The organism is Pedobacter psychrodurus (genome assembly GCF_004331735.1).
Taxonomy (GTDB): Bacteria; Bacteroidota; Bacteroidia; order Sphingobacteriales; family Sphingobacteriaceae; genus Pedobacter; species Pedobacter psychrodurus.
In genome coordinates, this window is record NZ_SJSO01000008.1 from 173,015 (window position 1) to 230,685 (window position 57,671).

Sequence of the window (57,671 nt, forward strand, 5' to 3'; positions counted from 1 at the left end):
ATTTAAGCACCGGTTTATGTTATATTTTGGTGTGCTTGCTTGTTTCACAGGTCTTCTATCGGAGCTATAGTGGATGGCAGGGCTTCAAACGCCAAGAACTACAGCCCGTTCGTTTTCAAATCAAAAACATTAATGCCTAGGGTTAAGAAATAAGCAGTCTGGTTCTTTTGGAGGTTTAGTAACAAAGTGCTGGTGCTTGTGGCAACATCCATGCAAAACGCTTAAATTTATCTTTTGAGCTTAAAGATTAAAGACCAAAGCTAAAAGACTAAATATACATAATGAAAAAATTAATTCCAATCGCAACCATTTTTGCAAGCTTTTTTGTTTCAATAAATGCCCATGCGCAAAGTACCGACACTACTAAATATATTCTCCAAAACGATGTTGAAATAGCCAAAGAAGAACCAGGAACACATAATGGTGGTGGTAAAACAATTGGTTTTAACTTTTTTGGCGATGCTAAAAATCTGAAAACAGCATTCCGTAAAAGGATTTTAAAACCAGGCTCTTCTATTGGTTACCATTTACAAAAAGAAGATGAGATTTATTATGTGATCAGCGGAAACGGAACCATGCAGATGAACGGAAAAACCTTTGCTGTTAAACCTGGTGATGCCATTTTAACCCGGCCAGGGAGTTCGCATGGTATTACCCCAAATGCGGGTAACGACTTGACCATTTTAATTGTTTACGAAAAGAAATGATGATATTCGGACCTAAGCCATTTCCTCCCCCTTCGGAGGGGATAAGGATAGCGCTATTTTTCATCCCCCTGCCCCCTTCAAAGGGGGACGTTGGATACTACAACTAGAGAACAGATAACCAAAAATGGAACTAGAAAAACATTATACCAATAGAACGGGCTGGCTAAGGGCTGCCGTACTTGGTGCCAACGATGGCATTATTTCTACAACCAGTTTGGTTATTGGTATTGCCGCAGCCAGTGATACGAGGAGTCCGATTGTACTGGCAGCCCTGGCTGGATTAGTGGCTGGTGCACTATCTATGGCTGCTGGCGAATATGTTTCGGTAAGCTCACAGGCCGATATTGAAAAAGCAGATCTGGCACGCGAGCAAATAGAACTCGAAACCATGCCTGAGGTAGAGCTGAAAGAACTTGCCAAGATATATGTAGCGCAAGGCTTAGATGAAGATTTAGCGATGCAGGTGGCCATAAAATTAACCGAGAAAGATGCTTTATTAGCACATGCAAGAGACGAACTGGGCATTAACGAGATTACCCAGCCAAAACCACTTCAAGCTGCTTTTGCATCTGGAGCATCTTTTATCAGCGGCGGCATCTTACCCTTTCTTGTTGCTTTTCTTGCTCCGATAAAGTCGATGGTATTTTATCAATACGGTTTTGCCATCGTATTCTTGGCTTTATCGGGTGCAATTGCAGCAAAGGCAGGTGGCTCAAGTATGATTAAAGGGATATTACGAATTTGTTTCTGGGGAACTGTTGCCATGGTAATAACTGCTTTAGCCGGATATCTCTTTGGCACTAAGATCAGTTAAGAGTTCTCCGCAGGCATTTTAAGGTTTTGAGTTCTGTACTCGCAGTAGCTCATCACCTAACGGCTTTTAAAAATCACACAAACGTTTGTTCTAATTTTTAATTAAAATTTTACCTAATTTTCATTAACATCAATAATCTAACAACGTAAACTCAACATCACATGAAAAAAGCATTTCTGTTCTTTTGCAGTTTTAGCACCTGGGCAATATCTTATGCGCAACAATTTAAAATGCCTGCAAATAAAGTTTTCGAATATGTAAACGAGCAGCGCATTGATGCACAAAAAAAAGAACTTGAGCGATTCTCTTATACCTTTCATTCCTTGGATAAAAAAGAAGGAGAAGATAATTTATTTGAATTTAAAATCTCAGGGGCAGTGATTAAGGGAGGTCAAATTTTCAAAACAATACTTCATACAGACAGCATCAGGAATGCCCATTTGAATTCCAGCAATGGCTTAATTACGCTGGCATTATTAAACAAACCCCTGGTTGTGCAAGTAAGCCCAAAAGGTAAAGTAGTCAGTATTAAAGGAGCTAAAGAAGCCCTGGAATTAGCTTTCAAAAAGTGGGAAATAAAAAAAGAATTTTCTGCCTCCTTTATAAACGAAGGCTGTAAATCGTTAGATAAAAAAATACAGGAATTATTTTTTAAGTTTCCTAATTTACCTCTAAAAGCATCTACCAAATGGCTTGATGAGAGTGGAAACCTGACCTACACGGTTGATAAAATTAAAGATAACGTTTATTACATCAGCGCAATCAACACAGAATACAAAAATTATGATGTAAAAGCAGTATACCAGCTTGAATACCCATCAGGTTTGATCAGAAATTACAAGTTTAAATCAAATAACGCTTCTACCAATAAAGAAGCTGGAGAATTTAAATTAAACCGATCAATTAGTATCAGCAATATAATTAGTAATAAAAAGATAGATACAGCCTGGATTAATATGGCCGCAAAGTTGAGCTATTGGAGCAGCAGTTTAAGAAAGGCAGGCAATGAATATGACTCCATTAAAGCAGTAACGGCTTTTAAAACTTATGATAAACTATTTGCTAATGACCAATATTATGCAGTTCAAAAATTAGCGATTATTCAGCAATTGGGGAATTATAAAATCTATGATAGCTTATTGTTAAAAACACCAAACGAATACATTAAAAATGAAGGTTCACATCTCCACAACAAATTACAAGAGGTTATAGATCAAGGCAATGCAACTGAAGCTTACGAAATATGCAAATACCTTTATAAAGCAAACCCAAATTCGTTTAGAGATTGGATACAGAATTCCCTTGCTCAGAAATTCATCATGTCGCATCAGTTTGAAGGAAGGGATAAAATAGAAAAAAACAGCTATGAGCTTTTAACGCTGTTCCAAAAAGACAAAGCAATGTACAATAAAAACATTGCTCCCTTGTACTTATGGACATTGGCCAAGAAAAACCCAGATAATATCCTTGCGCTGCTTCAAACAGCGAAAGATATAAGTACATTTGATGTTAAAGACGGCAATGCTGGCAGATACGCGCTGCTTACCTGCCAAATGTTATTTAACAATGGCAAACTGGCCGAAGCCGAAAATTTGCTTGTAAGCACTACAGAAAAACTGTACAAAGCAACAATAGATACATTAAACAATATACGTTTTGCACAACAAAATCTATTGGCTTATGCCTACTATCTTAAATATCAGCAAGAGGCGGAAAAAGACAGTGTTAATGCAGTAAAATACCTTGCCCTGGCAGCTAAATTTTCTCCTAAAAACACGAAAGAAAAATCTCATGACAGCTTTTATGACCGTGCGTTTTTAAAGTCGAAGGAAAATTACCGAGAAGATTATCTAAACAAGATATTGGCCAGTAAAGATGACGATCAGTTTTTAAGCTTAGTTAAGGAAGATATTAATACCAATCCAGATAACTTAACTACCATGCAAGCCCTTTTTACAAAAAGATTCGCTGAAAAAAGTTTTAAGGCTTTTTTTGTAAACGATGTAGTTGAGAACTGGCAAAAAGCACCGGATTTCTCATTAAAATATGGCGACAGTATTTCATACCATTCCGAATCGTTTAAAAATAAGTGGACGGTACTCGATTTTTGGGGTACCTGGTGTGGTCCATGTAGAGAAGAGATGCCTAAGGTGAATAAGTTTTACGAGGAGTCGAAGTCAGGCAAACATGGCAAGGTTAATTTTTTAAGCATTGCTTGCCAAGACACAGAAATAGCGGTTGCAGGCTACCTTAAAGAAAATAAATTTTCTATCCCCGTAGCCTTATCAGATGGCATTGTACAAAGAAATTATAAAATTGACGGTTATCCTTCGAAAATTTTAATCTCTCCAAGTGGTAAAATGATCAATATCGAATTTGGAAAAGATTGGCTGGATATTTTAAAATCTTTTCAGTCTATTTCGGAATAAAAAGAGACTAATGTAAAAAGCCGTTCTGATATAAAATCGGAACGGCTTTCTTATTAAGTATATTTCAGATTAAAGACTTTTGGCTTCAGCCTTAGGATTATCTGCTTTAGGTTTCGGCTCGGTTTTCCAAGCTTTTACCCATTCGGCCTGCGCAGCTTCATCATGGAAGGTCCATGCTACGAAACGGCTTATTTTTTGCCCCTGGCTCATTTGCACTGTGGTTACCTCAAAAGCATTTGCTTTAACCAATGCGCTATAGATACTTTTTAAGTTGGCACTTTTCGACACCAATGAAGTAAACCACAACACCTGGTTTTTGATCTGCTCGCTCTGGATAATCATTTGCTCTACAAAAGCACGTTCACCACCCGGACACCAAAGCTCAGCCTTATTACCCCCAAAGTTTAATACGTGTTTTACTTCTTTTTCGTTACCACCCAGGTTACGCCATTTCTGGCGGGTACCCTGCTCTGCCTCTTTTAACGAAGCGTGAAACGGTGGATTACAAACCACAGCATCGAACCTTTCTTTACCACCTACAACACCTCTAAAAATACCCATTTTTGAAGATTGCTGACGGATTTCTACTGCCCCCTGTAGTGGCTTATTTGCTTCAATAATGCGTTTTGCCGAATCAACTGAAAGTGGATCGATCTCAGAACCTACGAAACTCCAGCCATACTCCTGGTGACCGATGATCGGATAAATACAGTTGGCGCCAACACCAATATCCAATACATTAATGTTAGCTCCTTTAGGGTTTTTACCTTTATTGCTTGATCCTAACAGATCGGCAACATAGTGGATATAATCAGCCCGGCCCGGAATAGGTGGACAAAGAAAATCCTGAGGAATATCCCACTGCGAAATGTTATAGAAATATTTTAACAATGCCCTATTAAGCGCTTTAACGGCATTTTGATCAGCAAAATCGATAGAATCATCATTGTGTTCGTTTTTAAAAACGAAACGTTTTAATTCTTTTGAGGTTGCGATAAGTTGTTTGAAATTGTAACGCGAACGGTGTTTGTTGCGTGGGTGTAACTCGCTTTTTTCCTTGCGGTTATTTTGTTCTTCTTGAGCCAATGTGCTATGGATTAATTAAACAAGCTGTGTGCATGTTTCTGCTGCAAAGATAGGTAATTAGTTGGGAGTTCGGAGTTTTTAGTTGGGAGTATCAAGCGCAGAAATAAAGCGATTGCCACCTTGAATTTGTTTCAAGAATTAAACAAAGAGGTTGAAGGCGAGAAGGTTGAAGGTGTGAAGGTTTCTGCATACGCTAAAAACAACGATTACTGCAACATGAATAGCGAAAATTCTCCGTGGCTTCTGTGCTTCCGTGGCTAGATTATCTGCTCGCAAAACTGAAAACTCCGAACTGAAAACTCCAAACTAAGCCTCCTCTGCTTTTTCTATCATCGCGGGTTGAATAGCTTTTAAATACTTCTCCTCATCAAACTGGTTTTCACTTTTAGCAATCACAATCGTAGCCACACCGTTTCCGATTACATTGGTTATGGCTCTGGCTTCGCTCATAAAACGATCTACACCGATTAATATTGAAATATGCTCTATGGGCATAATTTTTAAAGCAGTTAAGGTTGATACCAAAACGATAAAACCACTTCCCGTTACGCCAGCAGCACCTTTTGAGGTAACCATCAGCACTCCTAAAACGGTAATCTGCTGTCCTAGTGTTAAATCGACATGAAAAACCTGGCAAAGAAATATAACGGCCATGGCCAGGTAAATTGCTGTTCCATCGAGGTTAAATGAATAACCGGTAGGGATAACCAAGCCAACAACCGATTTATCACAACCAATGGCCTCCATTTTTTGCATCATACTTGGCAAGGCTGATTCTGATGAAGAGGTACCCAGCACAATTAAAATTTCCTGGCGGATATACTTCAGGTAAGCCCATAAGCTAAAGTTATAGTAACGGCAAATTCCGTTTAAAATCACAAAAATAAACAAGAAGCAGGTTAAATAAACAGAGCCCATTAGTTTAGCCATGCCTACTATACTTTCTAAGCCATGCGTACCGATGCTGAAAGCCATCCCGCCGAAAGCACCAATTGGCGCTAAACGCATAATCAGCTTCATAATTTTAAATAACACCTTTGATATTTTATCAAAAGCATTCAAAACTACGGTACCTTCACCACCCAGTTTATTCAGGCCATAACCAAAAAGAATGGCAAACAGCAAAATCTGCAAAATATTGCCTTCTGCAAAAGCAGCAATTACGTTATGCGGAATAATATGCAGAAAGAATTCTGCCCAGTTCATATCTTTAGCTTGCTCAGCATAACCTGCAATTTTTGTAGCATCACCAGTCTTAGCGATCATGCCGGCACCTGGCTTTAAAACATTGGCCACCAATAAACCAATCGCAATAGCTACCGTACTTACAATTTCGAAATACAATAATGCTTTGCCTCCTACCCTGCCCACCTTTTTCATATCGCCCATGTGTGCGATGCCTAAAACAATGGTAAAGAATATAATTGGCGCAATTAACATGCTAATCAGGTTGATAAAACCCTGACTGATTAATTTAGCAGTGGGTGCAAAACCAGGAAAGTAAGCACCGACATAGATTCCTATTATGATGGCAAGTAAAACCTGAAAGGTTAAATTGGAGAATACTTTCTTTACAAATTCTATTAATGTCATTTACTTGGTATGAGTAAGGAAATATATACGTATTTTTCTATTTAGTGGCACAATAGCTTAAAGTTCGACTTTAAAATAGCGATTTCGTTATTTATAAATACTGACTTCAACTTTGCCATCATCGGTAATTGTTCCACGGTACATTCCTTCGGTATTAAATGGCATGGCCACATTGCCTTTTTTATCTAAAGCAATTAAACCACCATCGCCGCCCATTTTACCCACTTTATCTAAGGCAATTTTCGAAGCTTCGGCAACTGACAGACTTTTGTATTCCATTAAATCGGAGATAGTTTTAGCCACCACATTACGGATATAAAATTCGCCCCAGCCTGTACAGGAAATACCAGCCGTTTCGTTATTGCAATAAGTACCTGCGCCAATAATAGGCGCATCGCCCACACGTCCATATTTTTTATTCGTCATACCACCTGTTGAAGTTCCTGCAGCTAAGTTACCCGCTTTATCTAAAGCTACACAACCCACAGTACCAAATTTATAATCGTGATTTTTACTTCCGAGCAATTCCGATTTCTTGTTTCCATGGTCTAATACCGCTTTTGTAGAATCCTCCTTAATGGCTTTTTGCAAACCATCCCAACGTTCTTTAGTCCAGAAGTATTTTGGATCTACAATTTCCAACCCCACTTCTTTAGCAAACTGCTCAGCACCAGTGCCAACCATCATTACGTGTTCTGATTTTTCCATTACAGCCCTTGCTGCAGAAATTGGATTTTTAATAGTTGTTACTCCAGCAACCGACCCTGCCATTAAAGTTTTACCATCCATTATTGCCGCATCAAGTTCGTTTCTGCCATCATGTGTAAAAACGGCACCTTTACCTGCATTAAAATGGGGATCGTTTTCCATGATATGAATAGTTGCTTCTACGGCATCCATACTGGTTTTTCCTGCTTTAATTTCGGCATAACCAGCCTGCAAGGCCTGTGTTAAGACAGCGATATAGGCGGCCTCCTTTTCAGGGCTCATATTTTTCTTGAGAATGGTGCCGGCACCACCGTGAATAACCATTACATATTTTTTCTGCTGTGCAGAAACTTGTAGGGTTAAAGCCGAAAACAAGAGTAAGGCGAGTAATTTTAACGGTTTCATCTTCCTATGGGGTTTAAGAAGCTGTTAAATTAAGAAAATCCTTGATAATAATTACGGTTAAACTTTAGCTATCCCTTTGGATGAGAATTGAAGATCGTAAAGCTTTTTATAGTAGCCGTTTAACTTTAACAACTGTTGATGGGTTCCTTTTTCTTTGATCTCCCCTTTATCGAGCACAATAATCTGATCGGCTTTTTGAATGGTGGATAAACGATGGGCAATTACGATCGAAGTGCGCCCTTCCATTAAATTATCAATGGCTTTCTGGATCAATAATTCGGTTTCAGTATCAACTGATGAAGTGGCCTCATCTAAAACTAAAATAGCAGGATTGTGCACCAGGGCACGGATAAAAGAAATTAACTGCGCCTGACCAGCCGAGAGCGTAGCGCCTCTTTCCATCACATTGTACTGATAAGCACCAGGTAAACGTTCGATAAAATCGTGTGCGCCAACTTTTTTCGCCGCATTAACCACTTCTGCTATCGTAATTTCTGAATTGTTAAGTGTGATATTGTTTAAAATCGTATCTGAAAACAAGAAAACATCCTGAAGTACAGTGGCAATATTGCTTCTTAGGTAATCGAGGTCAAAATCTTCAATACGGATGCCATCTACCGTAATATCTCCCTTCTTTACTTCGTAAAAGCGGTTGAGGATATTGATGGTAGAAGATTTACCAGCACCTGTAGCACCTACTAATGCTACGGTTTCGCCAGCCTTCACTTCAAATGTAAGGTCTTTCAGCACGTAGTTCTCGTCGTTATAGGCAAACCAAACCTTTTCGAATTTAATATTTCCTTCTAATTTAGCTGGTTTCTGCTCACCCTGATTTGGCGTAGTTTCGTCGGTATCTAAAACTTTAAAAACACGTTCGGCACCAACCATACCCATCTGCAGCGTATTAAACTTATCCGCCAGCTGGCGGATTGGCGTAAATACCATACCCAGGTACATGATAAACTGAGTGATGGTTCCCGGGGTTACATCCAAGGGTTTAGAAAGGATACTTCGGGCTCCGTACCACACCAATAATCCCAGCGACATGGCAGAGATTAACTCAACCACTGGAAAAAAGATAGAATAATACCAGTTAGAACGGATATTGGCATCGCGATAACGTTTATTAATGGCGTAGAATTTTCTGTATTCCTGTTTCTCTCTCGCAAAGTATTGAACAATAGAAACGCCTGTAATGTGTTCTTGTAAAAAGGTATTCAAGTTAGAAACCTCGTTCCTGATTTCCTGAAATGCAACTTTAATCGCCTTCTGGAATTTTCGGGTAGCCATGATTAACAAAGGAATGGGCAAAAGCACCACCAAACTCAATTGCCAATCAGTGTACAGCATTACACATACAATCACCACCACCTGCAAGCTATCTCCGATCATAGAAATTAAACCTTCCGAAAAAATATCCGCAATGGTTTCCAAATCAGAGACTGTTCGGGTAATCAATTGCCCTATGGGTGTTTTATCGAAAAATTTTAGGCGGAGTTTGGTAATGTGGTTAAAAACATTAATCCGCAAATCGCGGATAACCGATTGACCTAATGTATTGGTTAAGAGCGTATGGTTATATTGGATCAGTGTCTGCAAAATCAACATAAAAACCATCAGCATGGTCATATTTACCAGGCCAGAATAATTGCCTGTTAAAATATAATGATCGAGCGTATATTTAATTAAAAACGGACGTACCGGAGAAATGGCCGCAAGTAGAATGGTTAAAATAACCGACCATACAAAAACAGCACGATAAGGCTTTACATATTGAAAAATACGTTTCAGTAATCCGGTGTTGTATACGTCGCCTGTAACTGCCATATTGTGGTTAACTGATTAATTGTTTAAATTGGTTAACTGCCATTTAACTAAATGTGCTAAAGATTATATTGGTTAATTGAATTTCGCTTCAATTAACCGATTAACCAGTTTATACAGTTAACCCAAATACGGGTATTCTATCTTCACTAAATACAAACCGCAGGCAGGCACAGATTGTCCGGCATTGCTGCGGTTTTTACTTTCTATAATTGCTTTAAAATCTGTTAAATTTATTTCTTTTTTACCGATCTGTACCAAAGTACCCATAATGGCCCTTACCATATTCCGTAAAAAGCGATCGGCCTGGATGGTAAAAACCAATCCATTATCCTGCTGTTCGAAAACGGCTTTGGTTACTTTACAATTATTGGTAAAGGTTTGGGTATTGGATTTACTAAAGCACGAAAAATCGGTATAATTTAATAACAGTGTCGCTGCACTATTCATCGCTTCCAGATCCAGTTTATCTTTAACCAACCAAGATCGGTTAAGTTTAAAAGGATTTTTTTCGAAGTGGACATAATATTTATAAGCACGGGCGGTGGCATCAAAGCGGGCATGGGCATCATCATGTACAGGTATAATTTTTTTTGCTGCAATTTGATAGGGCAACATGGCGTTGATACCCGTTATCGCACTTAAAACCTTTACCTCTTCTAAACCTTCAACATCAAAATGGGCATAAAAATCAGTGGCATGCACGCCAGCATCTGTTCTACCGCAACCCAAAGTTTCGATGGGCTGCCTAAAAAAAGTAGACATAGCCTTATCTAACAATTCCTGAACGGTGATTGCATTAGGTTGTGTTTGCCAGCCATGGTATAAGCTGCCATCGTAAGCCAATTGGATGAAATACCTTTTTTTATTCAAAGCGATGCAAAAATACTTTTTTCATTTTATTTAGAAGGAGAGCACGCCACATTTATTCGTAAGTAGCCCTAACTAAGGTTTAGCAGTATTTTTTTCATCAAACTGCCATTTATTATCGTAAAAACCAGCCAGTTTAATTCCTTTACTTCCTTCTTTTGGCAACTCAGATGAAAATATCATAAAATCAGGGAAACCGCTACCACCAGCAAAATATTGGTTGGCATACGCAGCTCTCATTCCTGTTACTCCAGTACTGGCCACTACGCCTATCAATAGTTTATTATCCTGTTGTGGCCAAATATAATATGCAGCTAAATCATCACCTTTCCATGCGTGTTCTTTTGTGGTTATTTGCGAATTGCTTACCTGTATAGGGCAATCATTAAGTAATTTTTTCCAAGCGGTATTATTTTCGGAGTTTCCGTACAAAATAATATTACGCCCCTGATATTTTGATGCTGAAAATTCTTTATCCATAATGATATCAACGGCTCCGTTACCACGATAATACCAACTTTCGGCATCGTATTTGGCTTTATTTAAATTAGCCAGATTGGCTTCGGCAGTGCCGTTTGCTCCCACTACAAAAATCATTTTATGATTAAAAGCTTCTTTAAAAGTGCCATATCGCAACGGGTTTTTATCTCTTTTATCAATTTTGGTGACGATTTGCCAGGCCTCGTTATTTTTCTCTAAAAACAGGGTATCGTTAACGCTTTGCGTGGTATAATTAATAACTGTTAAACTATCTAAAGTAATTTTTACAGGTGTTTTTGCACCAAAATCTGTTAAAGCCAATTTTAAAAGCGCAACGTTCTCGGTTTTACCAACAATGGATGATAGTTTCCTGTCTCGTGTTAAAATGATGCGGCTATATTGTAAAGGCTGCGTTTGCTGGTAAATAGTAGCCCAACGATAAGTAGCCGAAATTCCTGGACTGGATGTAGTAAAATCGATGCGATTTACAGCAGAATCGGCAGCAATAGTATGCCATTTAAAAAAACTAAAAATAGGTGGCCAATCTACACTTTGATCGCCGAACCAGTGTTCACCTCCTGGGTATTCGTAATAACTAAAATCGGCATGAAACCCTGAAAGTAATTTCTTCATTTGCCTAGCGTAACTAACCGGCACCACCCTATCGGCATCGCCATGCAAAATATAAACCCCTAATGGCGTATAATTAGTCGCCAATTTCGGAACATCGCTTTGATTACCAGCCCTTAACAGCATTCTTTCTACTATATTTTTACTGCTATCAGGAATTTTTCCATCGGCAGAACCGTAATCTTTAAGCGAAGCATAACCTGCAGCGGGCGCAATAGCTGCCCATTTATCAGGGTAAGTGGCGCCTAAAAACCAGGTGCCGTGCCCACCCATAGAATGACCCGTGAGGTAAATCTGTTTATCGCTTGGTTTAAACTGGTCTTTTGCCAGTGCCAATACTTCTAAAGCATCCTGACGGCCCCAATCTTCCCAATTAAAACCACGTGGCCTGCGGTTAGTGGCTGCAACTAAGGTTCCCCAATCTTTAGATTTATAGGCTTTTGCCTGACCAATGGCTTCTACACCGGCACCATGTACGGAAAGAAATAATGCTGAATTTGGTTTCCAGCCATTAAGCTGCGGGGTAACTGCGAAATACTGCAAGCTGCCATCAATTTTACTTACAAAGGTCTGCTTATGGGTTGATGAATTGGCTAAGGCTTCAATTACGATCGTTTTCTGATCGACTTTTGTCTTGTTCTGCACCAGTTGTATTTCCAGATTATAATTACCTGGAGTTGTTATCGCATTTGCATCTAATTCAAAAATCACCTTCCGCATACTCAGTTTTGCAATGCGCGAAATGGCTACTTCCTGCTGTTTGCCGTTTAAAACGGTTTTGATATGCAAATCGTCAAAATCTTTTAAAGAAGAATTACTTACCGTTAATGCACCTTTTAGCACACCGTTTGCCTGATTGAGCACAATGCTCGGCATGGTAACATCATCTGTATGGATGAGTAATTTTTTAGTATTAATAATGATCATTGGTACTATACTGGCGCCTCTTACAAAAAGTTCGTTTATACCTTTTTTTAATTGAACCGGAATATTCATATAACCAGATGCATAAGGATCGCCCATATGTGGAGTACCATTAAAAAACAAACTATTGCCCCCAATTACATTTAAAATTGCGGTTTGTTCTTTAGCGGAAGTATAGGTAATGTAGATATAATCAGAGCCTCTATCTATGCCCCCCGGATTTAGGAAGGGGTTATTTGTTGTCTGAAAAGATCTCCTCGAAAATGCACTAAAACGGCCATTAACATCTGCTTTAATTGCTTTCCATAATACTTTCTGTCCATCTTTACCTGCTGAAAACGCTCCGTTTTCCGTGGGCTTTTCTAATTTTCCATTAGCCATTTGCCAGGCCAGTAAATCGGTATAAGTGGCTTCACGGCCGTAGCGACTGCCACTGGCTACGGTTAATGCTTTTTCAAATTTAAGGGTATCTTGTGCAAAGGTGTTGGTTGCAGCAAGTATGAGAACCAGAAAAAGTAAGTTTTTTAGCATAAATCGTTTTATTAGTATGTTTTATCAAAGTTAATCGATTTAAAAGACTGCCATCGTTGAACTGTTGGATGTAATACCTTTTTTACCCAAAGCGATATAAAAATACTTTTTTCCTTTTACTAGATGGTGTTGCAAATTGGAACTAAGTATATTTTACTGTAAAACATTAAATAGTTACAAAAAATTATAATTTTATAATCTCTCAGTACCAAGAATCTAAAGCGCTATGAAAATTAAAAACACTATTATTTTACTTATCTTTTCTTGTATTGTTGTTGCCTGCGCGGGTTCCAAAACAGCTTCGAAAAAGGGAAAACAAAAAGACCGATTTTCATTAGCAAAGGTTGATAGTGTAAGAGATTATTTATCCGCTATATCCAACAAACCAGTAAAAGACACCGTGATCATTAAATACGATTTCAATTACGAAAGCTGTTGGAATGCCCTTGATGAGCAGCCTGACAACTATATCGCCAGGATTATCATTTCTACAAACGATTTTATTTCAAAGTATAAAATTGCGCACCCCGGCACTTCTGTATACCAAATAAAGGAAAGCGGTAAAAACTTTAACAAACTTGTACTCTGGAATAACAAAATTCTCACTGATGGTGGTTACCTAAGGAAAAATATATTCACAAAGAAAACGACTTGCGGAACATCGCTAGTACTATATCCCGATGGTTCCTATAAATTCTTTTACTCTGATCCTCACTTCATGCCACTACAGCCTGCTAAAAAATAATGCATCACAATTATGAGTTTAGTTAAATTGCAAGCAAAAGCAATTTTATCTAAGTTTGCTTTTAAATTATTAAACCCAACATGATACAAAGAATACAATCGATCTGGCTTTTTTTAGCAGCAATAACCTTAGCTTTAATGTTGTTTTTACCAATTGCAACCAAAGTCGGCAGTGGAACAGAAGTTGCAATATATACAACAGGGCTACGTGAAACCTTTATTGGAAAATCTGGAAATGGGTTTAAGGTGGCATTTTATCTACCTTTACTAATCACCAATATCGCTGTTGCATTTATTTGTTTAATGAATATTTTTAACTACAAAAGAAGAAGTTTTCAAAAACGCATTGCAATTGTATCGATTATATTAATTGCTGGCTTTGCTTTTTGGTGCAGTGTTTATGCTAAAAAACTACCAGGCGGTATTGAAGGTGCAAATTTTGGCGTTGGAGCGTACCTACCTGCCTTAGCTATTTTATTTGTTTTCCTAGCCATTTTCGGCATCAATAAAGACGAGAGATTAATCCGTTCGGCTGAAAGGCTGCGATAACTTCTTAATTTAGCAGAAAAATCAATTACCGAACATGCAAATTAAGTTAAATCATGCAGTTTATGTTTTTTCCGTGGTTTTGCTTTGCGGAATCTTATCATGCAACAAAAGCATCCATACTTTCGGAAGAACCAAAATCGCTAAAAGTGTTGATTCTATCTACCTCAAACAGAGAATAGCGGAAATAAAAGGTTTAAATACCGACGTTTTTACCAAAGGATCATTCAAGGGCACTGCCGATATGCCGATTGTATACCGCTTATTAAAACCAAAAAGTACGAACAGAAAACTTCCACTGGTAATTGTATTTCATGGATCAAACGCGGTTGGAAACGACAATACCAGCCAGCTGGGTATTTTGGCAAAACTATTTGCCACGGATGAAATACAAGCTAAATACCCTGCTTTTGTTTTGGCGCCGCAGTTCCCTTCACGTTCGTCGAATTACGTTTTAGACCGGAGCAGAAATCTATTGACTTCGGTACCACAACCCTGTTTAACAAGCGCCTTACAACTGATTGATAGTTTGAAAAATACTTTAAATATTGATGAGAAAAGGATTTACCTCATCGGTTTTTCGATGGGTGCTTCTTCAGTGATCAATGCATTAGCGTTAAAACCCGATTTATTTGCTGCAGGTATCAGTATTTCGGGCATACCGCAATTCGACCAGGTAAACGTACTGGCGAACATCCCTATATGGCTAATCCACGGCAATATAGACACCGAAAACCCTTTTAATAGCGACAAACAGTTTTTTGAAGAGGTAAGCGCTAAAAACAGAACCAGGTTTTGGGAATTCGACAATCTGGCCCACAACGATATTTTCGCTCCCGCAATTTTAACGGATGAACTTCCCAAATGGCTATTCAAAAACAAACGTAAATAGCTGCATTGCCCTGGCCACCTAAACCCGGTTGGAGTGGAAATCCTTTTTAAACCTAAAAGGTTTAAAAAGATTGAAACGGAAAACGGGACTGATGCGACCCAAGCCCCACTGCAACTGCTTTCTAAATAAAAAACACCTTTCTCCACTACAATCACGACCTCCATTTAACTTGTCCCACCCCTCATTTCCCATCATCCATTTTACATCCCCCCTTACTTCCTTATTTTCAAATATTTAGCTTAAAAAACTATTTACTTGATTATCTGTAAAATACGAAATATTAACTGTACCTTTGCGGCTCAATTAAAAATAAAAAGACGAATGACAAACCCATTTCAATTATTGGGGATAAGTGATGACGTCGTTAATGCCGTAAAGGATCTTGGATTTGAAACTCCAACACCTATTCAGGAGCAAAGTATTCCTGTACTGTTAGAAGGCACTAATGATTTTGTTGGTTTGGCCCAAACAGGAACAGGAAAAACAGCCGCATTTGGTTTGCCGCTGTTAGAACTAATCGATTTTAAAATTAACAAACCACAGGCATTGATTTTATGCCCTACCCGTGAGTTATGTTTACAGATCGCTAACGACCTTAAAAACTTTTCTAAAAACGTTGCTAATGCCCACGTTGTTGCCGTTTACGGTGGCGCGAACATTATGCAACAACTACGCGAAATACGCCAAGGCGTTCAAATCGTAGTGGCCACGCCCGGCCGTATGTTGGATATCATTGGCCGTAAAGCCATTGATTTTTCTTCTGTTAAATTTGTTGTGCTTGATGAAGCTGACGAGATGTTGAACATGGGTTTCCAGGACGACATTAACGACATTTTATCAACTACTCCTGATGACAAAAAAACCTGGTTATTCTCGGCTACCATGCCTGCAGAAGTTCGCCGTATAGCTAAAAACTATATGGACAACCCTGTTGAATTAACCATGGGCACAAAAAATACGGGTAACGTAAACATCGAACACGAATATTATATTGTTCGTGCACGTGATAAATACGCTGCCTTAAAACGTATTGTAGATTTTAACCCTGAAATTTTTGCCGTAGTATTTTGTAAAACCAAATTGGATACACAAGATGTTGCTGAGCATTTAATTAAAGATGGTTACAATGCTGATGCTTTACACGGCGATTTATCGCAACAACAACGTGATAAGGTAATGCAACGTTTCCGTGAGCGTAACATGCAGTTGTTAATTGCTACTGATGTTGCTGCCCGTGGTATCGATGTAAACAATGTAACACACGTAATCAATTATTCTCTACCTGATGAAATTGAAAGTTATACCCACCGTTCTGGCCGTACTGGTCGTGCTGGTAAAACAGGTATTTCAATCTGTATCATCAACTCTAAAGAAGTTGGAAAAATCCGTCAGTTAGAGCGCATTATTGGTAAACAATTTACCAAAGCTGAATTGCCTACAGGATTTGATGTTTGTGAAAAACAATTATTCTCTTTAGTACATAAAGTACATAATGTAGAAGTGAACAACGAACAAATTGATCAGTACATTCCTCGTATTATGGATGAATTTGCTGATTTAACCAAAGAAGATGTAATTAAACGTTTTGCTTCGTTAGAATTTAACCGTTTCTTGGATTACTACGCTAAAGCTCCTGATTTAAATGCAGCAGTTGGCGACGATCGTGGTGCAGACAGAGGCGAAAGAGGTGCCGGACGTGGACGTGGTAGCGAAGGTTACACCCGTTTGTTCATTAACTTAGGTTCTGTAGATGAGTTTACCCGTGGCGATATGTTATCATTTATCTGTAACAACGGTAAAATTGGTGGCAAAAGCGTTGGTAAAATCGATTTAAAAGGTGTTTTCTCTTTCTTTGAAGTTGAAGATGATGTAGCTGATAAAGTTTTTGAAGGCTTTAAAGCTGTTGAATTTAACGGCCGTCAGGTACGCATTGAAAAAAGCGGAGACGGTGGTCGTGGTGAAGGCGCTGGAGAAAGACGCGGTGGCGGCGAAAGACGTAGCGGTGGCGGTGGTTTCGGCGGTGAACGCAGAAGCGGCGGTGGCGGCGGCGGTTATCGTGGCGGCGGTGATAGAAAATCTGGCGGTGGCAGCGGAAGACGTGAAGGTGGAAATAGCGGTGGCGGTTTCAGAGATTTCTCTGGACGTAGCCGTGATGACAAAGGTGGTAACACTGGAGGTCCACGCAGAGAAGGCGGAAGCCGTGAAGGTGGAAGCGGCGAACGCAGAAAAAAATGGTAAATCACTAAACCAAATATTTTACAGCCGTCCCGATTTTTCGGGGCGGCTTTTTTATGCAATAACATTTAAATTTGCATAAAATTCTACCAAAGAATTGTTCCTACGGAACTTCACGTAAATCCAAGTGTGTTGAGTTGTCAACTTTAATAAAACACTTGCTGGAAAGTTGACAACTCTTATTTAATACCCTAATTACATACATTCCTGTCTTGCAAATAAAGGAAGCTGGATATTAACAGATTATTTTTAAGATTAGAAAAGCAAATCCAGAAGCATTTCGGTTCCGGAAGCCCTGCTATCATTCCACCCGATGCTAACTCAGTGCCGATTTTTCGGTAAAGAATCGGGTTCCCTTCTATCAGGTTTATTTAACCAAAGTCAGTTTTTCAAAAGCGAGTCATCAACTTTTCTTGTGGTGTCAGATATTTCTATCTGACAAGGTGCCAAATGATATAAAAACGCATCTTTTTCTAAATAAATCTTTCCCAAAATATTATATTTAACGTTTAGATATACTAAACAAGATCATGCGTTATTTAAAGTTTTTTATCATTTTATTTTCTCTATTCGTAGGCAGCAAACTTTCGGCTCAACAAGCTGCTCCAAATCAAAAAATGCAGTGGTTTGCTGATGCCAAACTGGGTATTTTTATTCACTGGGGTATTTATTCGGTTAATGGTATTTCCGAATCGTGGTCGTTTTTTAACAATTACATCAACCACGATGCTTACATGAAACAGCTTAATGGTTTTACCGCAACAAAATATCAGCCGCAAGAATGGGTAAATTTGATTAAAGAAAGCGGCGCTAAATATGCGGTAATTGCCACAAAACACCACGACGGTGTTGCGCTTTGGGATAGTAAGGCTCCTTTAGCTACCACAACCTTAAAAAATAGCGCTGCAAAAAAAGATTTAATCACTCCGTTTGTGGCTGAACTCAAAAAATCTGGCCTTAAAACAGGTTTATATTTTTCATTACCTGATTGGAGCTACCCAGATTATGATGGTTTTACCCGCGACAGAAAACGTTACGACTATAAACAGGATGCACCACGTTTTACTAAATTCCAGAATTATTTCCAGGGCCAGTTAAACGATCTCTCAGCCAAATACAATCCAGATTTGCTATGGTTTGATGGCGATTGGGAGCATAGTGGCGAAGAATGGCAGGCCAAAAACATATTGACAAATTTACGCAAGGTAAATCAGAACATCATTATCAACTCCCGCTTAAACGGGCATGGAGATTACGATACACCCGAGCAAGGTGTTCCGGTGGTAAAACCAGGCTCACCTGAATGGGAACTCTGCTACACCATGAACGATTCGTGGGGTTACCAGCCTTACGACAATCATTATAAATCGTCAAACATGATTATCCGTACCTTGGTTGATTGCATCAGCATGGGTGGTAATTTATTACTTGATATTGGACCAAAAGCTGATGGAACCATTGCACCTGAACAGGTTAAGATTTTAAAAGATTTAGGCCGCTGGACAAAAAAACATGGTGAAGCCATATACGGTACGGAAGCAGGGTTACCTGATGGACATTTTGTAGGGAAAACAGCATTATCGAAAGACAAAGCTGTTTTATACCTCTATCTTGATTATAAAACCAAGAACGGCATTTTGCTTAACGGCATAAAATCTAAAATAAAAAAGGTAGAATTGATTGGTAATAAAACACCAATAAACGCAGTAAAACTAAATGAAACTGATTATTTTCTTGACGTTAATGAAAGCGATTTCGACAATGATGTTACTGTGTTAAAAGTTTTTCTAAACGAACCAATCCAATTATCAAAAGAAAAACAACAAACCATTTCTTTAGAAACTTTATTTGCGGCATCCCAACATTTAGATCTAACCAATTATATTCTGAGAAAACTTTCTTATGATTTAAATTCTGGTGTAAATATTTTTCAAAACACCAATCTGACTGCTGATGGTCTTGAATTTAAATCAGGCATTAAAAATGTTAATCCAAAGGTTAACAATTGGGTAATCAAAAATGCGGAAGCACTATATAAAACAACTGGGGGAATTCCGGCAGGGCACTACCAGGGCAGTACTGCACTTTCTGCCGATAAACAAACACTTTATTTATTTGTAGAAGGCACACCAACCGGCCCAATTGCCATTAAAGGTTTAAAAAACAACATCAGCAGGATCAGGATTGTAGGTGAAGGCACTATGCTTCCGCATGAAATTTATAACAAACTGTATTGGAGCAAAATACCGGGTATTGTTTACATTCCAGTGCCTAAAGATAAATTAGATCCTGAATTAACGGTAATTGCAGTACTTTTAGATAGCCCGATTGATTTGTACCGTGAAAAAGTTGGCGCGATAGAGAGCAACCTCTAATTACTTTCCATTTAAAAATCCTTCGACTCCACTACTAATGACAGATTCCAAAGAAAAGTCGTCATCTCGACTGGAGTGCAACGGAATGGAGAGATCTTTTAACATAGTTCAAAGATTTCTCCTCCAAAGGAGTTCCTTCGGAACACTACGGTCGAAATGACGAACCCACGAAAAAACCAGTTATCAAAACTCCGTTTTTTTTCTAAAACTTACCAAAGAGGATGACCACATGGAAATTCCGTGATTTCAGCGCTTCCGTGGCAAAAAATTATTTAACAATTGTAAAATAGTGGCGCGACTTTACGATTATCCTTAAATTGCATTACTTTCGCACATCATGCAGGCAAAATATATCTCATATCAGGAAACCGGATCATTTTCAAAACTGGTTTTAGATTATATTAACGACGAAGAACAGCTCAAAGCTTTTTATAGTTATCGTCCTGATATGGAGGGTTTAGCCAAGGCGATTGAGCATAGAAATTTCTTAGGAAACAGAGAAACTTTGGTTAAGGTTTTACAAGATCAATACCAACATTTACAACCCAATAAATCTGTTACCAAAAACATAGAGCTTTTAGGCTCGGCGAATACCTTTACGGTCACAACGGGTCACCAGTTGAATCTTTTTACCGGGCCACTATATTTCATTTATAAAATTGTAACCACCATTAATTTAGCCATCGAGTTAAAAATGGCCCATCCTGATAAAAACTTTGTCCCGGTTTATTGGATGGCGACAGAGGATCACGATTTTGATGAAATTAACCACGTAAGTGTTGATGAAAAGAACATTAGCTGGATACAGCAAACCAACGGTGCCACCGGAAGACTAAGTACCAAAACAGTTGCCGCAGCGGTAACCGCATATAAGGGATACCTGGGTATCTCTAAAAACGGAAAACGAATTGCCAAATTGGTAGAACAGGCCTATTTGCAACACGACAATTTAGCTGATGCTACCAGGTTTTTAGTGAATAACTTATTCGAGAAATATGGCTTGGTGATTGTAAATGCAGATGATGCACAATTAAAAAAGCAATTCGCGAATATCATTACCGAAGATATCATTCGACATAACAGTGCGAAAAACATTGAAAACAGTTCGAAAAACCTCGAAGATTTAGGCTATAAAACGCAAGTGAATGGCCGTGATATTAATTTCTTTTACCTGATCGATAATCTGCGCGAACGCTTGATTTTTGAAAATGGCAAATATCTTGTAAACCATACCGATATCAGTTTTACTGAAGAAGCACTAAAAGCTGAAATCGAATCACATCCAGAGCGGTTTAGTCCAAATGTGGTGATGCGTCCCATGTATCAGGAAGTTATTTTACCTAACCTGGCTTATATTGGCGGCGGTGCCGAAGTAGCCTATTGGATGCAATTAAAAGCAAATTTCGACTTTTACAAGGTTGATTTCCCTGTTTTATTGCTTCGTAACTCTGCTTTATTAATTGATAAACGCAGTGCTCAGAACTTATATCATTTAGGCTTTTCTTTAGAAGATATATTTTTACCTGTTGAGGAATTAAAAAACATCTGGGTTAAGCGTAATACAACTGCATTATTGAGTTTGGCCGATGAAACCAGGGCGATTAACAGCATTTTCGACCAAATTAAGCTGAATGCCTATAAAATAGATAAAACGCTTTCTGTTTCAACCGATACGGCGAAACAACGAACCAATCACTTGCTGGCTAACCTGGAAAAGAAATTATTCCGCGCAGAGAAAAGGAAACATGAAACTGCATTGCTACAGATTGACAATGTAAAGAAAAGACTTTTCCCGAATGGAACCTTGCAAGAAAGAATATTAAACATTGCCCCCATGTATGTGAATTACGGAGAAGATTTTCTTTCGTCGTGTATAGAAAACTTTGAGCCATTGGGCGGCGATTTTACCGTTTTGTTGCCGTAATATTAGTCCGGAGTCGGGAGTCCGAAGTCCGCAATCGATCTTGATACTTGATATTTAAAATGAACTTCATCACTTTTACCGAAACTAACCTTAGGGCATTTACTTATAACGTTTTTAAAAAAATGGGCTGTTCTGATGAGCATGCCGATTTAGCAACCGATGTATTGATCCGTTCGGATCTACGTGGTATCGATTCGCATGGTGTTGCCCGTTTAAGCGGTTATGTTCGCCTTTGGGAAAAGAAAAGAATTAATGCTACACCCAACATTAAAATTGTACATGAAACGCCTACTACAGCAACAATAGATGGCGATGCCGGATTAGGTCTGGTTGTAGCCCCTTTCGCAATGAAGGTTGCCATCGAAAAAGCAGAAAAATACGGTAGTGGGTGGGTATCAGTTAAAAACTCCAATCACTTCGGTATTGCAGGATATCATGCCTTAATGGCGGTAGAAAAAGATATGATCGGCATCAGTATGACCAATGCAAGCCCTTTGGTAGCCCCTACATATGCTAACGAACGTTTATTGGGCACCAACCCCATGTGTTATGCTTTTCCCGCAGGGAAATACCCACCGGTGATTGTAGATATGGCCACAGCGGCGGCAGCAAACGGTAAATTAGAAATTGCCCAACGTGCCAATAAAAGCATTCCTGGTGGCTGGGTTCAGGATAAAAGCGGGGAAAACTCTACCGATCCGAACGAATTAAAAAATGGCGGTTCGCTCCTTCCTTTGGGCAGTGATAAAGATCATGGCAGTCATAAAGGTTATGGGTTAAGTGCTACGGTCGATATTTTATCAGCGGTGTTATCTGGCGCCAATTACGGGCCCTGGGTGCCCCCTTTTGTGGCTTTCTTGGAGCCATCGGCGAATCCGGTCGGCGAAGGACTTGGTCACTTTTTAGGTGCTATGCGAGTAGATGGCTTCAGGCCAGCTGCAGACTTCAAAAATCATTTAGATAATTGGGTAGAACGCTTTAAAAGTGCAAAAACGATAGATCCTGATAAAAAGGTAATCATTCCGGGCGAACCTGAGCACGAATTTGAACAGGAAAGGAAAATCAGTGGTATTCCGATAATTGATGTAGTGGTAAAGGATCTGAATGAACTTGCTGTGAAGCTGGGGATTGAAGGATTGAAATAATTCATCTTTATTTAACCGCAAAGAGCGCTGAGAGAGAAACCGCTAAGTTAGCAGAATCGTCGTCATTGCGAGGCTGGACATAAGCGAGCCGAAGCAATCTTTAGTAAAGAATAATGCTGCACTTTAGATTGCTTCGTCGTTCCTCCTCGCAATGACGGATTAAAATGAAAAACCGCAGATTTAACCAGAATCTGCGGCAAAATTACTTGATATGGTTTATACCCAACCATAGGGATGTCTTTTAAGGCTTAACGGTTAAGTTATCTTTTAAATAAAGTGCCTTGCTTGATGATCCAATCATGATTCTATATTCTCCTGGCGCTACTCCCCATACATTATTAATATTGAGTGTTTGAAGTACCTCTTTATCCAGTTTGAATGAAATTACCTTTGTTTCACCGACCTTTAAATGTATCCGCTGGAAAGCCCTCAGTGCAAGAACTGGCTGTGCCAATTTGCTTAACAAAGGTCGCATATACAACTGCACCACTTCTTCACCATCGTAATTGCCTGTATTTTTAAGCTCGAAACTTACTGTAGTGTTTTCATTTTTAGCGATACTTTTACGGTTAAACCTCAAATTGTTGTAAGAAAAGTTGGTATAACTTAATCCATATCCAAAGGGAAAAAGTGGTTCGCCACTTAGGTTATTATAATCATCGCCTCTTCCGGTAGGTTTGTGGTTGTAAACCAAGGGTAACTGCGATTCGTCAATCGGGTAGGTAATTGGGAGCTTCCCAGATGGATTTACCTTTCCGAGCAGTACATCTGCAATGGCACTACCTCCTGCTTCGCCAGGATACCATACATTTAAAACTGCACTTACTTTATTTAACCAGGGCTGCATATTGATAGCGCTACCTCCAGTTAATACGACCACAATAGGTTTCCCGGTTTTTGCGAGTTCTTCCAATAACAGTTCCTGGTTACCCGGCAAGTTTAACATCGCCCGATCTAAAAACTCTCCTTCCTTTATACCAACAACAAATACGATCGCATCGTTATTTTTTGCAGCCGTCACCGCATCGGTTATTTCGTTTGATCGCTTAATATCATAATCCCAGATCAGTTTGATTTTACCATTGCCTTTGGGCTCAAAAAATTCGACCTTAATCGTATAATCTTTATTTTTTTCGAAATAAAATGGAACTGTCTTTGTACTGAAAGACTTTTTGTTCCAATTATCGATAATCAATTTATTACCCAGGTATAATCGGTAACCATCATTACCTTCCAATCCGATATTAACATCAATATTCTGCGGTACTTTAATTTTACCGTCCCATCTCACCGAATAATCATCTAACTGGAGCTGTTCATCTGGTGGGTATAATGTCCAGCTGAAATTAACAGCCTTATCATTTACTTCTTTAACGGGTTTGCCGGAGAAGTTAAGTCCCTTGTAATAGGTTCCGATTAATCCTGCTTTTTGATTAGCAGAAAGAAACTGACTATCTATGGGAATATATGACTGCAGCGCTCTACTGCTACCTTTTAAGTAAGTGATCTCAATATTATTAGATACTGCACTTTTGAGCCCATCCAAAATATTTACTTTTTTATTCCCCGTTCCACTGTAGCCACCTAATCTGGCTTCAATGGCATCTTCACCTAATAATAGAATCCGTTTTGTACTTTTTAGCGGAAGCGTATTGTTATCGTTTTTTAGGAGCACGAAAGACTTTAAGGCGGCTTCTTTAGCCAGATTGTGGTTACTTTGATCGCTTAACATCTTTTCGGCGATACTTTCGTCCACATAAGGATGCTCAAACAGCCCTAGCTCGAATTTAGCTTTCAGAACCCTGGTAAGTGCATCCTCTATTCTAGATTTGGGAATGCTACCATCCAAAAATGCGGGTAGAAAAAGTTTGTAATGGTTATAATCTACCTGGAAGATTACATCAAGGCCCGCATTAATCGATTGTGCCGTTGCATCTTTATAATCTTTAGCCGTAAAATGTAATACATTGGCCCCGCCAACTGCACCCGCATCAGAAATTATGAAACCTTTGAAACCCCATTCAGTTTTTAGTTTAGTAGTAAGTAACCACTTGTTTGAGGTTGCCGGAGTACCAAAAACACTATTGTAGGAGGTCATTAATGAACGGATCCCTACATTTTTAACACCATCTTTAAATGCAGGAAAGTGGATTTCTTCTAAAAAATGTTTATCCATTTCAATCGGATAACTATCGCGGCCGCCATCGCCAACATTGGCAATAAAATGTTTTGGGGTAACAATTATATTTTGCCTCTCTATCGCATTCATAAAAGCATGGCCCAGAATGGTTGTTAGATAAGGATCTTCGCCATAGGTTTCTTCTACCCTTCCCCATCTCACATCTGTAGCCATATTAATTACAGGTGCCAAAAGATCTCTCAAACCACGCGCCCTTGCCTCATTGGCAATAGCCGTACCGATCTTGGCCACTAATGCAGTATCGAAACTTGCAGCCAAACCAATAGATTGTGGAAAAGCGGTAGCGCCTTGCCTAACCAAACCGTGTAAAGCTTCATCAAATGGAATGATCGGGATGCCTAAACGGGTTTCCTCAACGAAATATTTTTGAATTTTATTAACCTTTTTAGCCAGAGAAAGTCCGTCTTCTGAAGTATTGTAGGTCAACATTTGTTGTGCATTTCCAATCCCTTGTGCGGCTGCACTTACCTGCAATCCAAAAATACCATGTTTAAACTGATTTTTGTTCTTTTCGGTTACATCACCAGGAATCATAAATAACTGCCAGAATTTCTCTTCTGGTGTCATTCTGGAAATGAGGTCCTTTACCCTCAAATCGATACTTAATTTCGGATTTTTATAGGGTAAAGATTGCTCTTTTTTAACCTGAGCAAAAAGGCTGCAAGACAAAAAAAGTGCGTGTAATAAGTATAGGTATTTTGTTGATGTAGGCATTACTAATTTGATTCAGGCGTAAATGAAAAAGTCAGGGCTATTTTCTCATCAGTTTTAGGAAGATTGAAATGTACCTTGCCATCTTTCAATGTCCATTTCACCTTCTGGTTGGTAGTTAAAATCGTAATCGGACTCCCTTTTTTAGGTATACTTCCCTCCCAGGAAATTTCTTTGTTTGGCGTATTGCCAATTAAACTGATGCCGTAAATAGTTTTGCCATCTTTACTTTGCGTAAACCAGTTTTCTCCATCATGATAATTTTTGGTTATCCGTGTTCCGTATATGGCAGCAGCATTTTTACTGGTCCACTTACCAATTTCATCCAGTCTTGTAATCACATCATCAGGTAGCGTTCCATCTGCCTTGGGGCCAATACCTAAAAGCAAACTTCCACCTTTGGCTACTATTTCTACTAATTTATGAACTACTTCGCCTGCCGACTTATATTGATCGTTAGGTACAAACCCCCAGGCTCCGCCTAAAGTCATGCAGCTTTCCCATGGGTAATCCAATTGCTTTTCAGGGATTTTCTGCTCAGGGGTTTGATAGTTTTCGAACTGGCCATGTACCGTTCTATCAACCACAATTAAACCAGGTTGTGCTTTTCTGGCATCAGCGGCAATTTTAGGCATATCGATATCCTGACTCCACTCTGGAATTGGTGCACCCCAAGAAAGTACTTCTTTATTTACGCTAGCCCGAGGACGCACCCATCCACCATCTAGCCATAAAATATCAATGCTTCCGTAATTGTTCATTAACTCACCTATCTGGTTCTGGGTATAGCTTTTGAACATATTCCAGCGCCACTGGTTCTTTCTGATATCGTAATTGTTATTTCTGTCAGCAGTGGCATATTTGTCCCACCAATAGTATTGAGAATGCCAGTCGGGTTTAGAAAAATAAGCACCGATCATAAAATTTTCTTTGCGGAAAGCATCAAACACATATTTAGCTACATCTTTCCTTGCATTGGTTGTAAAAGGGCCTTTGGCTATGCTAAAATCAGATTGTTTAGTATCGAACATCGCAAAACCATCGTGATGTTTGGTGGTAAACACCAGGTATTTCATACCTGCACTTTTACCTGCTTTAGCCCATTGCTCGGGATTGAATTTTGTTGGGTTAAATTTTTCGTTTAAGCCCCAATACCATTTTTTATAATCTTCATATTTAATGGTACTGTCTCTGCTGATCCAATCTTCAGAGCAGATCGACCAAGATTCGATAATCCCCGGAACAGCATAAAGCCCCCAGTGAATAATCATTCCAAACTTTTTATCCTGCCAGGTATCGAGCTTCTTTTTAACTGCATCATCTTTTGGCCATTCGTAAATCTCCGATTGGGGCATAATGTCGTTCTGCTGGGCAGAAGAACGTATTGCAAAGAGCACAAAACATAAAAGGAAGCAAATTTTTATTTTCATCTATTTCTATTTTTCAATGGTAATGAAACCATTATGATTTTATAATCGATATTAAAATCCGGCTTAGCCATAGGCCGAAAAAACAAGATAAACTATATTTAAAGAACTGGCTTTTAGGCTTAATTCATTGAGTTTAATTATTCGAACAGACTGTTTTCTACCATCAAGCTAGCTGCAGCCAGTAATTCAGCCTGATCGCTTAAGCTAGAGCATTTAATTTCTGTTTGTTCGGCTACCCGGGGTATACAAAATTCGTTAATAGCCTGCTGTATTGGTGGCAGAAGCATTTTTCCAGCTTTTGCCCCGCGACCACTTAACACAATACGTTCAGGATTCATAATGTGGATTAATGTGGCCAATCCTTTACCAATCTGAAATGCGGCATCAGCTAATATAGAAATGGCTACAGGATCTTGTTTTACAACAGCATTTAAGAAATGATCTACAAGGCTTTTACTTTTATCGTTAAAAAGAGTTTTTAAACTTGTTTCTTCACCATTTTTTACCGCTGCTTCTGCTTTTTGAACCATTACCAAAAGAGATGTTTCCACCTCAAGGCATCCCCGCTTACCACAAGAGCATAAAGCATTTGAATTAGATAAAGGGATATGACTAAATTCACCAGCGTAACCGCTACTGCCTCGATATAATTTGCCATTAATAATCATCCCCAAACCGGTACCCCAGCCAATATTAACTACAAGTACATCTTTTAAATTTCTTGCTTCACCAAAGTTTAATTCAGCTAAGGCAATCAAACTAGAGTCGTTATCTATGTAAACTGGTAAACTTAATTTTTTAGCGAGATAGTCTTGCAGGCTTATATCGTTTTCAACCTGCATGAAAGAGTAGTTCATTCCCTTTTCTGCATTCACAAAACCCGGCATACCAATACCAATCCCCAATAAATTTTCTTTATCGATTGTCGATTTTTTTATGCAATCATCAATGAATGCGATCAAAGTATCGGCACTTTTACTCTCGGTCATATCTAAATCGATCACCTGCGTTGGTAAAACCTGGTGATTGGATAAATCGTATATGGTTAACTGACTAGTTAACTGATCCATTGCTACGGCTATTATATACCTCTTGTAATCGGGGTTTAATAAAAAATTTAAAGGGCGGCGGCCTCCGGTAGATGGTGCCAATCCCTGCTCTATAATTAAGCCATCCTCTATTAACGCATTTACAGTCGAAGTAATTAAAGGCAAGCTTTTTTTAGTACGTTTACTTAAATCGGTAAGAGATGATTTTTTTTTATAATAAAGCAGCTTAATGATGTCGGCCCTTAATCGTTGTGCTTTCTTAATCGTTGCAGACATTTTTAATTTGGTTTGTATAAATTTATAAAAAAAAGAAAAGAAAAGCAATCTTTTTAAAAAAATTAAAAAGATTTTATAAAATTCACTTATTTGTAGCTGTACTTTACTAATAAATCAATTTGATAGAAAGAAATTGCAATTTTTAAATTCGATTTAAAAAAATATGGTGCAAACAGTTGAGAATTACTTAGAAATACCAATTCGATTTTAATTGAAGTACATTATACAAAATTGTTAGAACCAATTCCCCCCAGGCTTTGTAATAAATTAAGAGATATTATGCCTACCTGGATATAGTAGTAGACAATTTATGAAAACTATTGCAATTAGCAACTTCGTCTGTCAAAGCTCTTATTTATTTTTTTCGACTTTCTAAAGCATCAAGACTTTTATATTCATCTCCTTCTTCATATTTTAGAAATACCAGCAGCATGGTAAGCATTTCATCAGTAGACTTCATATCATTAGCAGAAAAAACCATTTTTGGAGGGTTATTTGGGTTATTTGGATTTTCCTTTGTATTATCATAAGTCCCTTCTATAGTGAGTACCGATCCTTTAGGAACTTTAATCAACTTATTGAAGCGATAGATTTCTTGCCACCTAAAATCCCAGGCGGGGATGGATATCAGTTTAATGGTATCACCTGCGGCTGTAACCGCATAAGACTTAAAGCTCTTACCTAGCAAATGCATATGTGGCCATATATACAACAAAGATTGATCTTGGGGGGTTAAAATTTTAAGATTGAATTTTTTAACGGAATCGGCTTGAATCATAAAATAAGGATCAATAGAACTTTCCCCAACTCCACCGGAACCTAAGCTCACCACATTTACTACCCGTTTAATTGGAGTTTCCTTAAAAAACAGATTTATACCCGATATGTCTTCCTCATCTTTAGCAAGAGGCGCATAATGAATGGTTAGTAATATAACCCCTCTTTTGGGCATGACCCAGCCTAAATCAGCGGGATAAGACTCGAAGGAAGTACCAGGTATCCAACCACCATAATAAGTCATTTCTTTCTTAAACGGTAAATACTGATCATAATTGACCCTGGACTCATCTGTTAGATTTACAAAATCTGCAGCCTGATTAATATCTATATTATCAGCCACCGGGTGTATAGCAAAGTTAGCATGGTGGATGATTTTCTTATTAGCGGAAACAAATTCTATGGCTGCAACATTTTTTGCAGTGGTCATTTCGAATGGAATTTTAAATACAATAAACCTTTCTTCATTATCACCCTTAACAACAAATGCCTTTTTAACTTTCAGTGTGATATCAGGTTTCCTTGTGTATTGAGTTCCTGAGATAAGGTTATCGGTTTCTGGTTCGCCATTTTTACTCACTCCTTCTGGAGCCTTATTTTCTATCCAGCTAATAATTGTTTTCTTTTCTTGATTGGTTAAAGAACGGTCATTTGCAAATATCCGATAATGGTTATCGGGTTTCCATGGCGGCATAAATCCCGATTCGACAACATCTCTGATAAATGAAACTCTTTTGGCAACATCTGCATAAGTTAACAACGAAAAAGGCCCTGCTTCCCCCGGACGGTGACATGGTGCACATTTGTTGCGGATAATAGGTGCGATGTGCTCATAATAGGTGATTTTCTGACCAAAAGAAGACTTAAAGAAAAAGCAAAATACAATTATTGCAATGAATTTATTTAGCATATTACAGATCATTGATAAGACAGCCAACAGGTATAGTCTGAGTAAATTTATAATTTGAAATATTAATATCCTTTATTGCATCATCCAGATAATGCTCAGTAATAACCTTTCGTTTTACACCTAGTTTTGCCTGCCAGTTATCAATTAACCCCCGGTATCTGATATTTCCTTTTTGGTCTACTAAAATCACTTCGGGGGTAACTTTTGCTTTAAGGGTATTGGTTAGTGATTTATTTTTATCCAAATAAATATCAAAAAGGGCATCGTAACTCTTGGCAAACAAATTAATTTCATCAATAGTATAACTTTTACCAGGTACAATACCAATGATTTTAACTTCCGGGTACTGCTTAGCTAGCGCATTTAATACAGGCGTATAGTTTTTACAAAGTGGGCATTCTGGTGATAAAAAAACAAAAGCTGTATTTTTCTTTGTTTCTATTAAAGTTTTTTTATTCTTCACATTAACAAGGTTACTATTTTTTATTTGCTCCCAAAGTAATTTATTAGGCAGTCTGGCCTGGCTAAATACCTGAGTTAACGAAAAAAAAAGTAACCAAACAATGCTTGTTATCAATTTCATAATACAAAAAGAACTCCTAATCTGGATTAGGAGTTCTGCTAATTTAAATAAAGATTCTTTTATTTCTTATCCCACCAAACTCTGCCTAAAATATCACTCGGACCTTGACCAAAATCAGGATCTGCCTGCATTACTTTATAAGCAGCAACAATGTTTTGATAGTTTAAATTGGTAACAGAAGGAAAAGCTAAACTTGCTCTTCTCGGAATTACCTGCTCTGTCCCACTCGCAATAATTTTTTCGAGTTTTAAAACTGTTGTAGAATTTGGCATTCCTGTTCTTTTGTATAGCGCCCAAGCCTCATTAGGTTGCTTAAAGAAATTTAGATATGCCTGACCGATAATTTGGTCTAAAGCTCTGGTCGCATCAAACTTAATATCTGCTTTAGCTGTATAAGCTGCAATTTCAGTAGGGGTTGAGGCAACATAACTTAAAGCTCCACTTCTATCCACAATCTGTGCTTTATTAGCCAGGTCATCGTAAAAAGCAATAGAAGCATTTACGCCTTTATTGTACCAATCTTCAGCCGATTCTGCTGTTACCGACCTAGCGGCTAATTCCGCTCTCATAAAACAAACATCTGCATAGGTAATTAAAGGAAAAGCATTTATGCCTTTTCCACCATTTTCACCTGCTGCAAATAAGCGTGGCTGAATGAGTGATAACGAATCCATTGTCTGATTAACAGTTTGTCCCGTTGAGTTTACCACAGAAATGGTAATATTATTAAAGAAATTTGCAAATGCGGGAGCTGCTGAAACATCAGGACTGGTTGGCACACCATAAAATCTTCTGGCATCAAAAGTAGCTGAGGCCGCAATTTTATTTTGAGCTTTTGCAGCGTCAAAATTAGCCTGAGTAAACGTATTTTGCTGATAGAAAAATCTAATCCTTGGATCACCATTGGTGTACATGAAATCTACAACTGGTTTTGGTGCCCGTAGGCCAGCAGCAGACCAATCTCCGCCATCAGCATAAGTTGCATTGGCTTTGAAAACCCAGCTATCTGTTGCACTGTTGATCAAGCCACCTGGTGCAGCTAAAATTTCAAGAACCTTAGCTTTCATTTTTACGGCGTCTCTTTTCATTAAACGCATAGCAATACGTAAACGGGTAGAATTGGCAACTTTTATCCAATTGGCAACATTACCCTGAAAAAACAAATCGTTTGTACCTAAAGAGGCCTGTGCAGTTGCTTGCGTTGTACCCAAAGTTGTTGCCGATTTTTTTAATTGCGCATCCAACAATTCAAATAAAGCTTCCTGGGTATCGTACTTTGGTGTTTCTGTACCCCCATATCTTACCATAAACGCATCTGTATAAGGCAAGCTTCCGCTTACATCTGATACATAAAATGCATAATATGCTTTAACAATATGTGCTATTTCTATTTCATAAATCCTTTTTGCCTGCTCTTCTGCCGACATTTTCTTTACCAGTTCTTCCATATCGGTTAAATTGCCCCCAACGCCTGGATAAAAATTGTTATATCTGATATTTCTAAAACTTGCTGCATCAGAAATAAAAGTTACACTATTTCCGTTTAAAGCAGTTAACATCTGCATCCAGGGCATAATGGCCCTGAAATTATCGTAATAAGCCTCAAACCGATCTCCCTGCATGTTGATAACCGAATTCATAAATTGCTGCTCGGGTGTTATTTTATCAATAATGGCAGGGTTTGTATTCAATTCTACAAACTTTTCCTTTTTACATGATGATATGGTAATTCCTATTAATGCAGAAAGCATTAGAATTATGTTACTTGTCTTTTTCATTTTCAATTTCTTTAACTGTTAATTATTATAATGCTGCCCTTACTGAGAATGCAAAAGTGCGTACATACGGCATACCACCATATTCTGCAAAAGCACCTGCACTATTATTAAATAAACCTTCTGGGTTTAAGTGATCAGGCAAGCTATTATATATATACATCAGGTTTCTTGCGGTAACACCAACATTAACCTGTTTGAAATTAATTTTATCGGTAAATTTCTTTGGCAAAGTATAACCCAATGAAACTTCTCTGAGCGCAACCCAGCTATTTTCGAATGTAGAATATTCCCTGATACCTGTAGACCATTGTGTCAATCTCGCATAGTAAATCCGCGCACTCACGGGTTGTACATAACCTTTATCTGCTGCTTCCTGAAAAGTTAATCCACCAACGTTAATGTTGTTAATAATAGTTCCTTTCGCAAATACACCATCTGGAATAATACCATCATTAGCAATTACGGCACCTGAGGCGTCTTTTCTTGGTAAACCACCAAAATCAGCAGAACGGCCAAACAATGTACTTTCGAAAGCACCAAAGTTAGAGCCATATTGATGTGTACCTGATGCCATTAAACCACCAACTTTAGCATCGATCTGGAAACCTAAATTGAAGTTTTTAAATCTGATGTTATTGATTGAGCTTGCATTGAATTTTTCCATCATCGAGCCTAGGATCTTGTTACCCTGTCCGGCATCACCACTTCTAAAGAAACTTCCATTTGCTTTTAACATTTTTTTGCCATTGTTTGGGCTATCGATATTATTACCTGCGGCATCGGTTGCCTGATAAGAAGCATAACCATAACTAGTGTAAATACTACCGTATTCTTCGCCAGCAATAGCAACAGAGGTCATATCAGCTCCAAATGCATAACCTAAAGTATATGAATCCACACCAGGAGCTAAGCTAAGAATCATGTTTTTGTTTCTAGCAAAATTAATAGAACTAGTCCATTCTAGGTTTTTAGTTTTGATAGGTGTACCTGTTAACAAGATTTCGATACCTTGATTGCGAATATTGCCAGCATTAAATTGTTTTGCAGTAACCCCAGATTCTCTTGGTAATCCCAAAGAAAGAATTTGGTTTCTAGTGTTTTTTCTATAAAAAGAAAAATCAATTCCTAAACGATCGTTAAAGAAACGCATTTCGGTTCCCAACTCTAATTCCTTGGTTAATTCATTACGTAGGTTATTGTTTCCCAAAGTATTATCCGTAAAACCATATCGAGGCATTTGTCTTCCTGTTTCATCCGTATATGTTCCGATAAATTGATACTTGCCTGCACTTGTAGCATAAGGATTGGTTCCCAAACCTGTATACCCATAGTTTACTCGTAATTTACCGTACGAAAGAAATCCAAATGCGGTTGTATTTTTTAATGATTCAGAAAAAACATAAGATATACCCGCTGCTGGATAAGTATATGAATAGTCACCATGACCATCAGGATAAGTTAAGGTTGATGACCAATCGTTTCTCACACTAAAGTTTAGAGTAAGCATGTTTTTATAGGTCAAATCACCAAAACCATATACCGCATCTGTTCTCTGGCTTCCATCTAAGCTAGTATTGGTTACTTGAGCATTTACCGAGTTACCCATAAAGAATTTGCCTGGATCTTTTAATCCACCATCGGTTCTGGTACGGGTATAATTGTTACCAAAGTCTTTGGTGGTCTCAGCCCCTAAACTCATATTGAAATCAAAATTATCGCTTAATTTCTTACTTCCGTTTAACAAAAACTGCAACCTGCTACTTTTTTGATTTGATTGACTTAAAGCATATTCTCCCCCTGCAAATCCTACGCCGCTACCAATGTTTTTCGTTTCTCCTGTAATATTAATCTGGTTTAATGTTCCCCTAACAAGTGCATTTAGCCAAGGTGTTATATTTGCTTTAACATCTATATTACCCCTAAAATTATTCTCGCGCTGCCTCACATTTGTTTCGTAAATATTGAACCAAAGAGGAGATAACCCATAAGGATCGTTGTTGCCGGTTAATACTCCTCCATTTGCCGGATCGATGTATTTATTCTTCCAATAATTTGTATCATAGCTTCTTGGGTTACCGTATACAAGAGCAAACAATGGATTATTATTGTTTGATTGGTTAATTGGGTTAAAACTATTGCTGACGGTATAATTTACACCTGCGTTAATTTCGAATATTTTTCCGAATTTTTGAGAACCTCTAAAATCCAAGGCATCACGCTCGAATTTGTTATTCGGCAAAATACCTGTGCTGTATAATTTTGAATAGGAAAGTCTGAATGTACCAGTTTCGTTGCCACCTTGAAATGCCAAATTTGAATTACTATAATTACCTAGCTTATAGGCGTCTAGCAAATTGTTTGGTTGTGCATTCCAGCTAATCATCCTTCCATCAATATCCTTCACCTGACTTCCGTCGAAACGAGGGCCAAAGCTCCAGAAATAGTTCGCTGCATCTATTACAGGCGTACCCGAAGCATCTTTTGTGAAAGTTGGATTGATACCAGCACCAAATTCGTTCTGTAAATCCATTGTTTTGTATGCTTCTTCAATGGTTTGTGTATGTGAAAATGAAATACCTAAACCTTGTCCACCTTTACCTTTTTTAGATGTAATTAAAAGGACACCATTTTGAGCTTTTGAACCATATAGCGAACTTGCCGCAGCACCTTTTAAAACGGTAATACTTTCATAATCATCTGCATTTAAGTTTTTCATGATATTTCCAAAATCCTGAGGGCTGTTTCCGTAAGAGTCGGCTCCGCTTACTCCTGGCTGGATAAGGACTCCATCAATAACAACCAAAGGCTGTGTATTTGCGCTTAAAGACGAATTACCCCTGATTCTGATTCTTGATGACGATTGTGGTCCTCCTGAACCTTGATTGATCATCACGCCGGCCACTTTACCTTGTAATGCATTTACAATGTTCTGCTCGTTAGCTCTAACTAAATCCTCGCCCTTTACTTCTTGAATAGAATAACTCAGCTTTCTAGTTTGTTGCTTTACACCAAAGCCTGTGCTTACAGTAACTTCTTCTAGAGATTTCGAATCTTCTTTTAAAGAAATATTGAAATTTTTGTCACTTCCTACAGTTACTTCCTGACGTAGGAAACCAACGGCAGAAAAAACAAGAACATCATTACTTGAAGCACTGATGCTAAATTTACCATTTGCATCGGTTTGGGTTGATCTTTGTGTACCTTTTACAGAAACATTGGCTCCTGGAAACGGTCCGGACGCATCTTTTACTGTCCCGGTAATTATAGTTTGTGCATGAGCTGCAATTGCAAAGAATGCGAGTAAAAGCAGGCTCAAAAATTTAAAGTACATTTTCTTCATGTCCTATTTTGTTAGTTTTTTAAATAATGTGATTAGTTGGTTTAATTTTTAGATTGGTTTGTTTTATGCCATAAATTTTAGTTTAAGTTATCATTGCTTGTATTAAAGTCAATAGGCATATGCTTGACCTATTAATTTTTTATTCTACTCTGCGTAAAGGGAATATAGTTTATTAAAAATAAGGACTAACTGTAGCAATACAGCGATCATATCTAAATCATCAACTCACGGCTCGATTAATTTTGAAATCGTAATTACTTAGTTTAATTTGGTTTACAACAAACTTATGAAAAAAAAACATAAACAATGAAAACTTTTTAATTTTTTTAAAAAGGTGATTTTAGCACAAAAAAAGGCCTGCATTAAGCAGGCCTTTGTCAAAAAAACGTTTTAAATAAGGGATATTAATGGATCCCCATAAACAACCTGCTCCATCTTATTTTGTGCAAGAAAGATGCAGTACTGTCCCAGCTCATCCAAACAAATAAAGCTTTACCTACAATGTGGTCTTCAGGTACAAAACCCCAATAGCGCGAATCGGCTGAATTGTGGCGGTTATCGCCCATCATCCAATAGTAGTCCATTTTAAAAGTATAAGTAGTAGCTACCTTATCATTAATGTACCAAACACCTGCTTTCTGCTCTACTTTGTTTCCTTCGTAAGTTCTAATTGCCCTGTAATACAGTGGCATGGTATTGCTATCGATTTTAACTGTCCATCCTTTTGAAGGGATTTTAATCGGCCCGAAGTTATCCCTGTTCCAAACTCTATTTGGGTCGTTAGGAAAAACACCTCCTGGAACAGCTCCAGCAGGATCAGGACTTAAGGTTACTGTTTTTACAAAATCGAAAGTTTTCAGTTTTTCTGCAATTTCTGGTGAGGCATCTAAAATATAGGTATTGGTAGCCACCGCTGGTGCACCGCCTAAATTTAAATTAAATTCATCAAGCACAGCGTAATTAAAATCCATGGTTTTAAATTCGATGCGATACGGCATCATACCTGTATTTTTTAAAGGCTCATTTTTACCATTTACATTGGCAATACCGTTGCTCATCGAAATTACATCGCCAGGAATACCAATACATCTTTTAATAAAGTTTTCACGCTTATCTACCGGACGGTCTATTATCGTAAATGTACTTCTAACCTGCTGCCGGCCCATGCTACGTTCTAAAGCATAATAACTTTCTGCCTGGTTTTCTACTGCAACAGTATCTCCTTCGGGAAAGTTGAATACCACTACATCGTTTCTTTTAATTTTAGATAAACCTGGTAAACGGTGATATTTCCATTGTACACCATCCCAATAAGCTTTGGTAGAAGTGGTTAACGGCATAGTATGGTGAGCAAAAGGAAAAGCAACAGGCGTCATCGGGATACGTGCACCGTAATTAACTTTGCTAACGAAAAGAAAATCGCCAATTAGTAATGATCTTTCCATCGAACCAGACGGAATGGTATAGGCTTCGATAAAGAATACGCGAATAATGGTTGCTGCTACTACTGCAAAAACAATTGCATCAACCCACTCACGGGTTTTTGTTTTTTTCTTCTTTGGGGCATCTTTTTTTCGTTGCCAGAACTTATAATTCATATATCTTATTTTTGGTTTCGCGATTTATTTAATCGGTTACCTGTTATCTGTAATCCTTTGGTGATTTCACAAATTAAATGATCTCACAGATTTATATTGTGCTTTGGTCTTTCAGCTTTAAACTTTGGTCTTTAGGCTTTATTCAAAAATATCAGTAATACTGAAAAATCCTTTTTTATCTTTTAGCCATTCTGCTGCTACTACAGCACCTAAAGCAAAACCAGCTCTGTTATGGGCCGTATGTTTAATTTCTATTTCATCTACCTCGCTACTGTAAATTACCGTATGCGTGCCTGGAATATTTTCTATCCTGTGCGATTCTATCAGCAGTTGTTCTGCTTTCGGAAACAATTCAATATCAGTGCCTACCACTTCGTTTAACCACTCCTGTTTTCTGTCCAGGTTATCTACAATCCCTTCTGCAAGGGTTATGGCTGTACCACTTGGCGCATCCAATTTTTGTGTATGATGGATTTCCTCAACCTGAACCTCATAAGCCGGGTAATTATTCATCAGCTTTGCCAAAGTTTGATTAAGCTTAAAGAATAAATTTACACCAATACTAAAGTTAGACCCATAAAGTAAAGTATTGTTACTGCTGTTGCAATCGTCTTTAACTTCTTGAAGTTTGCCATACCAGCCCGTTGTACCTACTACTATTGGCACATTGGCATCAAAACAGGCATCAATATTTTTTAAAACCGAATCAGGTGTGCTAAAATCGATAGCCACATCTGCTGATTTTAAATTTTGTCTGGTTAAATCTTCCTGATTATTGATTGTTATTTTTAAAACAATTTCGTGGCCACGTTCTACTGCAAATTTCTCGATAATCTGCCCCATTTTACCATATCCTAAAAGCGCAATATTCATCTGTTTATATTTATTTCAGTTTTTATTTTTGTTTAACATTAAAGTTAATTGGCAAATGATCATGATTTCAAAATCTATAGTCAGTAATCATGACGTTTTCTATATTAAAATGTTAGTGATAATTTTAATGCAGGCGTTGCATTGAAACCATATACCGAATTGGTATTAATCATCGATGGCATCACCTTAAAAGAAAGATTATCATCAATATTAAAGAAATGCAGGCGAGCTGCCACATAGGCATCTACTATATTGGCGAAATAAACCAAACCGTAAGAAAACAATACAATCTGTTTGTTTCTTCTGTAGGTATCTTTACGCTGGGTTATGCCTGTAGTAGAATAACGGCTACCAAAAGGACCGTTAGGATCAGGCTGATCACTGTTCGAGTCGCGATACTGCAATTCTGTTAATGCCAAATCATATTGTTTGCTACTTTCGATGTACGACATTGTAAGCACCGTTATCCCACCATAAATTGCCGCAATTTTACCTCCGGTATATAATTTCTGAAAAAACTGGCTTTTGCCTGCTCTACCACCATAACCATCGTTAAGCAACTGCATATTGTATAATTGCCCCCAGCCCGGTATAATCATCGATCTGAAAACAGCTTTTCTGCCGGCAACCTTACCCGGATTAATATACTTAGCTTTCATCGAATCCTTTCTGGTCATCGTTTTTTTAGCCGCAGTATCTAATGACTTAGCTAATTTTATTTTCGAAGTATCAGCAGGTTTTAATACCGTATCCTTAACCTGCGCCGAGGCTAAGTTTACAAGAAAAAATGTAAATGCAGCAACCAGTATTAAAAGCTTAGTCTTTTGCATTACCAGTCTAATAACTCTAAAATTCGGTTTAAGTCGTCATCACTCATAAAAGGAATTTCTATTGCCCCTTTACCGTTCTGACTTACTTTTAACTTTACACGGGTAGCAAATTTAGAGGCCAGATCGTCTTGTAATTTTTGATATTGAAAAGAAACACCTTTTACCTTGGGTTTCTCACTAGCTGGCAAAGGTATATGTTGGAGATTGCGAACAATCTCTTCTACTTTACGTACCGATAATCCTTTCTCTAAAATTTCTTGGTGGATATACAATTGTTTATCAACACCATCAACATTAATTAAGGCCCTTGCGTGGCCCATGCTAATTTTCTGGTCGCGGATGGAAGCCTGGATAGCTGGTGGGAGTTTTAACAAACGCAGGTAATTGGTAACCGTTGTACGGTTTTTACCTACACGTTCTCCTAATTGTTCTTGTTTTAAGCCTACCTCATCAATCATCCTCTGGAAACTCAATGCAACTTCAATGGCATTTAAATTTTCGCGTTGAATATTTTCGATCAGGGCCATTTCCAACATTTGTTGGTCGTTGGCACTGCGGATGTAAGCAGGAATCTGTGTTAAACCAGCTAATTTCGATGCCCTGAACCTGCGTTCGCCCGAAATGAGTTGGTACTTATTTGCGCCGAGTTTTCTAACCGTAATCGGCTGGATCAAACCCTGTATCTTAATCGAATCGGCAAGCTCATTTAAAGCTACCTGGTCAAATTCGGTACGTGGCTGAAATGGATTGGTTTCAACTTCAGTTAAACTTACGTGACTGATATTGCCAATCTGCTCGGTTTCGCTAACAGCATTTACCTGCTGTTTCGGCGGATGAGCAGATTCGCTATCATCTAAAAGCGCACTTAACCCTCTTCCTAAACCTGTTTTTCGCTGAAAAGATGTCATCTATAATTTATAAAGTTGCTGTTCCTATGTTTTCTTCTTCCTTTAAAAGGCCGTTTTTCTTTACAATTTCGCGGGCAAGATTAAGGTAGTTAATTGCACCCTTGCAATTGGCATCGTGCATAATTACCGAAACGCCATAACTAGGCGCTTCACTTAAACGTGTATTACGCTGAATAATCGTATCGAAAACCAGTTCGTGGAAATGTGTTTTCACCTCTTCTACCACCTGGTTTGATAAACGTAAACGCACATCATACATGGTAAGTAAAATACCTTCAATTTCTAAATCAGGGTTTAAACGGTTCTGAACAATTTTGATGGTGTTTAATAACTTACCTAAACCTTCTAAAGCGAAATACTCGCACTGAACCGGAATAATAACCGAATCGGCAGCGGTTAAAGCATTAATGGTAATTAAACCCAGTGATGGAGAACAATCAATAATAATAAAATCATACTGATCTTTGATTTTCTCCAAAACCGCTTTCATTTTATACTCACGGTTGTTCAGGTTAATCATCTCGATTTCTGCACCAACCAGATCGATGTGGGCAGGCAGTAAATCTAAATTTGGTGTATCCGTTTTTTGGATTGCCTGCAAAGGATCAATATCATTAATGATACACTCATAAATACTATCTTTAATATTCCGGGGATCGAAACCGATACCTGAAGTCGAATTTGCCTGAGGATCAGCATCAACCAATAAAGTTTTGTATTCTAGTACGGCCAAACTCGCAGCCAGGTTTATAGATGAAGTTGTTTTACCAACGCCACCTTTTTGATTTGCTAATGCAATAATTTTGCTCATCTATGTATCCGAAATTTACTTAACGTTTATTTGGGCTGTGTTATTTATGCGTTTTAATTGGCAAAAAGTTCTATTTTTGCGTTGTTTGCGGCCTTTTTCACAATCAGCTAAGATACAAACTATATGGCAATTTTAGCAAGAAGCGCATTTGGGTTTTACACATCTTATTAACAATTATCCATGATCACAATTATAGCCGCTACCAACAGGCCCAATAGCAATACGCTAAAAGTTGCTAAATATTACCAAAGGCAACTAAAAGAAAAAGGAGCTGATGCCAGTTTGTTCAGCCTGGAGCACCTGCCTATAGATGTTTTGAACACGGATATGTATGGTAAAAGATCAGCAGCTTTTCAAGAGATCCAGAACATGATTAATAACACCGAAAAGTTTTTATTTATCATGCCAGAGTACAATGGAAGCTACCCGGGGGTATTAAAAGTATTAATAGATGCCTGTAATTTCCCCGATAGTTTTTATGATAAAAAAGCAGCTTTGGTTGGCATTTCTTCTGGCAAATATGGCAATATTCGTGGTGTAGATCACTTTACAGGCGTTTGTCATTATATTCATTTGCATATTCTACCCTTACGTTTGCACATTCCGAATATTAAAACCGAATTAGATGCCGAGGGCAACTTAAGCCAGCCAGATACGGTTAAGTTCACCAACGAGCAGATAGAGAAGTTTATCAGATTTTAACCCATCATTCCTCTGCACCAAGCAGCCCTGAATCTTATTACCGGCCGTGCCACTTAAACCTGATTGTAATGAAAGCCCGCAGCTTAGCGAGGACTTGGAATGAAAAGCAGGACTGACGCCGCTATGTAACAAAGGTTTTGCTTTCCAAAAACATAGTCATTATATCTTTTTTGAGGAAAGAAATTTCAGCAACACCTAGGTTCCGATAGTCCTGCTCTCCACTTTATCCCGATGAAACCTGTGAAACAAGCAAGCACACAATAAAAGACAAAACAGACAGTGCTTAAATCGGGATGTTCGCTGCGATCAGGTTTAAGGACAAAAGATAGAGCCATGACCTTAAAAATCGTTCAGTCTAAATTAAATTTTCATTTTCTGCATCCTGCAACCCCAAATCTTATTACCGGCCGTGCCACCTAAACCCAATGGAAGCGGGCACGCAGTAAAGCGGACAGGGTGGAAAGAATTTATCTTTTGCTGTCATTCTGAGCATCGCGAAGGATCTCCGAGTAATTAACCACTATCTTTGTTTTTGTAGTATCAATAACACGTTCGTCATTCTCGCGCATGCGAGAATCCTAAAGCGGTCGCTGTTTTCTTGCCCTTTGCGCATTCTTGCCTCGGCTCACCGCCGCCGAAGTGACTCTTACTTTTGGCTTGGCCCAAAAGTAACAAAAGTCCAAGGCTTGGATCTGATGTCGGATAAATTCGTCAAAGCTTTTTTGGTCGCCAGCACAAGTTCCGACGAAGGGTCAGAAAGTGTGTGCTGCCTCGGGGCAGTGGTAGGTTGAAAGAAGGTGCTAAAGCTTTAACGTTTTCTCCTTCCATCATATCCTAGGCCGGATAGCAGGGTGCAGAACTGAACTACATCATCCAAAATGCTTACTAAACTGCTTTCCGAAAAAACAAAAGCTCATATTTATTTTTTGTTTTGAAAAGCAAAACCTGTGTTTCATATTAGCTTCACTCCTGCTTTCTGTTGCAAGTCCTCGCTACGCTGTGGGCTTTCCACGTCAATCAGGTTTAGGAACATAAAACAGTACTTTGAACTTTCAAAAGTCACAATTTCATTTTGATAAAAACCCTTCCAAAATGAAAAGGTTTTTTTGCTTAAAACAATCACAAAAACATCCTATCAGCCTAAAAAACAACAATTTAAATAACAATCCAATCTACTGGCATAGCTATTGACTACAGGCTAAACAGATGCTATTTATTTAACCTTTGTTATATAATTTAGTTAATCAGGAAACAGATTTAATTATAACCTATTTTTACACAAAAAAGAGAGAAATTACTTTACGTTACTTAGCAAAAACCTCTCCGCCCTTTGCGGTTAAACTAAAACACAATGAAAATAAAAACCAAGCTCCGCCTCGGATTCGGGTTTCTCTTTATAATCGTTTTATCCTTCGGATTAATCGCGCTCTTTTACTTAAATGAGCTCTCTGATAAATCGAAGGTAATCCTTAAAGACAACTACAAATCGTTGAAATATGTTGCTGCTATGCGTAATGTAATCGACCAGAACCAGTTTCCATTAAACAGTCCACAACTGGCTATATTTACTGAAAACCTAAAAAATGAAGGGTTAAACATTACCGAACCTGGTGAAAAAGTGGCTTTCCAAAAATTAGGAATAGCTTTTAACGTGCTGAACAACTCACAATCATCAGCCATTAAAGAAAATAGCATCAAAAATTTGCGCGTTGCGCTGCAAAATATCGAAGAGGTAAATATGAAGGCCATTTACGATAAAAATGAATTGGCTAACCAAGCTTCATCAAGGGCAAACCTGTATATCATGATTGCAGCTACGCTGAGTTTTATTATCCTATTTACGTTCATTGTTAACTTTCCGGGTTTTGTGGCCAATCCACTTGCCGAATTTAGCGCGGCGATTAAGCAAATCAGTCGTAAAAACTATAAACAGCGCCTGCATTTCGAAAACGAGGATGAGTTTACAGAATTGGCAGACTCTTTTAACGGAATGGTTGTTAAACTAAACGAATGGGAAAATAGCAACTTATCTAAAATTAAATCAGAAAAATCGCGTATCGAAGCCATTATCGCACAAATGCAAGATGCCATAATTGGCTTAAATGAAAAAGGAGAAGTACTCTTTCTAAATCATCTGGCTGCAAAACTAATGAGTCTTGATGAAGATAAGGTTATTGGCCAAAACGTGGCCGAACTGATGCAAAAGAACGAACTGCTTAAACGGATTATTAAACCTGAAACAGATGATAATACCTTAAAAATTTATGCTGATGATAAAGAATCTTATTTCCTGTTGGAAAACCGCGAAATCATTATCCCAAATTATGAAGAGCAGGACGAAAGCACATTAATTGCCTCTTCTAAATCTGCAGGGAGTGTTTACACTTTAAAAAATATTACCCAATTTAAAGAGCTCGATGAAGCCAAAACAAATTTTATCGCTACGGTTTCGCACGAGTTAAAAACACCGCTATCGTCTATCAAAATGAGTTTAAAGTTACTTAATGATGAGCGTGTGGGCGCTATGAATGGAGAACAGCACGAGCTACTTAACCACATCAAAGAAGATAGCGACAGACTTCTAAAAATCACCAGCGAACTGCTAGACCTTTCGCAGGTAGAAACAGGTAATTTAAAACTCACTTTTGCCATAACCAAGCCTGAAGAAATTGTGAGCTATGCCGTTGATGCAGTTAAATTTCAAGCGGAACAAAAATCAATTCAACTGGTGCTTAACTGCAATCAGAACTTACCAAATGTGAATGCCGATATTCAGAAAACAGCCTGGGTACTGGTTAATTTTTTATCTAATGCATTGCGATACAGTTCCGAAAAATCAAAAGTAATCATAGATGTTTTCCAAAAAGATAATTTTATTGATTTCTCTGTGCGCGATTTTGGAAAAGGTATTGACGAAAAATACCAGAAAAGATTATTCGACAGGTATTTCCAGGTACCAACCGATGGTCAGAATAAATCGGGCTCTGGATTAGGCCTCGCCATTTCTAAAGATTTTATAGAAGCCGAAAACGGAAAAATATGGGTAGTAAGTGCTATTGGAGAAGGTAGCAAGTTTTGTTTTAGCTTGCCTATTGTGGAATAGATTCCGCGTTTTTCTTTACCACAGAGGACACCAAGCTTGCACTGAGGTATACAGAGGTAAATAAAAAATGTAAAACAGAAGATGGGAGATGGAAAACGGCACCTCCAAACGCTTAACGCTGTGTGCCCCGTGCCCGTTTCTCTGTTTTCTCTGTGGTTAAAACTGGAGAGACTATGCTACCCAGCGTTATACTATATACGGCTCCATTTCCTTATCAATGCTTTTACGTAATTCCATCAGCTTAATGGCATAACCATGCATGGCAATTTCTTTTTCGGTTTTGGGTTTAAAGGCTGGAATTGCCTTTGGCTGTCCATCGTCGTTTACTGCAACAAAGACAATAATACAGTGCGTGTTCTTAACAAAATCGGTTTGACCTACTGGTTTAGAAAAAGCATCAACTGCAATATGCATGCTGGTTTTGCCTGTGTAAATAATACGTGCTTCCATTTTAACCAAGTGCCCGATATGAACAGGATGAAAAAAACGGATTCCACCAACATAAACCGTCACACAATAGGTTTGGCTCCACTGTAAGGCACAGGCAAAAGCAGCCTGGTCGATCCACTTCATCATCATTCCCCCATGTACCTTACCACCATAATTTACGTCAGAAGGTTCGCTTAAAAATTGAAGTTCGATGTGGTTTTTGGTTCTGGGCATGATAATGTTTTGATAAAATTGTTTGGTTTAATGTCTTTGCTAAGATATTATAAAATAAGATAAAATTAAAAGCCCCAACAAAACGTTATGACGATGCAATACGGGTGATGCTGAACGTGATCGTCATTCTCAGCTTGCCTGGGAATCTTAATGATTTAGCTAGGTTTGCATGGTGCTTTAGGATTCCCACCTACGTGGGAATGACGACCGCTCTTTTACGATCTATTAATCGTAGTCTAGTCGAACAATCTTAATAGCATGATAGATACTGAAACAAGTTCAGTATGACGGAACGTAAAAATGGGAATGTCGGTGCAGTTAGATATTACCATCTGACTGATAAACAACATAGTGTCAGTTGGTAACAACTGACACTACAGAATATTTAACCACAGATAAAAAGGATTAACACAGATAGGGATATCCGATCCGTGTTTATCTGTGTCCATCTGTGGTAAAAAACAACAACACAAAATTATTTCACCACAATGCTAATCGCATATCCCCCACCCGGAGCACAATACTGAGCTAATTTAGTTTTACTGGTTACCTCCATTTTGCGAATGGTATAAGCTTTAGGGTTGGTTTCGTAATTTGCATCTTTTGCATCGGCATAAATGGTTGCGGTATATTTTTTACCCGGATCTAAAAAGTTTAAGTCGATTTTAGAGGTACGGGCAACTTCATCATTGGTACGGCCTACAAACCAGTTATTTTTACCCTTAGCCTTACGCGCAAAAGTGATATAATCGCCTGGCTCCGCTTCTAAAACTTTGGTATCGTCCCAATCTACTGCAACATCTTTAATAAACTGAAAAGCATCCATGTATTTATTATACGTTTCAGGCAAGTCGGCAGCCATTTGCAAAGGACTATACATCGTTACATAAAGTGCCAACTGACGCGCTAATGTACTGTGTACAAAAGAGGTGTTTTCGGGATTATAAACACTTACTTTTGTTTCAAAAATACCAGGCGTATAATCCATCGGTCCGCCAATTAAACGTGTAAATGGCAAAATCGTAGTATGATCAGCATTGTTGCCGCCAAAAGCTTCATATTCTGTTCCCCTTGCCGATTCATTTCCAATTAAATTCGGATAGGTACGCGCCAGGCCTGTTGGACGAACCGCCTCGTGTGCATTAACCATAATTTTATACTCAGCAGCCTTTTGGACGGCATACAGGTAATGATTGTTTAACCACTGTCCGTAATGATGCTCCCCTCTTGGGATCATGTTACCTACATAACCGCTTTTAACGGCATCGTAACCATTGGCTTTCATAAATTTGTAAGCAGTATCTAAATGGCGTTCGTAGTTCCTTACCGATGAAGAAGTTTCGTGGTGCATAATCATTTTAATGCCTTTGCTCGCTGCATAGCGATGCAATTCTTTTACATCGAAATCGGGATAAGGTGTTACAAAATCAAATACATAATCTTTTGTTTTACCAAACCAATCTTCCCAACCCTCGTTCCAGCCTTCGACCAAAACAGCATCTAGTCCGTTCTTAGCAGCAAAATCGATATATTCTTTTACATGCGCAGTATTTGCAGCGTGTTTTCCATTGGGCTTTGTCTGGGCATAATCAGTTACACCCAATTGCACACTGGTTAAATCGTTATAGGCCCAGGTACTTTTGCCTGTAATCATTTCCCACCAAACACCTACATACTTGGTTGGCTTTATCCACGATACATCTTTAAATTTTGTTGGTTCGTTTAAGTTATAGGTTAGTTTTGAAGTTAAAATATCACCTGCTTTATCGCTTACAATAATGGTTCTCCAGGGCGACAAACAAGGGGCCTGCATATAACCTTTATCACCAATTGCATCAGGGGTTAACCACGATTCCAAAACCATATTTTTATCATCTAGATTTAACGACATTAAAGAATAGTTGATCAATGCTGCCTCATGGATATTGATGTATAAACCATCTTTACTCTTCATCATCAACGGCGTTTGTAAGCCCGTTGGCGAAAAAGTAGTTTGCGATGCATTTGGCGTTACCGCAGCTTTCATTTTAGCACGAACTTCTGATAGGTTTGAGGTTATGGTACTGTACTCTTGCGTATCATAATCGCCCGGAAGCCAAAACGCTTTATGATCACCGGCCAGTGCAAACTGGGTTTTCTCTTCTTTAATGACAAAATAATCTAAGTTTTTCTGCTCAGGAAATTCATACCTAAAGCCTAAACCATCGTTAAACAAACGTAAACGCACAATGATGTAGCGGTTGCTTTCTTTTTGGGTTAGCGTTACGGCCAGCTCATTATAATGGTTTACAATTTCTTTTACTTCGCCCCAAACCGGTTTCCAGGTTTCGTTAAAAGTGCTGGTTTTAGTATCTGTAATGGCGAAACCATCCATTAATGATTTACCTTCTTTAAGCTGCAGCCCCAGCTTACTGGTTTTAATAATGTCTTTTCCTTTGTACTTTAAACTATAGGTAGGTACTCCTCCTTCAGCCAAAGCAAAACTGGCCATAAGATTGCCATCCGGCGACTTCAAATATTCTTCGGGAACGTTCCCGAAAACATCCCCAAAAAATAGCAAGGTGCATATTAAAGTAAGGATTTTAGAGCGGTTAAAGGATTGGTTAGGTTTCTTATTCATATTATCATTTATTTATTATTATTTATATCACATTAGAACTTGCAGCTTTTGGTTGGTTTAACACTGAAAAAATATTTAATAAATACATTCACATCTCGCAACACTCAAAACGTATTTAATTAATACAAATCATATCAAGCGATAATTAAATCGTATTTAATTAAATTCAAATCGATTATAATTAGACGTCAATCGATCTGTTCAGATACTAATTCAGTCAAAAATTATTATTCAGACTCCGCAGTTTTTAAAAACCTACGAGGTCTTTCCCCGCAATATGTTCGCGTTAGGGATTGTAGGGGTTCAGTACCGATCCTTCATCGGTACCGGAGCAAAGCGTAGCCCTGAAAAGCCCGGCCCTTTCCCGATTCATCGGGATTAGGGTAACGCCCAAATCAGCTGGCAGTTAACAATTGGCAGTTAGCAGTTTTTTAACGTCTGTCTTGCCAAATAGATCCTGATCCCGATGTATAAATCGGGACAGAATGACGATTCGATCTGAAAAATCAATTTCTTGCTAGGTACTACTCTAAAAGCAAGGTATCATCGTCCTCATCCGTTAAACTCAACTGAACACTATCACTACCTGCAATGCCCTCTATCGAACCTCTGATATGGGTCGCATTCAACAATACTTTCTCTAACTGTTTTTCACGTGCTTTCCATAAGCGTTCCATCGCATCACGCTCGCGTTGTATGGATAGTTTCATGCTCATAAAACCCTCTCTAATGGCTTTCCATTGCTCTGAAAACTCTGCTCCCATTAAGTAATCGTAAAGCATGTGCATTTTTTCACCTCGGTTTTCCTGCGATTTTACTGCACCAGCCAAGCGCAAAATACCTTCACGCAACACATAGGCTACGGCATTTACTTCTTCGAAAGAACAGATCCAAACCCCATCGCGCTGCCCGAAACAATCCATACCTTTTGGATAACATTGACTCACGATTACCGCAACATCAATGCCCATGCTGCGCATATCTTTCTTCAGTTTTTCGATCCAGTCGCCGCCAAAATCTTTGGTACGCTTACTTTCGTAAATAATTTTACCGCATTCCTGCCCAAATTGATTACGCACCACTTGTACACAATCTGCACCACGCACTCCTTTACCAACTTCTTCAATTAAATCGAAAGGATAACTGGTACGAAGTAGCTCTTCCAAGATCAATTCCTGCACCTCGCCCTGCAATTGCATACTACCCTGCTCGGCTTTGCGTTTCATTTCTTCGGCCAATTTTTTCTGATCGTCGAGCTGTTTTTCCAATTCCTTTAAACGCAATTGGTGCTCAGTATCTTTAATGCTATTTTTTTCTGCCTCCTGCTTACGGATCTGTTCTACCAACTCGTTACGTTGTTCCTGCATTTTACGTTGAAAAGCAAGTTCCATTTCTTCTTCTTTTACCTTAAGGCTTTCCTCGCGGCGTAAAAACTCCAATTCTTTTTCACGTGCTAACTTTAGTTTTTCGGCATTATCTTTCGCATTACCTTCCAACATTTGCAGTTTGGTTTCAAAATCAGCCGAAATACTTTTACGCAGGTTCTCCTCCAGATTATCCTTAAGCTTGGTTTTCTCTTCAGCAAGTTTAGCATCAAAAGCTTTCAACTGCTGCTGTTTTTCTGATTCAAAAACCTGCAGTTTACGTTGATATTCTTCATCTTTCTGCCTTGCATAAGCAGCCGCTTTCTCACGTAACTCTTTCTTATAATCTTCGGCCATGGCTTCTTCCATCGGAAAAACATGAGCACAGTTGGGGCATTTTATTTCGGTAGGCATAAATTATTTTTTTACCACAGCGAACGCTTGGGTTTAGACAAAGATATTAAAGCTTTTTATGAATGTACAAACGAGTTTTGCACCATCACGATTTAAAGTACCTTCGATCTGATTTCGTGACCAGCGGCCAAAATTTTACTTACCGGGCATTTTGCTGCTATTTCTTCCAATCTGATTTTTTGTTCTTCAGTAAGTACTCCTGTACAGGTAATTTCTTCAAAAAATATAGTTTCGCCATTTTCGGTATCAATGTTTACTTCCACCTCAATTTTATCGATAGGCCATTCTTTTCTATCGGCATACATTCTTAAAGTAATGGCTACACAAGATGCCAAAGAAGCCATTAACAAACCTTTTGGTGCAAATCCTTTATGTGTTCCACCCAATTCTAAAGGTTCGTCTACTATAATATCATGAGAACCATTACTTACCGAACACGCATAGTGCTCTTTATTTATTGTTGCTTTTACCATTATTAAATTGGTTTTAATTGCCAAATATTGTGCATTAACTTTAAACTTCAGCAAAATGCTGGTCATTTTTTTTAAATGGACATCGCAATTTTATGACGGACTGCAACAGGCAGGATTAAAAAAATTGCTTTCCGTTCTTCGTTTTATAGGCCTGTTGCCCTACCACCCAGACTGTTTCTCCAAAAAACTACTGCACTTGCTTTCCAAATCAAAAAACATCAAACATTATAACAAGCGATTTGTTCATTTATAAAACCATATGATCATGAAATACAGAAAGTTAATCGGAAAATATTTAAAGCACGAATCGGATAACAGTGCAAAAATAGCACTTGCTTTAGTGGCTGGTTTAGCGGCGGGCGCAGTAATTAGTATTTTATTTGCCCCTGATAGCGGTGCAGGTACCCGCGGAAAAATTGTAGGCGGAGCTAAAAATCTACGTTATGGCTTTCAAGACAAATACAATCTTTTAAAAGAGAAGGTTTTTGGTGTAGAGGCCATCGAAGAAGATATTATTGAACATGAAGTGCCTCATTTTAAACATACTGTTGCCAAGAAGCGCAAATCGGATGTGAAAGAAATTTTAGAAAATGCCCATGAGAATGGTCAGGTGCAAGAAGGACAAGGATAAAACTATGCATTAATTGGTTATCGCCTTGCAATAACCAATTAATGCCACCCAACCCAATAACCATTAAACAATTTCTTAGTTTTACGGGATAATTTCTATACATGATTTTTATCCTCTCAAAGATTTTGCTTTTCCTCTTTAAACCGATAGTGTGGATTTTTGTGCTTTTGATTCTTGCAATTGCAGCAAAACAACCTAAACAAAGAAAAAGGTATTTAGTCTGCCTCTTAATTATTTTATTATTTTTTTCTAATGCTTTTATAGTTGGCAAAATAACAAGCAGTTACGAAGCCGGCTATCCAAAGGCAGAGAAATATGATGTTGGAATAGTACTTGGGGGCTTTTCAGGTTTAAATAAGCGAAATAATGAAATTGCTTTTAATTGGGCAGGTGATAGATTATTCCAAACAATTGCACTGTATAAAAAAGGACAAATTAAGCAGATACTGCTTAGTGGAGGAAGTGCAAATTTAATAGATCAACAAATAAAAGAAGCTGATTTAGCCATTAAATACTTAAAATTGATCGGTATTCCTGATTCTGCAATTTTGATCGAAAATCAAAGTAGAAATACCGTCGAGAATGCAAAATACAGCCTGGCACTTATCGCTAAAAAGAACCCTAAAGCTAAAATTTTAGTGATAACCAGCGCCTGGCACATCCCAAGAGCAAAACTGATTTTTGATAAACAGACTAAGCACAAGATTGAATATTACCCAACCAATTTTTCCGGAAGTACGGAATTTGAATTTAGTGATTTCATTATCCCAAATACCAGTGCATTAGGCGCATGGGAAATGTTATTTAAAGAATGGATTGGTTTGACTGTAGACCGCATAAGGGCTTAATGGCTTCAATCGGTTAATTCATTAATCGTGAACTTAGTAACCTGGCTATTATAAACAAACCATTGTTAACTAAACCCGACAGGAGCGGACATTCCGATTATTTTCAATCGGGATAAAGCGAATGGCGGGACTACAGCACCTATGAAACATTGCCCTTTCATTTCCCAAAAAGAAAAAATACTAAAGAATTGGAAATGGTTGGTTCTGTACTTTTCGCAAATCCTGTCCCGCTTTTGGTACGAGTTCCGATGAAGGATCGGAAACTCTCCCCGACAATCGGGTTTATTTAACCCAGGCTGCTACAGGAAACAGCGGTTTTTCATCCGCCAATAATAAAAATCGACTATTGTTAACTAAAGCAATTTCTTTCGGCTTGCCAATAGGCTCATAAAATTAATCGAACTCAGGTTAGTAGGTTAAATCGACAATTAACAAATTTATACCGTTAAACCAATGTTTATCCTTCAATTGCTTTCCAAAGCATATCTTTCAGTTCTAAAATATTCTTTTCGGCTACCGATGAAATAAATATAGATGGAATATTAGGCAAGTCCTGTTTCATTTCATCCATCAATTCTTCATCCAGCATATCTGATTTCGTAATAGCTAAAACGTGCGGTTTTTGCATTAATTCAGGATTATACGTTTCGAGTTCTCTTTTAAGGATTTCGTATTCTTCTTTAATACTTCTGCTTGTATCGGCCGGAACCATGAATAATAATACGGAGTTACGTTCAATGTGACGTAAGAAACGATATCCTAAACCTTTACCTTTTGATGCGCCTTCGATGATCCCAGGGATATCGGCCATTACAAAAGATTTTCCTCCCCTATAACTTACTATACCTAGGTTTGGAACAATAGTAGTAAAAGGATAATCGGCAATTTCTGGTTTAGCAGCAGAAACGACAGAAAGTAACGTAGATTTTCCCGCATTTGGGAAACCAACCAGGCCAACATCGGCTAAAACTTTTAGCTCTAAAATGTTCCAAACCTCTTTTCCTTGTTCGCCCGGTTGTGCAAAACGCGGAGTTTGTTGAACTGAATTTTTAAAATGTGCGTTACCTAAACCACCGCGACCACCTGCCGTTAAAATTTTGGTCTCGCCATCTTTGGTAATTTCAAAAAGTACCTCTCCTGTTTCTGCATCTTTGGCAATGGTGCCAAGTGGAACTTCGAGAATTTCATCAATCCCCTGTTTGCCAAATTTATGAGAACTTCCACCAGCACCACCATCTTCGGCAATGATGTGCTTGCGGTATTTAAGGTGTAATAATGTCCAGATATGAATACTACCTTTAACGATAATGTGGCCACCACGACCGCCATCACCACCATCGGGGCCACCCATTGATGTTAAAATATCACGATGCAAATGTGCCGAACCTGCCCCGCCCTTACCAGAACGGCAACAAATTTTTACATAATCTACGAAATTCGAACCCTGTGACATATTTTAATATTGAAATGTTTTACTATTGGAACGTTGAAATGATAGCTCCCTTAAAATTAAAGAGTTATAACGTTTTAACATTATAACTCTTTGTATGTTTTTGAAATATTATCAGATCTGAAAATTAATCCTGATCCGGTACCTTATACCTTATATTGATCAATTACAGCGCAAAGATCATTATATACTGTTTCTATTTCACCAATTCCGTTTACTTTATTCAACTTCCCTTGCTCTTCATAATAAGGCAATACATGAATGGTTTTATCAAAGTATTCTGAAATCCGTTTTTTCAATTTTTCAGCGTCGTCATCTGGACGGCCGCTAGTTTTATGGCGCTCAGCAATACGTTTTGTTAACTCGTCCTGATCAACATCTAAAGCAATAACGCCAGCAATTTTACTGCCTTTACGCTCTAAAAATAAATCAAGCTCTATTGCTTGTGGAACGGTACGTGGAAATCCATCAAACACAAATCCTTTAGCATCAGGATTTTTATCTACCTCTTCTTCAAGCATGGCAATTGTAAGGGCATCAGGAACCAATTCTCCATCAGCTAACAATTGACTCACTTTTTTTCCTAATTCGGTTTCTCCTTTAACGTGTGCTCTAAAAAGATCGCCTGTTGAAACGTGTACCAACTGATATTTTGCAATCAGCTTTTCAGATTGGGTGCCTTTACCCGCCCCTGGAGGGCCAAAGAGAACTAAATTAAGCATTCAAGTTGTTTAGGTTGTCTTCAAAATTAAAAAAGCCTTATTCCTATGGCTCTGTTAAAAGTAATATTCAAATCACTGATTAATAGGATTAGACATTGCTTACTTTCAAGGCTGCAAATATATAATTATTAATTTAGATGCCATTTAAAATTGGTAATTTATTTAAAAAAGGGCTATTTTAATGACATTTATCTCATTCTAAGAAGAATCTTGTGCCATTTTTATATTAAACAGAATTTTCTTCAAATACTAGGCGACATGGCCAAACGATCCTTTTACATTTTTATTAAATTTTACAAAAAATTTAAGTGTTCTTAACATTTGTGCAGTCAGGTGGAACCATCTATAAACAAAAAAGAGGATCTCAATAAATGAAATCCTCTTTTTCTGTGCACTTGTAGGGATTCGAACCCCAAACCTTCTCATCCGTAGTGAGATGCTCTATCCAATTGAGCTACAAATGCGTTTCCGTATCGTTAACGGACTGCAAAGGTATAATTTGATATTTTAATTTCCAATTAAAATTTAAAAAATCTCAAAATAATTCTTTGCAGAATAAGCTTTATGCGCTTAATGCATCATTAATTGCTTTGAAATCAGGCAAATCATGTGCATCTTCTAAAATCTCAGCATAAGCAATTTTTCCTTCTTCATCGACTACAAAAGCTGCTCTTTTCGAAACGCCCTTCAATCCGAACACGAATTCATCATAAAAAGCACCGTAAGCTGCCGACACTTCTTTGTTAAAATCAGATAATAATGGAAACTGATAACTTTGCACTTCTTTAAATTTAGCTAAAGAGAATGGGGAATCTACAGAAATACCGATTACCTGTGCATTTATTCCTTCATAATAGCTGAAGTTATCCCTCATGGTACATAATTGTTCCGTACATGTTCCGGTAAAAGCCATAGGAAAAAAGTGAATAATTACTTTTTTTCCTTTGAACGCAGAAAGTGAAATTTCTGCTAAATCAGAACTGTATAATTTAAAATCAGGGGCGGTATCGCCAACTTGTAATGCCATTTTTGTATTTTTTATGGGTTAAATATATTAATTGATTCAGTAGTTCATTGGCCATTTGTTCATTAGTATTGCATACACCCAATAAACTAATGACTAGTGAACTAATTATCTTTTTTCATCTGCTGATCTAAAATCGCCAAGCCTTCTTCAAAACTATGTGGCCGGTAATCTAGATCTTTAATGGTCTTATCCAACACAAAACCAGTTCTAATCGGCCTTTTAGCTGCTTGGTTTAAACTTGTTGAACTTATTTCGTTAATAAAAGATTGATCAAGGCCCCAATAATCGGCAACTTTTCGCACTAAATCTGCAATACTCATGTAATCTTTACCCGATACATGGTAAATTCCTTTTGCATTTTTTTCTACAGCCAACAAGCAGGCTTCTGCTAAATCTTCGGCCAAGGTGGGCATACGCCATTGATCGTTTACTACATTAATAGGCGATGCTTTTTCTAATGCCCCTTTGGCCCAAAGTACAATATTGCTCCGGCTCATATCATTGGTTATTCCATATACTAATATTGTTCTTAAGATTGCACAATTTGCTTTTGAGTTTTTCAACAGCTCTTCTGCCATTACTTTCGATTCACCGTAATAACTTACCGGATTAACTGCATCCTCTTCTTTATATGGCCCATCAGCTCCATCAAAAACAAAATCAGTACTTAAATGAATGAGCTGAATATTTTTTTCTTCGCAAAGCGATAGCAAATTCTGAACGGCATCTACATTCAATTGACGACAAAGTTCCTTATTTGCCTCGCAGGTATCAACATTGGTCATTGCTGCCGTATTAATAATCGCATCAGGCTTATGCCTTTCGATAACTGCCCTAACCTGCACTATATTTAGAATATCCATTTCTGCATATTCGTATCCATTTATAACTGGATAACGATTTTCGCCTTTAGATGTAGCCACTAGTTTTACTCTTTCCTCGGCAAGAACTTTTTCTGTTAATTTCTGTCCTAAAAGGCCGTTGCTGCCTGTTGTTAAAATGGTTTTCATATGCCGTATTTAGGCCTCTAAATTATCTATAAAAACCATGTTGAAAAAATTTATAATATATATTTAAAATTCAGTAAGAATAACTTAACTTTGCCAACCGAATTGGAGCCCCTACAAACAGCTTTAATTCATTGATTGTAATAAATTTACTCACAACAGATATGCCTAACTTAGGAAAAATAGCACAAATTATCGGCCCAGTGGTTGACGTTAGCTTTGCTGATGATGCCCATCTACCTAAAATTTTTGATGCGTTAGAGATAACGAAAGAAAATGGACAAAAAATTGTTTTAGAAGTTCAACAACACTTAGGTGAAGATCGCGTTCGCGCAATCTCAATGGACTCTACAGACGGTTTAGTTCGTGGAATGAAGGTTCTTGATACTGGTTCAGCAATTAAAATGCCAGTAGGCGACCAGATTAAAGGTCGTTTATTTAATGTAGTTGGTGAAGCGATTGACGGTATTACTGCTGTTGATAAAACAGATGGTCGTCCTATTCATGCAACCCCTCCTAAGTTTGAAGATTTATCTACCGAAACTGAGGTGCTTTTTACAGGTATTAAAGTAATCGATTTATTAGAGCCTTATGCAAAAGGTGGTAAAATTGGTTTGTTTGGTGGTGCTGGTGTAGGTAAAACAGTATTAATCATGGAGTTGGTAAACAACATCGCTAAAGCTTATGCTGGTTTATCAGTATTCGCAGGTGTTGGTGAGCGTACTCGTGAGGGTAACGATTTACTTCGTGAGTTTATCGAATCAGGAGTAATCAACTATGGCGACGAATTCTTACATTCAATGGAAAAAGGTGGATGGGATTTGAAAGCTGTTGATACTGAAAAATTAAAAGAATCTAAAGCAACATTGGTTTTCGGTCAAATGAACGAGCCTCCTGGTGCACGTGCACGTGTAGCATTATCAGGATTAACTGTTGCAGAATATTTCCGTGATGGTGATGGCGAAGGCGCTGGAAAAGATATCCTTTTCTTCGTTGATAACATCTTCCGTTTTACTCAGGCAGGTTCTGAGGTATCGGCTTTATTAGGTCGTATGCCATCAGCAGTAGGTTACCAACCAACATTGGCAACTGAGATGGGTTTAATGCAAGAACGTATTACTTCAACAAAACGTGGATCAATTACATCAGTACAAGCGGTATATGTACCAGCGGATGATTTAACTGACCCTGCACCGGCAACAACTTTTGCCCACTTAGATGCAACAACAGTACTTTCGCGTAAAATTGCCGAGTTAGGTATTTATCCTGCGGTAGATCCATTGGATTCTACTTCACGTATCCTTTCTCCAGCTGTTTTAGGTGATGAGCACTATAACACTGCACAACGAGTTAAAGAAACTTTACAACGTTACAAAGAACTACAAGATATCATCGCGATCTTAGGTATGGACGAATTATCTGAAGAAGATAAATTAGTCGTATCAAGAGCACGTCGTGTTCAACGTTTCTTATCGCAACCTTTCCACGTAGCAGAGCAATTTACAGGCTTAAAAGGTGTATTGGTTGACATTAAAGATACCATCAAAGGATTTAACATGATCATGGATGGTGAAGTTGATGAGTATCCAGAAGCTGCATTTAACTTGGTTGGTAGCATTGAAGATGCAATCGAAAAAGGAAAAAAATTATTAGCAGAAGCGAACTAAGAGACGTGAGACACTAGATATGAGATGTGAGAGAGACTTAGTCT

General features: G+C 38.1%; 41 protein-coding genes and 1 tRNA gene. 15 read left to right on the top strand and 27 right to left on the bottom strand.

Annotated features, from left to right (window positions below):
* Window positions 1-281 precede the first annotated feature (281 nt).
* From EZ456_RS12410 to EZ456_RS12420, 3 genes are all read left to right on the top strand, one after another.
* Window positions 282-707, top strand: a complete 426-nt coding sequence (locus tag EZ456_RS12410; protein ID WP_131530569.1) for a cupin domain-containing protein — start codon at window positions 282-284, stop codon at window positions 705-707.
* Window positions 708-831: 124 nt separating this feature from the next.
* Entirely contained in the window at window positions 832-1,521 is a 690-nt protein-coding gene (locus EZ456_RS12415) for a VIT1/CCC1 transporter family protein (RefSeq protein ID WP_131530571.1), read from the top strand.
* Between the two features lie 161 nt (window positions 1,522-1,682).
* A complete protein-coding gene (locus tag EZ456_RS12420; RefSeq protein WP_131530573.1) occupies window positions 1,683-3,950 on the top strand; it encodes a DUF6263 family protein in 2,268 nt (755 codons plus the stop codon).
* Between the two features lie 69 nt (window positions 3,951-4,019).
* Here the strand turns inward: EZ456_RS12420 and rlmF are convergent, their stop codons facing one another.
* The 6 genes from rlmF to EZ456_RS12450 all read right to left on the bottom strand — a co-directional run bounded on the left by rlmF (window position 4,020) and on the right by EZ456_RS12450 (window position 13,001).
* Window positions 4,020-5,036, bottom strand: coding sequence for a 23S rRNA (adenine(1618)-N(6))-methyltransferase RlmF (gene rlmF, locus EZ456_RS12425; RefSeq protein WP_131530575.1), 1,017 nt, complete (start codon window positions 5,034-5,036; stop codon window positions 4,020-4,022).
* A gap of 306 nt (window positions 5,037-5,342) precedes the next feature.
* Window positions 5,343-6,629, bottom strand: coding sequence for a C4-dicarboxylate transporter DctA (gene dctA / locus EZ456_RS12430; RefSeq protein ID WP_131530577.1), 1,287 nt, complete (start codon window positions 6,627-6,629; stop codon window positions 5,343-5,345).
* An 87-nt stretch (window positions 6,630-6,716) separates the two neighbouring features.
* Complete coding sequence (locus EZ456_RS12435) at window positions 6,717-7,742, bottom strand: isoaspartyl peptidase/L-asparaginase family protein (RefSeq protein ID WP_131530579.1); 1,026 nt, start codon at window positions 7,740-7,742, stop codon at window positions 6,717-6,719.
* 57 nt (window positions 7,743-7,799) lie between these two features.
* Window positions 7,800-9,569 carry an ABC transporter ATP-binding protein gene (locus EZ456_RS12440; RefSeq protein ID WP_131530581.1) on the bottom strand — a complete coding sequence of 590 codons (1,770 nt, stop codon included), beginning with the start codon at window positions 9,567-9,569 and terminating at the stop codon, window positions 7,800-7,802.
* 117 nt (window positions 9,570-9,686) lie between these two features.
* Window positions 9,687-10,439 (bottom strand): tRNA pseudouridine(38-40) synthase TruA, encoded by a 753-nt coding sequence (truA, locus tag EZ456_RS12445; RefSeq protein ID WP_131530583.1) that lies wholly within the window; start codon window positions 10,437-10,439, stop codon window positions 9,687-9,689.
* A 72-nt stretch (window positions 10,440-10,511) separates the two neighbouring features.
* Window positions 10,512-13,001, bottom strand: coding sequence for a prolyl oligopeptidase family serine peptidase (locus EZ456_RS12450; RefSeq protein ID WP_131530585.1), 2,490 nt, complete (start codon window positions 12,999-13,001; stop codon window positions 10,512-10,514).
* Window positions 13,002-13,227: 226 nt separating this feature from the next.
* Between EZ456_RS12450 and EZ456_RS12455 the strand changes: the two genes are divergently transcribed.
* The 7 genes from EZ456_RS12455 (at window position 13,228) to EZ456_RS12485 (ending at window position 22,862) form a co-directional block, all read left to right on the top strand.
* A complete protein-coding gene (locus tag EZ456_RS12455) occupies window positions 13,228-13,746 on the top strand; it encodes a hypothetical protein (RefSeq protein WP_131530587.1) in 519 nt (172 codons plus the stop codon).
* Window positions 13,747-13,826: 80 nt separating this feature from the next.
* Window positions 13,827-14,294, top strand: a complete 468-nt coding sequence (locus EZ456_RS12460) for a DUF4293 domain-containing protein (protein WP_131530589.1) — start codon at window positions 13,827-13,829, stop codon at window positions 14,292-14,294.
* Window positions 14,295-14,328: 34 nt separating this feature from the next.
* Window positions 14,329-15,183: a carboxylesterase family protein gene (locus tag EZ456_RS12465; protein ID WP_131530591.1), complete on the top strand. Its 855-nt coding sequence runs from the start codon at window positions 14,329-14,331 to the stop codon at window positions 15,181-15,183.
* A gap of 321 nt (window positions 15,184-15,504) precedes the next feature.
* Window positions 15,505-17,421, top strand: a complete 1,917-nt coding sequence (locus EZ456_RS12470) for a DEAD/DEAH box helicase (RefSeq protein WP_131530593.1) — start codon at window positions 15,505-15,507, stop codon at window positions 17,419-17,421.
* A 527-nt stretch (window positions 17,422-17,948) separates the two neighbouring features.
* Window positions 17,949-19,793, top strand: coding sequence for an alpha-L-fucosidase (locus tag EZ456_RS12475; protein ID WP_131530595.1), 1,845 nt, complete (start codon window positions 17,949-17,951; stop codon window positions 19,791-19,793).
* Window positions 19,794-20,130: 337 nt separating this feature from the next.
* On the top strand, window positions 20,131-21,717 hold the full coding sequence (bshC, locus tag EZ456_RS12480; protein ID WP_131530597.1) for a bacillithiol biosynthesis cysteine-adding enzyme BshC: 1,587 nt from the start codon (window positions 20,131-20,133) through the stop codon (window positions 21,715-21,717).
* 59 nt (window positions 21,718-21,776) lie between these two features.
* A complete protein-coding gene (locus EZ456_RS12485) occupies window positions 21,777-22,862 on the top strand; it encodes an Ldh family oxidoreductase (RefSeq protein ID WP_131530599.1) in 1,086 nt (361 codons plus the stop codon).
* Window positions 22,863-23,103: 241 nt separating this feature from the next.
* On the opposite strand, the gene EZ456_RS12490 is transcribed toward EZ456_RS12485, so the two are convergent.
* From EZ456_RS12490 to EZ456_RS12545, 12 genes are all read right to left on the bottom strand, one after another.
* A complete protein-coding gene (locus tag EZ456_RS12490; RefSeq protein WP_131530601.1) occupies window positions 23,104-25,776 on the bottom strand; it encodes a beta-glucosidase in 2,673 nt (890 codons plus the stop codon).
* A 2-nt stretch (window positions 25,777-25,778) separates the two neighbouring features.
* The gene (locus tag EZ456_RS12495) at window positions 25,779-27,203 is read right to left on the bottom strand and encodes an alpha-L-fucosidase (RefSeq protein WP_131530603.1); all 1,425 of its coding nucleotides are present in this window, start codon (window positions 27,201-27,203) and stop codon (window positions 25,779-25,781) included.
* 137 nt (window positions 27,204-27,340) lie between these two features.
* Complete coding sequence (locus EZ456_RS12500) at window positions 27,341-28,528, bottom strand: ROK family protein (protein ID WP_131530604.1); 1,188 nt, start codon at window positions 28,526-28,528, stop codon at window positions 27,341-27,343.
* Between the two features lie 355 nt (window positions 28,529-28,883).
* The gene (locus tag EZ456_RS12505; RefSeq protein WP_131530606.1) at window positions 28,884-30,215 is read right to left on the bottom strand and encodes a cytochrome c; all 1,332 of its coding nucleotides are present in this window, start codon (window positions 30,213-30,215) and stop codon (window positions 28,884-28,886) included.
* 1 nt (window position 30,216) lies between these two features.
* A complete protein-coding gene (locus tag EZ456_RS12510) occupies window positions 30,217-30,798 on the bottom strand; it encodes a redoxin domain-containing protein (protein WP_131530608.1) in 582 nt (193 codons plus the stop codon).
* A 59-nt stretch (window positions 30,799-30,857) separates the two neighbouring features.
* Window positions 30,858-32,576 carry a SusD/RagB family nutrient-binding outer membrane lipoprotein gene (locus tag EZ456_RS12515; protein ID WP_131530610.1) on the bottom strand — a complete coding sequence of 573 codons (1,719 nt, stop codon included), beginning with the start codon at window positions 32,574-32,576 and terminating at the stop codon, window positions 30,858-30,860.
* 25 nt (window positions 32,577-32,601) lie between these two features.
* Window positions 32,602-35,916 carry a SusC/RagA family TonB-linked outer membrane protein gene (locus EZ456_RS12520; protein ID WP_131530612.1) on the bottom strand — a complete coding sequence of 1,105 codons (3,315 nt, stop codon included), beginning with the start codon at window positions 35,914-35,916 and terminating at the stop codon, window positions 32,602-32,604.
* Between the two features lie 404 nt (window positions 35,917-36,320).
* Window positions 36,321-37,514 carry a signal peptidase I gene (gene lepB / locus EZ456_RS12525; protein WP_131530614.1) on the bottom strand — a complete coding sequence of 398 codons (1,194 nt, stop codon included), beginning with the start codon at window positions 37,512-37,514 and terminating at the stop codon, window positions 36,321-36,323.
* Between the two features lie 138 nt (window positions 37,515-37,652).
* Entirely contained in the window at window positions 37,653-38,387 is a 735-nt protein-coding gene (dapB, locus tag EZ456_RS12530) for a 4-hydroxy-tetrahydrodipicolinate reductase (RefSeq protein WP_131530616.1), read from the bottom strand.
* 104 nt (window positions 38,388-38,491) lie between these two features.
* Window positions 38,492-39,217, bottom strand: coding sequence for a DUF5683 domain-containing protein (locus EZ456_RS12535; protein ID WP_131530618.1), 726 nt, complete (start codon window positions 39,215-39,217; stop codon window positions 38,492-38,494).
* Window positions 39,217-40,125, bottom strand: coding sequence for a ParB/RepB/Spo0J family partition protein (locus tag EZ456_RS12540; RefSeq protein WP_131530620.1), 909 nt, complete (start codon window positions 40,123-40,125; stop codon window positions 39,217-39,219). Before EZ456_RS12540 ends, EZ456_RS12535 begins: the two co-directional genes overlap by 1 nt.
* A gap of 7 nt (window positions 40,126-40,132) precedes the next feature.
* Entirely contained in the window at window positions 40,133-40,936 is an 804-nt protein-coding gene (locus EZ456_RS12545; protein WP_029280114.1) for a ParA family protein, read from the bottom strand.
* 180 nt (window positions 40,937-41,116) lie between these two features.
* Here EZ456_RS12545 and EZ456_RS12550 point away from each other — a divergent pair, with 180 nt between their 5' ends.
* Window positions 41,117-41,638 (top strand): NADPH-dependent FMN reductase, encoded by a 522-nt coding sequence (locus EZ456_RS12550; protein WP_131530622.1) that lies wholly within the window; start codon window positions 41,117-41,119, stop codon window positions 41,636-41,638.
* Window positions 41,639-42,989: 1,351 nt separating this feature from the next.
* Window positions 42,990-44,741, top strand: coding sequence for a HAMP domain-containing sensor histidine kinase (locus EZ456_RS12555; protein WP_131530625.1), 1,752 nt, complete (start codon window positions 42,990-42,992; stop codon window positions 44,739-44,741).
* A 186-nt stretch (window positions 44,742-44,927) separates the two neighbouring features.
* On the opposite strand, the gene EZ456_RS12560 is transcribed toward EZ456_RS12555, so the two are convergent.
* From EZ456_RS12560 to EZ456_RS12575, 4 genes are all read right to left on the bottom strand, one after another.
* Window positions 44,928-45,404, bottom strand: a complete 477-nt coding sequence (locus tag EZ456_RS12560; protein WP_131530627.1) for an acyl-CoA thioesterase — start codon at window positions 45,402-45,404, stop codon at window positions 44,928-44,930.
* A gap of 475 nt (window positions 45,405-45,879) precedes the next feature.
* A complete protein-coding gene (locus EZ456_RS12565; RefSeq protein WP_225876530.1) occupies window positions 45,880-48,024 on the bottom strand; it encodes a glycoside hydrolase family 97 protein in 2,145 nt (714 codons plus the stop codon).
* A gap of 524 nt (window positions 48,025-48,548) precedes the next feature.
* Complete coding sequence (locus EZ456_RS12570; protein WP_131530629.1) at window positions 48,549-49,802, bottom strand: DUF2130 domain-containing protein; 1,254 nt, start codon at window positions 49,800-49,802, stop codon at window positions 48,549-48,551.
* Between the two features lie 92 nt (window positions 49,803-49,894).
* Window positions 49,895-50,275 (bottom strand): OsmC family protein, encoded by a 381-nt coding sequence (locus EZ456_RS12575; RefSeq protein WP_131530659.1) that lies wholly within the window; start codon window positions 50,273-50,275, stop codon window positions 49,895-49,897.
* Between the two features lie 265 nt (window positions 50,276-50,540).
* Between EZ456_RS12575 and EZ456_RS12580 the strand changes: the two genes are divergently transcribed.
* Together EZ456_RS12580 and EZ456_RS12585 are read left to right on the top strand one after the other, a co-directional pair.
* On the top strand, window positions 50,541-50,906 hold the full coding sequence (locus EZ456_RS12580) for a YtxH domain-containing protein (RefSeq protein ID WP_131530631.1): 366 nt from the start codon (window positions 50,541-50,543) through the stop codon (window positions 50,904-50,906).
* Window positions 50,907-51,007: 101 nt separating this feature from the next.
* Window positions 51,008-51,754 carry a YdcF family protein gene (locus EZ456_RS12585; protein ID WP_131530633.1) on the top strand — a complete coding sequence of 249 codons (747 nt, stop codon included), beginning with the start codon at window positions 51,008-51,010 and terminating at the stop codon, window positions 51,752-51,754.
* Between the two features lie 457 nt (window positions 51,755-52,211).
* Here the strand turns inward: EZ456_RS12585 and obgE are convergent, their stop codons facing one another.
* The 5 genes from obgE to EZ456_RS12610 all read right to left on the bottom strand — a co-directional run bounded on the left by obgE (window position 52,212) and on the right by EZ456_RS12610 (window position 55,963).
* Entirely contained in the window at window positions 52,212-53,207 is a 996-nt protein-coding gene (gene obgE, locus EZ456_RS12590; RefSeq protein ID WP_131530635.1) for a GTPase ObgE, read from the bottom strand.
* 143 nt (window positions 53,208-53,350) lie between these two features.
* Window positions 53,351-53,926, bottom strand: coding sequence for an adenylate kinase (locus tag EZ456_RS12595; RefSeq protein WP_116251711.1), 576 nt, complete (start codon window positions 53,924-53,926; stop codon window positions 53,351-53,353).
* A gap of 390 nt (window positions 53,927-54,316) precedes the next feature.
* A tRNA-Arg gene (locus tag EZ456_RS12600) sits at window positions 54,317-54,390 on the bottom strand.
* A 98-nt stretch (window positions 54,391-54,488) separates the two neighbouring features.
* On the bottom strand, window positions 54,489-54,953 hold the full coding sequence (locus EZ456_RS12605) for a redoxin domain-containing protein (RefSeq protein WP_131530637.1): 465 nt from the start codon (window positions 54,951-54,953) through the stop codon (window positions 54,489-54,491).
* 101 nt (window positions 54,954-55,054) lie between these two features.
* Window positions 55,055-55,963: an SDR family oxidoreductase gene (locus EZ456_RS12610; protein ID WP_131530639.1), complete on the bottom strand. Its 909-nt coding sequence runs from the start codon at window positions 55,961-55,963 to the stop codon at window positions 55,055-55,057.
* 161 nt (window positions 55,964-56,124) lie between these two features.
* Between EZ456_RS12610 and atpD the strand changes: the two genes are divergently transcribed.
* Entirely contained in the window at window positions 56,125-57,627 is a 1,503-nt protein-coding gene (atpD, locus tag EZ456_RS12615) for a F0F1 ATP synthase subunit beta (protein ID WP_116251722.1), read from the top strand.
* The last annotated feature ends 44 nt before the right edge of the window (window positions 57,628-57,671 follow it).

Excerpts from the sequence above, each read along its gene's own strand:
- EZ456_RS12440 (WP_131530581.1), bottom strand. The coding sequence starts at position 9,569 with ATGGCAGTTACAGGCGACGTATACAACACCGGATTACTGAAACGTATT.
- EZ456_RS12500 (WP_131530604.1), bottom strand. The coding sequence starts at position 28,528 with ATGTCTGCAACGATTAAGAAAGCACAACGATTAAGGGCCGACATCATT.
- EZ456_RS12545 (WP_029280114.1), bottom strand. The coding sequence starts at position 40,936 with ATGAGCAAAATTATTGCATTAGCAAATCAAAAAGGTGGCGTTGGTAAA.
- EZ456_RS12550 (WP_131530622.1), top strand. The coding sequence starts at position 41,117 with ATGATCACAATTATAGCCGCTACCAACAGGCCCAATAGCAATACGCTA.
- lepB (WP_131530614.1), bottom strand. The coding sequence starts at position 37,514 with ATGAATTATAAGTTCTGGCAACGAAAAAAAGATGCCCCAAAGAAGAAA.
- EZ456_RS12435 (WP_131530579.1), bottom strand. The coding sequence starts at position 7,742 with ATGAAACCGTTAAAATTACTCGCCTTACTCTTGTTTTCGGCTTTAACC.
- EZ456_RS12570 (WP_131530629.1), bottom strand. The coding sequence starts at position 49,802 with ATGCCTACCGAAATAAAATGCCCCAACTGTGCTCATGTTTTTCCGATG.
- EZ456_RS12565 (WP_225876530.1), bottom strand. The coding sequence starts at position 48,024 with ATGAATAAGAAACCTAACCAATCCTTTAACCGCTCTAAAATCCTTACT.
- EZ456_RS12610 (WP_131530639.1), bottom strand. The coding sequence starts at position 55,963 with ATGAAAACCATTTTAACAACAGGCAGCAACGGCCTTTTAGGACAGAAA.
- EZ456_RS12510 (WP_131530608.1), bottom strand. The coding sequence starts at position 30,798 with ATGAAATTGATAACAAGCATTGTTTGGTTACTTTTTTTTTCGTTAACT.
- EZ456_RS12560 (WP_131530627.1), bottom strand. The coding sequence starts at position 45,404 with ATGCCCAGAACCAAAAACCACATCGAACTTCAATTTTTAAGCGAACCT.
- EZ456_RS12410 (WP_131530569.1), top strand. The coding sequence starts at position 282 with ATGAAAAAATTAATTCCAATCGCAACCATTTTTGCAAGCTTTTTTGTT.
- obgE (WP_131530635.1), bottom strand. The coding sequence starts at position 53,207 with ATGTCACAGGGTTCGAATTTCGTAGATTATGTAAAAATTTGTTGCCGT.
- dctA (WP_131530577.1), bottom strand. The coding sequence starts at position 6,629 with ATGACATTAATAGAATTTGTAAAGAAAGTATTCTCCAATTTAACCTTT.
- EZ456_RS12520 (WP_131530612.1), bottom strand. The coding sequence starts at position 35,916 with ATGAAGAAAATGTACTTTAAATTTTTGAGCCTGCTTTTACTCGCATTC.
- EZ456_RS12450 (WP_131530585.1), bottom strand. The coding sequence starts at position 13,001 with ATGCTAAAAAACTTACTTTTTCTGGTTCTCATACTTGCTGCAACCAAC.
- EZ456_RS12455 (WP_131530587.1), top strand. The coding sequence starts at position 13,228 with ATGAAAATTAAAAACACTATTATTTTACTTATCTTTTCTTGTATTGTT.
- EZ456_RS12575 (WP_131530659.1), bottom strand. The coding sequence starts at position 50,275 with ATGGTAAAAGCAACAATAAATAAAGAGCACTATGCGTGTTCGGTAAGT.
- EZ456_RS12420 (WP_131530573.1), top strand. The coding sequence starts at position 1,683 with ATGAAAAAAGCATTTCTGTTCTTTTGCAGTTTTAGCACCTGGGCAATA.
- EZ456_RS12515 (WP_131530610.1), bottom strand. The coding sequence starts at position 32,576 with ATGAAAAAGACAAGTAACATAATTCTAATGCTTTCTGCATTAATAGGA.
- EZ456_RS12595 (WP_116251711.1), bottom strand. The coding sequence starts at position 53,926 with ATGCTTAATTTAGTTCTCTTTGGCCCTCCAGGGGCGGGTAAAGGCACC.
- dapB (WP_131530616.1), bottom strand. The coding sequence starts at position 38,387 with ATGAATATTGCGCTTTTAGGATATGGTAAAATGGGGCAGATTATCGAG.
- EZ456_RS12505 (WP_131530606.1), bottom strand. The coding sequence starts at position 30,215 with ATGCTAAATAAATTCATTGCAATAATTGTATTTTGCTTTTTCTTTAAG.
- EZ456_RS12535 (WP_131530618.1), bottom strand. The coding sequence starts at position 39,217 with ATGCAAAAGACTAAGCTTTTAATACTGGTTGCTGCATTTACATTTTTT.
- EZ456_RS12490 (WP_131530601.1), bottom strand. The coding sequence starts at position 25,776 with ATGCCTACATCAACAAAATACCTATACTTATTACACGCACTTTTTTTG.
- EZ456_RS12580 (WP_131530631.1), top strand. The coding sequence starts at position 50,541 with ATGAAATACAGAAAGTTAATCGGAAAATATTTAAAGCACGAATCGGAT.
- EZ456_RS12415 (WP_131530571.1), top strand. The coding sequence starts at position 832 with ATGGAACTAGAAAAACATTATACCAATAGAACGGGCTGGCTAAGGGCT.
- EZ456_RS12555 (WP_131530625.1), top strand. The coding sequence starts at position 42,990 with ATGAAAATAAAAACCAAGCTCCGCCTCGGATTCGGGTTTCTCTTTATA.
- EZ456_RS12605 (WP_131530637.1), bottom strand. The coding sequence starts at position 54,953 with ATGGCATTACAAGTTGGCGATACCGCCCCTGATTTTAAATTATACAGT.
- EZ456_RS12460 (WP_131530589.1), top strand. The coding sequence starts at position 13,827 with ATGATACAAAGAATACAATCGATCTGGCTTTTTTTAGCAGCAATAACC.
- atpD (WP_116251722.1), top strand. The coding sequence starts at position 56,125 with ATGCCTAACTTAGGAAAAATAGCACAAATTATCGGCCCAGTGGTTGAC.
- EZ456_RS12465 (WP_131530591.1), top strand. The coding sequence starts at position 14,329 with ATGCAAATTAAGTTAAATCATGCAGTTTATGTTTTTTCCGTGGTTTTG.
- EZ456_RS12475 (WP_131530595.1), top strand. The coding sequence starts at position 17,949 with ATGCGTTATTTAAAGTTTTTTATCATTTTATTTTCTCTATTCGTAGGC.
- bshC (WP_131530597.1), top strand. The coding sequence starts at position 20,131 with ATGCAGGCAAAATATATCTCATATCAGGAAACCGGATCATTTTCAAAA.
- EZ456_RS12495 (WP_131530603.1), bottom strand. The coding sequence starts at position 27,203 with ATGAAAATAAAAATTTGCTTCCTTTTATGTTTTGTGCTCTTTGCAATA.
- EZ456_RS12540 (WP_131530620.1), bottom strand. The coding sequence starts at position 40,125 with ATGACATCTTTTCAGCGAAAAACAGGTTTAGGAAGAGGGTTAAGTGCG.
- EZ456_RS12485 (WP_131530599.1), top strand. The coding sequence starts at position 21,777 with ATGAACTTCATCACTTTTACCGAAACTAACCTTAGGGCATTTACTTAT.
- EZ456_RS12585 (WP_131530633.1), top strand. The coding sequence starts at position 51,008 with ATGATTTTTATCCTCTCAAAGATTTTGCTTTTCCTCTTTAAACCGATA.
- EZ456_RS12470 (WP_131530593.1), top strand. The coding sequence starts at position 15,505 with ATGACAAACCCATTTCAATTATTGGGGATAAGTGATGACGTCGTTAAT.